General features: G+C 37.4%; 52 protein-coding genes, 6 tRNA genes, 3 pseudogenes and 2 other annotated features. Of the genes and pseudogenes, 12 read left to right on the top strand and 49 right to left on the bottom strand.

The window, feature by feature from the left end; translation table 11 throughout:
• Positions 1-659: 659 nt before the first annotated feature.
• The 8 genes from CWO92_RS08865 to CWO92_RS08830 form a co-directional block, all read right to left on the bottom strand.
• Complete coding sequence (locus tag CWO92_RS08865; RefSeq protein WP_101353851.1) at positions 660-1,862, bottom strand: ATP-binding protein; 1,203 nt, start codon at positions 1,860-1,862, stop codon at positions 660-662.
• A gap of 504 nt (positions 1,863-2,366) precedes the next feature.
• Entirely contained in the window at positions 2,367-2,696 is a 330-nt protein-coding gene (gene csaA, locus CWO92_RS08860) for a chaperone CsaA (RefSeq protein ID WP_101353850.1), read from the bottom strand.
• A 318-nt stretch (positions 2,697-3,014) separates the two neighbouring features.
• Positions 3,015-3,887, bottom strand: coding sequence for a CPBP family intramembrane glutamic endopeptidase (locus tag CWO92_RS08855; RefSeq protein ID WP_101353849.1), 873 nt, complete (start codon positions 3,885-3,887; stop codon positions 3,015-3,017).
• Between the two features lie 220 nt (positions 3,888-4,107).
• A complete protein-coding gene (locus tag CWO92_RS08850; protein ID WP_101354021.1) occupies positions 4,108-4,830 on the bottom strand; it encodes an amino acid ABC transporter ATP-binding protein in 723 nt (240 codons plus the stop codon).
• A 1-nt stretch (position 4,831) separates the two neighbouring features.
• Positions 4,832-5,494 (bottom strand): amino acid ABC transporter permease, encoded by a 663-nt coding sequence (locus tag CWO92_RS08845; RefSeq protein WP_101353848.1) that lies wholly within the window; start codon positions 5,492-5,494, stop codon positions 4,832-4,834.
• An 88-nt stretch (positions 5,495-5,582) separates the two neighbouring features.
• Positions 5,583-6,341, bottom strand: a complete 759-nt coding sequence (locus CWO92_RS08840) for a transporter substrate-binding domain-containing protein (protein ID WP_101354020.1) — start codon at positions 6,339-6,341, stop codon at positions 5,583-5,585.
• Between the two features lie 420 nt (positions 6,342-6,761).
• Positions 6,762-6,968: a gamma-type small acid-soluble spore protein gene (locus tag CWO92_RS08835; protein ID WP_101353847.1), complete on the bottom strand. Its 207-nt coding sequence runs from the start codon at positions 6,966-6,968 to the stop codon at positions 6,762-6,764.
• A gap of 68 nt (positions 6,969-7,036) precedes the next feature.
• A complete protein-coding gene (locus CWO92_RS08830) occupies positions 7,037-7,795 on the bottom strand; it encodes a nucleotidyltransferase domain-containing protein (RefSeq protein WP_101353846.1) in 759 nt (252 codons plus the stop codon).
• 270 nt (positions 7,796-8,065) lie between these two features.
• Here CWO92_RS08830 and CWO92_RS08825 point away from each other — a divergent pair, with 270 nt between their 5' ends.
• The gene (locus CWO92_RS08825; RefSeq protein WP_101353845.1) at positions 8,066-9,163 is read left to right on the top strand and encodes a helix-turn-helix domain-containing protein; all 1,098 of its coding nucleotides are present in this window, start codon (positions 8,066-8,068) and stop codon (positions 9,161-9,163) included.
• A 223-nt stretch (positions 9,164-9,386) separates the two neighbouring features.
• Here CWO92_RS08825 and CWO92_RS08820 read toward each other — a convergent pair whose 3' ends face one another.
• Both CWO92_RS08820 and CWO92_RS08815 read right to left on the bottom strand, forming a co-directional pair.
• The gene (locus tag CWO92_RS08820) at positions 9,387-9,890 is read right to left on the bottom strand and encodes a GNAT family N-acetyltransferase (RefSeq protein WP_101353844.1); all 504 of its coding nucleotides are present in this window, start codon (positions 9,888-9,890) and stop codon (positions 9,387-9,389) included.
• A gap of 368 nt (positions 9,891-10,258) precedes the next feature.
• The gene (locus CWO92_RS08815; RefSeq protein WP_101353843.1) at positions 10,259-11,299 is read right to left on the bottom strand and encodes an NAD(P)-dependent alcohol dehydrogenase; all 1,041 of its coding nucleotides are present in this window, start codon (positions 11,297-11,299) and stop codon (positions 10,259-10,261) included.
• Positions 11,300-11,507: 208 nt separating this feature from the next.
• On the opposite strand from CWO92_RS08815, the gene CWO92_RS08810 reads away from it, so the two are divergent.
• The 3 genes from CWO92_RS08810 to CWO92_RS26285 all read left to right on the top strand — a co-directional run bounded on the left by CWO92_RS08810 (position 11,508) and on the right by CWO92_RS26285 (position 14,475).
• Entirely contained in the window at positions 11,508-11,924 is a 417-nt protein-coding gene (locus tag CWO92_RS08810) for a MerR family transcriptional regulator (protein WP_101353842.1), read from the top strand.
• 1,108 nt (positions 11,925-13,032) lie between these two features.
• Positions 13,033-14,205: an MFS transporter gene (locus tag CWO92_RS08805; protein WP_101353841.1), complete on the top strand. Its 1,173-nt coding sequence runs from the start codon at positions 13,033-13,035 to the stop codon at positions 14,203-14,205.
• Between the two features lie 138 nt (positions 14,206-14,343).
• Positions 14,344-14,475 carry a hypothetical protein gene (locus CWO92_RS26285; protein ID WP_268877585.1) on the top strand — a complete coding sequence of 44 codons (132 nt, stop codon included), beginning with the start codon at positions 14,344-14,346 and terminating at the stop codon, positions 14,473-14,475.
• A gap of 91 nt (positions 14,476-14,566) precedes the next feature.
• On the opposite strand, the gene CWO92_RS08800 is transcribed toward CWO92_RS26285, so the two are convergent.
• Positions 14,567-15,115 carry a TetR/AcrR family transcriptional regulator gene (locus tag CWO92_RS08800; protein ID WP_101353840.1) on the bottom strand — a complete coding sequence of 183 codons (549 nt, stop codon included), beginning with the start codon at positions 15,113-15,115 and terminating at the stop codon, positions 14,567-14,569.
• 300 nt (positions 15,116-15,415) lie between these two features.
• On the opposite strand from CWO92_RS08800, the pseudogene CWO92_RS08795 reads away from it, so the two are divergent.
• A pseudogene (locus tag CWO92_RS08795) lies at positions 15,416-16,459 on the top strand (aldo/keto reductase).
• 206 nt (positions 16,460-16,665) lie between these two features.
• Here CWO92_RS08795 and CWO92_RS08790 read toward each other — a convergent pair.
• The 7 genes from CWO92_RS08790 to CWO92_RS08760 form a co-directional block, all read right to left on the bottom strand.
• The gene (locus tag CWO92_RS08790) at positions 16,666-17,289 is read right to left on the bottom strand and encodes an FMN-binding negative transcriptional regulator (protein WP_101353839.1); all 624 of its coding nucleotides are present in this window, start codon (positions 17,287-17,289) and stop codon (positions 16,666-16,668) included.
• A gap of 23 nt (positions 17,290-17,312) precedes the next feature.
• Positions 17,313-17,831, bottom strand: coding sequence for a spermidine/spermine N(1)-acetyltransferase (paiA, locus tag CWO92_RS08785; RefSeq protein ID WP_101353838.1), 519 nt, complete (start codon positions 17,829-17,831; stop codon positions 17,313-17,315).
• A gap of 26 nt (positions 17,832-17,857) precedes the next feature.
• Positions 17,858-18,310 carry a MarR family winged helix-turn-helix transcriptional regulator gene (locus tag CWO92_RS08780; RefSeq protein ID WP_101353837.1) on the bottom strand — a complete coding sequence of 151 codons (453 nt, stop codon included), beginning with the start codon at positions 18,308-18,310 and terminating at the stop codon, positions 17,858-17,860.
• Between the two features lie 687 nt (positions 18,311-18,997).
• Positions 18,998-19,717: a LutC/YkgG family protein gene (locus tag CWO92_RS08775; RefSeq protein ID WP_101353836.1), complete on the bottom strand. Its 720-nt coding sequence runs from the start codon at positions 19,715-19,717 to the stop codon at positions 18,998-19,000.
• A 1-nt stretch (position 19,718) separates the two neighbouring features.
• Positions 19,719-21,143, bottom strand: a complete 1,425-nt coding sequence (locus tag CWO92_RS08770) for a LutB/LldF family L-lactate oxidation iron-sulfur protein (protein WP_302466779.1) — start codon at positions 21,141-21,143, stop codon at positions 19,719-19,721.
• Positions 21,127-21,873, bottom strand: a complete 747-nt coding sequence (locus CWO92_RS08765) for a (Fe-S)-binding protein (protein WP_101353834.1) — start codon at positions 21,871-21,873, stop codon at positions 21,127-21,129. The genes CWO92_RS08770 and CWO92_RS08765 overlap by 17 nt, the downstream gene beginning before the upstream one ends.
• 215 nt (positions 21,874-22,088) lie before the next feature.
• Entirely contained in the window at positions 22,089-22,799 is a 711-nt protein-coding gene (locus tag CWO92_RS08760) for a FadR/GntR family transcriptional regulator (RefSeq protein ID WP_101353833.1), read from the bottom strand.
• Positions 22,800-23,004: 205 nt separating this feature from the next.
• Here CWO92_RS08760 and CWO92_RS08755 point away from each other — a divergent pair, with 205 nt between their 5' ends.
• From CWO92_RS08755 to CWO92_RS08735, 5 genes are all read left to right on the top strand, one after another.
• Positions 23,005-24,696: an L-lactate permease gene (locus tag CWO92_RS08755; RefSeq protein WP_101353832.1), complete on the top strand. Its 1,692-nt coding sequence runs from the start codon at positions 23,005-23,007 to the stop codon at positions 24,694-24,696.
• 160 nt (positions 24,697-24,856) lie between these two features.
• Positions 24,857-26,359 carry a D-alanyl-D-alanine carboxypeptidase/D-alanyl-D-alanine endopeptidase gene (dacB, locus tag CWO92_RS08750; RefSeq protein ID WP_101353831.1) on the top strand — a complete coding sequence of 501 codons (1,503 nt, stop codon included), beginning with the start codon at positions 24,857-24,859 and terminating at the stop codon, positions 26,357-26,359.
• A gap of 269 nt (positions 26,360-26,628) precedes the next feature.
• A complete protein-coding gene (locus CWO92_RS08745) occupies positions 26,629-27,570 on the top strand; it encodes an L-lactate dehydrogenase (protein ID WP_101353830.1) in 942 nt (313 codons plus the stop codon).
• An 89-nt stretch (positions 27,571-27,659) separates the two neighbouring features.
• Entirely contained in the window at positions 27,660-28,085 is a 426-nt protein-coding gene (locus CWO92_RS08740) for a universal stress protein (protein WP_101353829.1), read from the top strand.
• Between the two features lie 108 nt (positions 28,086-28,193).
• Positions 28,194-28,733, top strand: coding sequence for an NADPH-dependent FMN reductase (locus tag CWO92_RS08735; RefSeq protein ID WP_101353828.1), 540 nt, complete (start codon positions 28,194-28,196; stop codon positions 28,731-28,733).
• Between the two features lie 821 nt (positions 28,734-29,554).
• Here the strand turns inward: CWO92_RS08735 and CWO92_RS08730 are convergent.
• The 6 genes from CWO92_RS08730 to CWO92_RS08710 all read right to left on the bottom strand — a co-directional run bounded on the left by CWO92_RS08730 (position 29,555) and on the right by CWO92_RS08710 (position 34,940).
• The gene (locus CWO92_RS08730) at positions 29,555-30,598 is read right to left on the bottom strand and encodes a VOC family protein (RefSeq protein WP_101353827.1); all 1,044 of its coding nucleotides are present in this window, start codon (positions 30,596-30,598) and stop codon (positions 29,555-29,557) included.
• Positions 30,599-30,688: 90 nt separating this feature from the next.
• Positions 30,689-30,811, bottom strand: coding sequence for a hypothetical protein (locus tag CWO92_RS26280; protein WP_268877584.1), 123 nt, complete (start codon positions 30,809-30,811; stop codon positions 30,689-30,691).
• 429 nt (positions 30,812-31,240) lie between these two features.
• Positions 31,241-31,879 (bottom strand): response regulator, encoded by a 639-nt coding sequence (locus tag CWO92_RS08725; RefSeq protein ID WP_101353826.1) that lies wholly within the window; start codon positions 31,877-31,879, stop codon positions 31,241-31,243.
• Positions 31,880-31,891: 12 nt separating this feature from the next.
• Entirely contained in the window at positions 31,892-33,025 is a 1,134-nt protein-coding gene (locus tag CWO92_RS08720; RefSeq protein WP_101353825.1) for a GAF domain-containing sensor histidine kinase, read from the bottom strand.
• Positions 33,026-33,228: 203 nt separating this feature from the next.
• Positions 33,229-33,987, bottom strand: coding sequence for a class I SAM-dependent methyltransferase (locus CWO92_RS08715; protein ID WP_101353824.1), 759 nt, complete (start codon positions 33,985-33,987; stop codon positions 33,229-33,231).
• 122 nt (positions 33,988-34,109) lie between these two features.
• Complete coding sequence (locus CWO92_RS08710) at positions 34,110-34,940, bottom strand: sporulation protein (protein WP_101353823.1); 831 nt, start codon at positions 34,938-34,940, stop codon at positions 34,110-34,112.
• A gap of 112 nt (positions 34,941-35,052) precedes the next feature.
• Between CWO92_RS08710 and CWO92_RS08705 the strand changes: the two genes are divergently transcribed.
• Positions 35,053-35,574, top strand: a complete 522-nt coding sequence (locus CWO92_RS08705; protein WP_101353822.1) for a P-loop NTPase family protein — start codon at positions 35,053-35,055, stop codon at positions 35,572-35,574.
• 228 nt (positions 35,575-35,802) lie between these two features.
• Here the strand turns inward: CWO92_RS08705 and CWO92_RS08700 are convergent, their stop codons facing one another.
• The 18 genes and pseudogenes from CWO92_RS08700 to CWO92_RS08620 form a co-directional block, all read right to left on the bottom strand.
• A complete protein-coding gene (locus CWO92_RS08700; protein WP_101353821.1) occupies positions 35,803-36,522 on the bottom strand; it encodes a hypothetical protein in 720 nt (239 codons plus the stop codon).
• Positions 36,491-37,207 carry a nucleotidyltransferase domain-containing protein gene (locus CWO92_RS08695; protein WP_101353820.1) on the bottom strand — a complete coding sequence of 239 codons (717 nt, stop codon included), beginning with the start codon at positions 37,205-37,207 and terminating at the stop codon, positions 36,491-36,493. The genes CWO92_RS08700 and CWO92_RS08695 overlap by 32 nt, the downstream gene beginning before the upstream one ends.
• A gap of 95 nt (positions 37,208-37,302) precedes the next feature.
• Positions 37,303-38,205 (bottom strand): UCP032817 domain-containing protein, encoded by a 903-nt coding sequence (locus CWO92_RS08690; protein ID WP_101353819.1) that lies wholly within the window; start codon positions 38,203-38,205, stop codon positions 37,303-37,305.
• 221 nt (positions 38,206-38,426) lie between these two features.
• Complete coding sequence (locus CWO92_RS08685) at positions 38,427-38,795, bottom strand: hypothetical protein (RefSeq protein ID WP_101353818.1); 369 nt, start codon at positions 38,793-38,795, stop codon at positions 38,427-38,429.
• Between the two features lie 118 nt (positions 38,796-38,913).
• The gene (locus tag CWO92_RS26275) at positions 38,914-39,036 is read right to left on the bottom strand and encodes a hypothetical protein (protein WP_158175729.1); all 123 of its coding nucleotides are present in this window, start codon (positions 39,034-39,036) and stop codon (positions 38,914-38,916) included.
• Positions 39,037-39,258: 222 nt separating this feature from the next.
• The gene (locus tag CWO92_RS08680; RefSeq protein WP_101353817.1) at positions 39,259-40,455 is read right to left on the bottom strand and encodes an MFS transporter; all 1,197 of its coding nucleotides are present in this window, start codon (positions 40,453-40,455) and stop codon (positions 39,259-39,261) included.
• 215 nt (positions 40,456-40,670) lie between these two features.
• On the bottom strand, positions 40,671-41,312 hold the full coding sequence (locus CWO92_RS08675; RefSeq protein WP_101353816.1) for a hypothetical protein: 642 nt from the start codon (positions 41,310-41,312) through the stop codon (positions 40,671-40,673).
• A 2-nt stretch (positions 41,313-41,314) separates the two neighbouring features.
• The gene (locus CWO92_RS25330) at positions 41,315-41,482 is read right to left on the bottom strand and encodes a hypothetical protein (RefSeq protein ID WP_158175727.1); all 168 of its coding nucleotides are present in this window, start codon (positions 41,480-41,482) and stop codon (positions 41,315-41,317) included.
• Between the two features lie 273 nt (positions 41,483-41,755).
• On the bottom strand, positions 41,756-42,409 hold the full coding sequence (locus CWO92_RS08670; RefSeq protein ID WP_233269772.1) for an HAD family hydrolase: 654 nt from the start codon (positions 42,407-42,409) through the stop codon (positions 41,756-41,758).
• 16 nt (positions 42,410-42,425) lie between these two features.
• On the bottom strand, positions 42,426-42,890 hold the full coding sequence (locus tag CWO92_RS08665) for an NUDIX domain-containing protein (protein WP_101353814.1): 465 nt from the start codon (positions 42,888-42,890) through the stop codon (positions 42,426-42,428).
• 117 nt (positions 42,891-43,007) lie between these two features.
• Positions 43,008-44,688: pseudogene (locus tag CWO92_RS08660) on the bottom strand (glutamine--tRNA ligase/YqeY domain fusion protein).
• Positions 44,689-44,869: 181 nt separating this feature from the next.
• Positions 44,870-45,124: a binding site (T-box leader), on the bottom strand.
• Between the two features lie 523 nt (positions 45,125-45,647).
• Positions 45,648-46,475 (bottom strand): alpha/beta fold hydrolase, encoded by an 828-nt coding sequence (locus CWO92_RS08655; RefSeq protein ID WP_165786643.1) that lies wholly within the window; start codon positions 46,473-46,475, stop codon positions 45,648-45,650.
• A gap of 176 nt (positions 46,476-46,651) precedes the next feature.
• Positions 46,652-47,218, bottom strand: a complete 567-nt coding sequence (locus CWO92_RS08650) for an AAA family ATPase (protein WP_101353812.1) — start codon at positions 47,216-47,218, stop codon at positions 46,652-46,654.
• Entirely contained in the window at positions 47,218-47,496 is a 279-nt protein-coding gene (locus CWO92_RS08645; protein WP_101354019.1) for a DUF3977 family protein, read from the bottom strand. Before CWO92_RS08645 ends, CWO92_RS08650 begins: the two co-directional genes overlap by 1 nt.
• A 713-nt stretch (positions 47,497-48,209) precedes the next feature.
• Positions 48,210-50,387 carry a transglycosylase domain-containing protein gene (locus CWO92_RS08635; protein WP_101353810.1) on the bottom strand — a complete coding sequence of 726 codons (2,178 nt, stop codon included), beginning with the start codon at positions 50,385-50,387 and terminating at the stop codon, positions 48,210-48,212.
• Between the two features lie 183 nt (positions 50,388-50,570).
• Positions 50,571-52,046, bottom strand: coding sequence for a PH domain-containing protein (locus CWO92_RS08630; RefSeq protein WP_101354018.1), 1,476 nt, complete (start codon positions 52,044-52,046; stop codon positions 50,571-50,573).
• Positions 52,046-52,540, bottom strand: coding sequence for a PH domain-containing protein (locus CWO92_RS08625; RefSeq protein ID WP_101354017.1), 495 nt, complete (start codon positions 52,538-52,540; stop codon positions 52,046-52,048). Before CWO92_RS08625 ends, CWO92_RS08630 begins: the two co-directional genes overlap by 1 nt.
• Before the next feature lie 224 nt (positions 52,541-52,764).
• The gene (locus tag CWO92_RS08620) at positions 52,765-54,702 is read right to left on the bottom strand and encodes a heavy metal translocating P-type ATPase (RefSeq protein ID WP_101353809.1); all 1,938 of its coding nucleotides are present in this window, start codon (positions 54,700-54,702) and stop codon (positions 52,765-52,767) included.
• 309 nt (positions 54,703-55,011) lie between these two features.
• Positions 55,012-55,250: a binding site (T-box leader), on the top strand.
• Between the two features lie 37 nt (positions 55,251-55,287).
• Between CWO92_RS08620 and CWO92_RS08615 the strand changes: the two are divergent.
• Positions 55,288-56,451, top strand: a pseudogene (locus tag CWO92_RS08615) (class I tRNA ligase family protein); the annotation flags it as partial.
• A 94-nt stretch (positions 56,452-56,545) separates the two neighbouring features.
• Here CWO92_RS08615 and CWO92_RS08610 read toward each other — a convergent pair.
• The 7 genes from CWO92_RS08610 to CWO92_RS08580 all read right to left on the bottom strand — a co-directional run bounded on the left by CWO92_RS08610 (position 56,546) and on the right by CWO92_RS08580 (position 57,606).
• On the bottom strand, positions 56,546-56,761 hold the full coding sequence (locus tag CWO92_RS08610; protein ID WP_101353808.1) for a hypothetical protein: 216 nt from the start codon (positions 56,759-56,761) through the stop codon (positions 56,546-56,548).
• Between the two features lie 281 nt (positions 56,762-57,042).
• A tRNA-Arg gene (locus CWO92_RS08605) sits at positions 57,043-57,116 on the bottom strand.
• A 48-nt stretch (positions 57,117-57,164) separates the two neighbouring features.
• Positions 57,165-57,239, bottom strand: a tRNA-Asn gene (locus tag CWO92_RS08600).
• 41 nt (positions 57,240-57,280) lie between these two features.
• A tRNA-Ile gene (locus CWO92_RS08595) sits at positions 57,281-57,357 on the bottom strand.
• Positions 57,358-57,369: 12 nt separating this feature from the next.
• A tRNA-Gly gene (locus tag CWO92_RS08590) sits at positions 57,370-57,443 on the bottom strand.
• 11 nt (positions 57,444-57,454) lie between these two features.
• A tRNA-Cys gene (locus tag CWO92_RS08585) sits at positions 57,455-57,528 on the bottom strand.
• Between the two features lie 3 nt (positions 57,529-57,531).
• Positions 57,532-57,606 (bottom strand) — tRNA-Gln (locus CWO92_RS08580).
• Between the last annotated feature and the right edge of the window lie 65 nt (positions 57,607-57,671).

Below are 57,671 nucleotides of genomic sequence, written 5' to 3'. Positions count from 1 at the left end.
AGGTGGAATTGAATATGCCATTAGTTATTCTACCGGACCTCTTGAAAACTAAATAGATACTACGGCAGCAAAGTCATCGACCACAGTCTATACCAAAGTTTTAAACAACCATAAACAACGACAATCACTGCTAAGATTGAAGTTTTTCGTTTAGATGGAACTAAAACATTAATAGACACAGCCACATTATCAATCCACCAAATTCCTAAGGATTTCATATTACTGATGTTTCGAATGCTTTTGAGTTTGAAGTACAAATCCAAAATCAAACCTAGTCGAGATAAAGATGATGTTTTTGATTGGAGTCTTTGGAAAAGACGCAACAGGAAATCTGCCTTAACCCAAGTCACCATTTAGTTCATAAAGAATTAACGCGAATCCATTAACTCTTACCTTTGAATGACATTACCCTCATTAAAGTAGATAAAAAGGTAGTGAAGGTAAAACGTAGTCTTTTTGTTTACTTTAATGAGGGTGAAAATTCTAGAAATCCTGCTTTAGTTGAACAGCCAGTAACAACTATTTTAGTAAAATGAGGGCATTATTGGTTATACAAAAAGGATAGATGAATACAGAAATTTAATTCCTGCTCATCTATCCTCTCATGTGTGAAACTATGTATTTGCTTAATAATACACCTAGCTCCTCTTTGCACATTTTTATGGGAACCGGATGGTGACAGTGGTACCTTTTCCTTTAGCACTTTGAAACTCAATGGTTCCTTTGTATTTTGCGGCAATATTAAAGCAAATCATCATCCCTAACCCTGTACCTTTACTCTTTAAGGAATAAAACGGTGTTCCAAGGGATTTCAATTCTTCTTCCGTCATTCCATCTCCAAAATCTATCACTTTAATTTCTACAAAATTCTTCTTCGTACCTGCTGTTACCATGATAGGATCACCAATTTTAGAGGCTTCAATGGCATTTTTGAGAATATTCACAAGTAACTGTTTTATTTCCATATTGTTGGCTTCAATATAGATATCCTCTTCCACATTTAATTCAATTTTATTATTACGATAAAGCCCATATGATTTAAGTAAATCGGCAACACTTTGCAGAGCGGATCTGACATTCACTGTTTCTGTCTCTTCATTTTTATTCGGCTTTGCTATCGATAGAAATTGGGAAAGAACCTCTTCTGCGATATTTAATTCATCAATCATCAGTCTGAAATGCCTTTTTGCATCGATATTATATGCCTCATCATTCTCATATAACTGCAGAAACCCTTTTACTACTGTTAATGGATTTCTTATTTCGTGCGCAACTGCAGCGGCTAATTGACCAGTAGTCCTTAAACGCTCTGACTGCTTTACTTGTTCATAATATAATTGCTGTTTTTTCATTCTCCCGTACGTTAAATAGAAAATAAAGCAAATCAGTGCTTGACTTCCGATAAAATTGACCACATTTCCAAGTAAATCTTCTTTAATATAGAAGTAAGCAGATTCGTCATCGAAAAGCTTAATATAGATGAAAGTAAAGGTTATTAAAACACTATTAATTACAATGGAAAAGTAAAATAGCTTTGAGTCAAAAAACAAAATCGCTATAGCAGGGATAAAACATAGAAAAATAAAATTGGACCCAATTCCGGGGTACAGAAAAAAGATCGTATAAAAATAACAAAATGCAAAAATTATTATAATGGTTCTCAACAAATGTGTGACATACTTAGGATATAACAATAAACATACAGTTAAAATCGCTACTAGCAAACTGTGTAAAACAAATCCAGTATCATGCCATCCAATATAATTATTCCCCACAAATAATCCCATCACCATAATAGTAATTACAATGCATACAGTTAAATAGTAAATCTTTTTATTTATTTGAGTATAAAGTTCTTCCATGGATACACCTTTTTATCCAAATTCTTAATTTCCTATAATTTACAGGGTAAAATATTCCTACTCATATATTACCATATCGTGGTGCCTGGCACCATCCGTGGACTTTCTTGTATTTTGTCCGCCACACATGGACAGTAGTGGTTTCTAAGAACGCTATAACGCATTTAACACAAAATAATCTCCTCTTTTTTAATAAAAGGGGGATTTTATTTAGTGGAATGAATCTATTGCTACTCGAAATGCAATCAATCTACTAATACATTCCATTTCCCTCAAGACATAATGGAAAAAGCGCAAGATACTTTCTTCAAAATTAATGAGAAACAGAAAGTGGAATACGTTTCAACAAGAAATGAACTAACCATTAAATAAAATATATATACAAATTTGCTCATGGTATGGATCAATCTTTTCACAATTTCATGTGATTTAAAAGGCTAATAAAAAAAGCGATCCCAGCTAAGGAATCGCATCAGTTGTTTTGCTGACGACTTTTACAGTCGCTTATCCGATTTTTGTACCATTTTCAACTACTTCATCAGGTCTTAAAAGCACTACATCCTCATCTCCGGGAATACCGCCCAGCACTAGCACCTCCGATTTAAAACCTGCAATTCGCCTTGGAGGGAAGTTAACTACTGCAACTACCTGCCTACCAACTAATTGTTCTGGTTCATATCTTTTGGTGATCTGTGCGGAAGATTGTTTAATCCCCATTTCACCAAAATCAATTTCTAATTTTATTGCGGGTTTTCGTGCTTCTGGAAATGGCACTGCCTTCAAAATAGTACCCAAGCGAATATCCAATTTCAAAAAATCCTCAATGGTTGCCATAAAATAGTACCTCCCATTTTTCCAGTTATTATAATTTTATAATATTAAGGAAAATAAGGGAAATTAATCAACTGCCTCGGAGCCCTTGCTACTGCTTGAACAGCGAATAGTAAAACTGCAAAGAAAATAACACCCACGTTAACGAAACATAGGGGTAGTATGCACATACCGACCTGTTCACAGTTTTGACCAAGGATTTATAGCCTCTTAATTTTTTATATTTTGAACTAAAATGTACACTGACCGAAAAAATTGAAACAATGGGAATCTTTGATAATCCAATATAATTTATATGTTCTACTAAAACTTGAAATTAGGTTAGAGACACTTGAACCGTCCCCATGTTCTAACAACAAAAAAACCAACTATTATTACTATTGTTGTTAAGAGTCCAGCTTCGGGACCGAAACCTCCGCCCGTTAAAATCGTGTTTCGAATTTCTGGTTTTAATACGCTTGTTGTTGTGGTTCCGCTGACATGAAATCCCCAAACATTCCCTTGAAAAAAATTCCACGTCAAATGGTACCCAACCGGCATCCATAAACGATTTGTTTTTAAAAACATATAAGCAAACAAAAGGCCAATTAATACAATATTGATAAGTCCTAATAGTTTCACATTATCATTCATAATATGCGCACAACTAAATATCACGGCAGAAACGAGATAAATAACCACTTTGGAATGTGTCTGCCTTAAAATCGATATAATGTACCCGCGAAAAAATAATTCCTCATTCAAAGCTACAAAAATAAACGTAATAAGCCCTAATAGGAGGGACCATGAAAAATGCCAGCGGATATGTTCAAAATAAATTTGACCAGTTGCCCATAAGATTAGAAAGATTATCGTAATCGAGGCAAATCCTAATATCAATCCAAAAGCAAGTTCGCCTTTTCGCTTCCAAAAATCAGTCCAGCCCATATTTTTCATGGCTTGTTTCTTAAATTTTGTCATGATTAGAACGGTTAAAAGCACTCCTAAAAAGGAAGCAGCACCTGACAGTAGTCCTGTGACAGGGTCCTCCAGTGAAAAGTCAGAGATCTCTTCTAATGGAACATCAGAAGTCACAAGAATATATGCTAGAGCAGGAATTGATAGAATTGTAGTTAAAACAAGCATTAAGATGATTGCTAATACTAACCGATAAATAATACTGCCAGTCAATCGTGCCTTACTTTGTATCGCCATTTACTAAACCCCTTATCTCAAAAATATACTTCCCATTAATTTTACAAGATTTCCAGACAGAAACAAAGAAGGATGTGAAAAACTAAAAGGGGCGCACACCGGCTCTGTTATAGCGAAAAAAACTACCTAATTTCATATGTTGGCAGTACGATAATACAATGACTCACCTTAGTTAAGAATAACCTTGAGATAACGCATCCTTAACCCGTTTATCCAAGTCTTACAAAACTTTACTTAAAAATCCTTGCGTGCGCGGATTTTGCGGGTTTTCAAAAATCTCCTTAGGAGTTCCTTCCTCCATGATAATCCCCTCATCCATGAACAAAACCCTATCGCCAACTTCGCGGGCAAAGCCCATTTCATGTGTGACTACTACCATTGTCATGCCTTCTTTGGCGAGATCCTTCATGACTTTTAAAACATCATCGACGAGTTCAGGATCAAGGGCGGAAGTCGGTTCATCAAAGAGCATCACTTTCGGATTCATCGCCAGGGACCGCGCGATGGCAACTCGCTGTTTTTGACCACCCGATAAACTATCCGGGTACACTTTTGCCTTATCAGAAAGACCTACTTTTTCTAATATAGGGATTGCGATCTTTTCCGCTTCGGCTTTTGTCATTCCCTTTACCTTGATAGGCCCCAAGGTGACATTTTCCAACACGGTCATATGGGGAAAAAGATTAAAGTGCTGAAACACCATTCCTACTTGCGAACGGACTGCATTTATATCAATCTTGCAATCTGTTAAATTTTTTCCATCTATGATAACCTCTCCAGATGTTACTTCCTCCAATGCATTCAAACATCGTAAAAAGGTGCTTTTTCCAGAACCGGATGGGCCGATGACACAAACTACCTCTTTTTCCTTGATTGTTACATTGATTCCTTTTAATACTTGGAGTGAACCAAAGGATTTATGCAAATTTTTGGCGGTAATCATGTTATACATCAAGCCTCCTTTCTAATCTGCGTAAATATAAGGAGGTAGGAATGGTAATACAAAGATATATAATACATACCATGATTAGTGTTTGGAAAGGAGCAAAATTGAGATTATAGAATTGTTGCCCCATATAAAGGAGCTCTCCTACTGCAATAACAGAGAACAGCGATGTATCCTTTAAGCTAATAATAAATTGATTTCCAAGCGGAGGAATCATTCGTTTAAATGCTTGCGGCCAAATAATATATCGCATGGTTTGTCTTTGTGATAGACCAATCGAGCGCCCTGCCTCATGCTGTCCTTTTTCAATAGATTTAATAGCACCGCGGACAATTTCCGCAATATAAGCACCAGCGTTAAAGGAAATCGCAATGATGGATGCCGTTATCTTATCAATATTCATCCCAATGACATCTTCTGTAAGCCCGTAATAAATAAAAAGTACTTGAGCTAAGATAGGAGTTCCTCTCACTACCTCAACATACACTGTACATATCGCTCGAATAATGCGATTCTTGGATAGCCGCCCCATTCCGGCTAATGCCCCAAGGATAAAACCAAGAATTAAACCACCTATTGTAATAATGAGCGTCCATACCAATCCTTTAAATAAAAACGGCAAGCATTGAATATAATAACTGTTCAGTATCGCATCTATCATAAAAAAACCTTCATCTCCTAACATTAGGTGAAAGAAGCGTAACTTAGTTGCAATGTTACGCTTTCCTTTTTAGCAAGCTTGTGAAATCTTATTTTCCTCGCCATTTCTCTGACGGTTCAGCACCAAAGTATTTTTTATAGATTTTTGCATAGGTACCATCTTCTACAATCTTTTTCAAAGCAGTATTCACATCATCTACCAAATCAGAGTTTTTCGGGAAGGCAATGCCGTAGGATTGTCCTTCGAGAACATCACCAGTCGTTTTCACTTTCCCCTCCCCCTGTTGCTTTATGAAGAAAAGAACATTAGGCAGGTCATAAAGGGCAGCATCAAGGCGCCCGGTTTTCACATCCATGTAGGCATTAACGATTTCTGGGAAAGCTTCAACCTTTGCTTTTGTCTTGTCTTTTAAATAGGCTTGGCTTGTTGAACCTTGACGAGTACCTATTTTCTTTCCATCAACATCGTCAATAGAGTGAATCTCGCTTTCATTTGAAACCATTAACACAATTCCCGAATCATAGTATGGGTCTGAAAATGTTATCGACTTTTTCCGCTCATCTGTAATGGACATACCCGCAATTCCAATTGGATAACGCCCTGATTTCATTCCAGCAATCACCCCGTCAAACTGCATGGATTCAAATTTTACTTTGAATTTAGCTCGTTTGGCAATTTCCTTCATCAAGTCAATGTCGAACCCTTCCATTTCACCAGTTTTCGTATTTTTATACTCAAACGGCTTAAAGTTCGAGTCCGTTGCGACCGTGTATGTCTTCATTTTCCCGTCACTTGCTCCAGTGCTTTTGTCTCCTGTCCCACAGGCTGATAACAGAGCGATGGACATAGCAACCACCAAAATGCCTATTTTTTTTCTAAATATAATGAACCCCTCCTGTACCTTTTTTTATTCACTATGAAAATAGTGGACTATTACTACTTATATAGAAATAGGTGCAGCAATATACCAACTGTCTTGATTCAAAATGACCGAGACCATTTTTCTAAAATGCATATATTCATGAAAAAGCTTTAACTCTTATTGTCCTTCCCTTATCGGGATGCACGTGAACTTTGAATAGAGTATTCAGAAGAAAGCGCTGGAGGGATTGGAAACGGAAATTTTATTTTCTTTTCTTGACTCCGTAACTACTTACTCACCTAATGAAATAGCTGCCCAGCTCCGCAGCAACTTCCTAATACAAATTGGAAGGAACCCAAATGCCTATGAGAAATCAAAAGTAAGCCACCTAAAACTAGGTGGCCATTAATCATTCTTCTTTATCGTCTGGTTTTTCCTTTTTATCTCTTCAACATCCGTATTACTGTAAATAGCTGTCCCACGTCCCCCAGTTGTTCTGGCAAGCCAATCTTTTACTTCATTATAAGACATTCCGGACTCAGCATTTTTTCGTTTAACCTCTTCAATATTGGTTCCAACCACTGTAAAACCATCATTATTAGTATTCTTCATAAAAAACCTCCTTTGCATTAGCTTTTCGTTCGGAGGGCTCTTTATTCATGTTATTTTACAATAAATGCCTAATTGAGCATCTTCCTTAATAAAGATATAATCTGATTATTCTGCGTAAAGTGGAGTTTAATCCAATCCAGTTCTTTTGAAACAAACTGTTTTATTTGTAGGGCAGCTTTCCTATGTGCACTAGGCGTGATATGTTCAAAAATTTGTTTTAGTTCATCTACTATCGATTCGGGAAGCGACTTTTCTATCGTTTTTAACCCTAACTGCGCACGTTCCGGTGCATATCGGTGCAAAAGCACTCTTGATAAATGATACATCACATTGGTTAGCATTCTTACTGCCCAAATATCATTCCCTCTTGCAGCTGATTTTTTATATTGGAACAAAAACCAAGCTACATCCGTGACATCATCTTGATATTCTGATTCGGAAAGGGTCAATCCCTGGAAATCACGGAATTCCTCTAAAAGATGCTCTGGATCATACAAAACTTTTATAAAATCCTTTCCTACAAAAGATTCTGGCGTAACAGTAAATAAATCAATATGAAGCATATCATCAAACACGGCAATCATCTGTGGGGCAACAATAAAAATATCATCATAAAAGATAATATTTCGATAAGCTTGTAAATGATTTAAACGTCTCGATAAAAATGACTCCTCCTGCTCCTTGTGAACAAGACAATAGAGATCGATATCAGAATGTTCATCCTGTTCATTACGCCCCATGGAGCCCTTTAAGAAAACCGCTTGTACCGCTTGATCATTTTTTAAACTTTCCACTATTTTTTCTAATGCTATATCTTGTCGCAACATGTTTCAGTCCCCTTTTACATATCCTTTCTAAATTAATTCGGTATACCTAGTCATTTTCCTTTTTCCTCGCGTAAACATAGGGACGGTTCTCTTGTTTCTTGAGGCGAAACAAAAGAACCGTCCCACTGGGAAAAGGAACCTGTCCCTCAACCGCCAGTTGAATTAGCGTTATTTGGGGATTCAACCATTAGTTGATAGTTTCTGAAGGATGAAAATGTTACCATCTTATTAAACAGCGCGCACTGTACTATTTTTCAGGAGGAGAGTTATATGCTCGATACACGTAAAATTGGGGTATTTATTTCAAAGCTTCGTAAGGAAAAGGATATGACACAAGTAGAATTAGCTGATCAATTAAATGTAAGCCATCAAGCCGTTTCCAAATGGGAACGAGGCGAATCAATGCCGGATATCGGAACACTTCCGATGCTTGCACAAGTTTTCGGTGTGACCGTTGATGACATTATGAATGCAGGCGAAACATTCGAACATCGTAAATACCGTCAGATTGGGAGCATGTTCAATGAAATTTCCAGCGGCAAAACGGAAGAAGCTGCTGAAATGATTAACTCTGGGGAAGTAAGTATGGAGGAATTTGTTGACGTTGCACCTTTAGTAAAAGCCAGTGTACTAGATAAAGTTACGGAAAAATTAGATAAAAAGGTGTTTAACTTAGATACAATTATGCATCTAGCACCATTTGTAGGGTCAGAAGTACTAGATGAATTAGTTCAGCAAACATCTGATGAAGAAATCGAATGGGATATCGTCACTGAAGTAGCTCCTTTCCTAAGTAGAGACACGCTGAGAAAATTAGTAGATAAAACCCTGCAGACAAGCTTAACCATCCAAGAAATTGCTAGAATTGCTCCATTTCTTGGCAGAGATTATGTAGATAAGTTGCTCGATCGAGCTGAGGATGGAGAGATCAGCTGGAGCTTCGTTCAAACACTTGCCCCTTTTATTAGCAGAGAGCGCTTAGCAGAATTAGTAGATAAGGTTGCCGATGGAAAGCTTGAAATTCATCAAATTACGGGTCTTGCTCCTTTCTTGGGCAGAGAAAATATCGATAAATTACTTGAAACTGCTGGAATGGACCATATAGAAGCAGAAATACTTGTACAACTTGCCCCTTTTATGAGCAAGGAACATTTAAATGAATTGGTATGCAAGGTTGAAGTTGGCGAACTGGATATACACCGGATTATAGCCCTTGCACCTTTTTTAGGTCGTGACAATATCGATTCATTAATTAAAAAGGTTGGAATCGAAAACATGAATCCGGATATTCTTACGGGACTTGCTCCCTTTATGAGTAGGGAAATGGTAAGTGGATTAGTAAAAGACCTTATGAGTAGGAATGTTTGATATCCACCTTCTACGCTGTTGGTGATGGCTGGTTTTCGATACAGAATTCGAATATCATCTAGTATCATGAACAACATTAGTAGCAAAAAAATTGCTCAGGGATACAAAACCCTGAGTATTTTCAGTTATTTACCCTTGCCAAAGTGATTACTAGCTAGCTTCCATTAGAAAAAAGCATCCCTTATGAAAAGTTACGGTTCAGTAGAAAATTAACCGTTTTAAGTTAATAAATCTTTTTTCCAAGTATAACTAAATCCCTTTTGATTCCATCTAAATTAGCTACTTCTGGTAAATGAGCCCACTTTTCAAATCCAAAACTTGAAAATAGTCTAATACTTGGCTCATTGTGTGCAAAGATAAATCCAAGTAATGTATCAATTTGGAACTTAGGACATTCTTCTAGAACTTTGTTTAAAATCTTTTTCCCAAGTCCTTTACCCCTAAAGTTTTGATGAAGATAAATACTTACTTCGGCGGTTCCATTATAGGCAGGTCTTCCGTAGAAAGATTGTAGACTTACCCAACCACCTATCTCACCTTCATACTCTACAACCCATAAAGGTCTTTTTTCAGGATTATGTTCTTTAAACCAAGCAATTCTATCATTTATGGATACAGGTTCAGTATCAGCAGTTACGTTTCTGCTTGAAACAGTCGAATTATAAATATCCACTATCATTGGCAAATCATCAATACTCGCATTTTTAAATGTGATGTTTTCTAACACAAAAAGGACTCCCTCATATTTTCTTCGCTTAAATCGCTAATCATATGTTACATTACTTAACATACTTGTTGCAATATAAATTTAATCTATTTACTAAAATCCTCCTTTGGTTAAATAAAAAATGTGCTCACCATAGCGTCCCCTTCTTTCAGTTGGAAAAAATTAAATAGGAATCCTTTTTTTAGTAGTTTTTCATATATCCCGAATAGGAACCTTTAGATTGATTAAAGGGAATCTTTGTCATCCATCTTACACCATTCGTTCAAGCTCTTGAATTAGTAGATTTGCACTTCATTATAAAAGGATGTCCGAAAGCTAGGCTTTTAGGACATCCTCAAAATCACTTTTATAGTTATCATGTAAGCAACTCACATTGTACTGATATCAATCACGAATCGATACTTCACATCTGAAGCTAATACACGTTCATAAGCTTCGTCAATTTGATCGGCCGAAATAACCTCTATTTTAGGTAAAATATTATGTTTGGCACAGAAGTCTAACATTTCCTGAGTCTCACGAATGCCACCAATCATGGAACCTGCAAATGAACGGCGATGACCGATTAAATTCATCACACTTAGTGACAGCGGTTCTGCAGGAGCACCCACGTTTACCAAAGTACCATCAAGAGTAAGCAGTCCTAAATATTCATCGAGGTTAATTTTTGCACTTACCGTGTTAATAATTAAGTCAAAGTATCCAGCAAGTTTCCTGAATGTTTCTGGGTCACTAGTAGCATAGTAATGATCTGCTCCGAGTTGCAAACCATCTTCCTTTTTCTTCAATGTTTGTGATAGAACAGTTACCTCGGCACCCATAGCATGTGCAATTTGAACAGCCATATGACCAAGACCGCCCATCCCAATTACCGCTACCTTCTTACCTGGACCAGCCTCCCAATGATTTAATGGAGAATAGGTCGTAATACCTGCGCAAAGTAATGGCGCTGCAACATCAAGTTCAATGTTATCAGGTATTCCGAGTACGAAATCTTCCTGTACGACAATATGCGTTGAATAGCCTCCTTGAGTAGGTTCGCCATATTTATCAACACCAGCATAGGTTTGGATATTTCCCTTTAGACAGTATTGTTCTTCTCCTTTAAGGCAGTTCTCACATTCACCGCAAGAGTCAACCATACATCCAACTCCTACACGATCACCAACCTTGTATTTTGTAACATTAGGACCAACAGCCGTAACAATCCCCGCAATCTCGTGCCCAGGTACTAGAGGATAATGTACAGGACCCCATTCACCGTGAGCAGTATGGATGTCCGAATGGCAAATACCTGCATATTTAATTTCAATCAGAACATCATGCAAATCAAGATCACGTCTTTTAATTTCGGCAGCTCTAAACGGTTTGTCTGGGCCGTCTACAGCACGTGCTTTAGCAGTTATCATCTGTATTCTCCTCCAATATATTGATTTTTTAAGAGTATTTTCTCTCGCAAAACTAGAATAATCCCTATAGTAAACTCGAGGTCAAGTGATAAGTTTACAAAAAATTATAAAATGGTAGTTTTGACATTCTGAATATCAGCATGATAGAATGCTATAATTTATATAGAGTTAACTCGAGGTCTACATTATTTAGAAAGGAAGATTAATGATGAAGACATATTCTATCAGCGAAGTTGCAAAAAAATTGAATCTTACAGTATATACCTTGCGTTACTACGACAAGGAGGGACTTATCCCCTTTGTAGAACGAACTTCCAGCGGAACACGCTTGTTTAAAGACTCCGATATCGAAGCTTTAAAAGTCATTGAATGCCTGAAATCTACCGGAATGCCACTTAAAGAAATCAAAAATTTTATTGATTGGTGTTCTGAAGGGGATTCCACCTTACAGCAAAGATATGACATGTTTTTGGAAAGAAAAGCTAGTGTAGAAGCGCAGATGGAACAACTAAAAAAAACCATGGAGCTCATCGAGCATAAATGTTTCTATTATAAAACTGCACTGGAAGCTGGTACAGAGGATATTCATAAAAATAATAATATAGGAGCTTCTATCACTAATTAACTCGACACGGCCTGTATTTCATAATTATGTGTAATACAGGTCGATTTGTTTCTAATATTTATTGGAGTTTTCATAAGATACTCACGAGCAATGCTATGATTGTGGCTAAAAAAGGATAGTAAGGTTAACAAGAGACAGGCTTTTGTTCTTTACATTGCTTCTAAAGGACAGTTCAACTAATATAGCAACGGCTCTTGTCCTTTATACGCCCTCTATTAGACAGTTCAACTAATATAGCAACCGCTCTTGTCCTTTACATTGCCTCTAAAAGACAATTCTCCTAATAAAGCAATGACTCTTGTCCTTTACATAATCTTCTCCTTTCCTGTGCAAGTTTTTCTGTAACATTGCTTCTTCCATTTACACGAACTCTTCCAAAAAAATAACAACTTCTTAATTAAACTTTTACCTTAGAAATTCCTTTTTAACTAAAAACACATTTTCACAATAAATTTTTTAAAATTTATACTTGCGCTAGAGTTAACTATAACTTTTATACTTAGTGCAGCAGTTGATTATAGAGGCGCGTCCATTTTTAAATAAGAATCCAATTGGTGCAAGGTATATGCCACTGCGGTGGTTTTACGATCGGTGCAGCATAAGGTGATAGACGCATTAAAGCGGTGGCTACGATCAGTATGTACGATATATACTGGGCAGAGGCCAATGCTAGATGGACTCTTTAACTAAGGAAGCACGAAACAATATGCTGGTGAAATTGCTGAGCAACGTTATGTGGATGTTGAAGTGGGTCAGCAACACTCGGACATCGAGGACACCTATGGAATTTGATGAAATACAGATCCCGAAGTTTGGTGAGTTCTGTTCTACGCCTCGTGGATACCATTCAAACTCCATTACTCAACTTAGTGTTATGATTCCACGCTTCTTATACACATTAAATCCATTTTACCAAGACCAATTCTATTCACACACGATACTTTAGTAAACATGCTACAAATCGGCGGCAGAACCAAAAGGGCTGGAGATCGTACCAAATGCGGGTCACGTTGATTTATATTCCATTTGATAATTTGGAGGCATTCTTTACTGAGAATTTATTCCCATTGTTCTCTGGGGGCATTTACGGAAGATAGGAGTTGTTTTTTTGACTAAACGAAATTATTTGTTGCTTTTTATATTGACCATAGGAGTTTTCGGCATCTTAAATACCGAAATGGGAGTGATTGGGTTATTGCCTTCCATTGCTGATCATTTTCATGTCAGCATATCAAAAGCAGGATGGCTAGTAAGCTTTTTTGCTTTAACGATAGCTGTATCTGGACCAACGATGCCTTTACTGTTTTCAGGGATAAATCGTAAGAAGGTCATGTTACTTGTATTAGGAGTTTTCGTTGTGGGAAACATTGTATCCATATTTACTTCTAACTTTACCATTCTATTAATTGCTCGTATCATTCCCGCACTATTTCATCCAATTTATTGCTCTTTGGCATTTACAGTAGCTTCTTGCTCAGTAAGTAAAGAAGAAGCCCCGAAAGCTGTTTCAAAAGTATTCATTGGAGTATCTGCTGGTATGGTAGCCGGCGTGCCAATCGCAAGTTTTATTGATAGTGCCTTTTCCTATGATATGGCGATGGCATTTTTTGCAATTGTTAATATTATTGTATTCATCGCTACATTGATATTTATACCATCTATGCCTGTTCAAGAAAGAATTTCATATGGTGCCCAACTTGCCATATTAAAAAAACCTATAATATGGCTTTCTATCTTGACTGTAATTTTATTAAACTCAGCTGTATTTGGGATTTATAGTTATCTTACTGAATACCTGAAAACAGTAACAAATATGACTCCTACTACCACGAGTCTAACACTGTTCATCTTCGGTGGAGCCAATATTATTGGAAACTTTGTCGCCGGAAAGTTACTTACTCATAGTCCTAATAAATCTATATTATTCTTTCCCTTACTATTGGTTGCAGTTTATATCACTCTCTTTTTCACAGGCAAGTATACCGTATCAATGGTCATCATTACTTTCATTTGGGGAATACTTGCTGGGGGAATAATGGCAAATATTAATCAATATTTGATTGTGTCGTCCGCTCCCGAAGCACCTGATTTTTCCAACGGATTATTTATATCATCTTGTAACATAGGGACAACTTTGGGCGCAGCTTGTGGTGGGATATTTATATCAGAAGTGGGAATACAATCCGTTGTATTAGTCGGAATCCTATCATTGTTACTAAGTTTGGTAACTATCTTACTTAGAAACTATTTGCTTAATCCTGTGCAGCAACTTTCTAGATAATAACATCCTTTTATCCAGCAACTGAAAGTAGCCCAAAAAGAGAAGAACGACAACAGCAAAACCGTTCGTCACGGAAAATCAATCCCCAAAAGTCTGCAAAATGGAAAAACCGAATTTCCTCATTGGAAAATCGGTTTTTTGATGTTAAACATTAAATGTATGGAGGAAAAAGCAAATCACTACCTTGATATTATCAATGATATTGTCCCAGATGATATGAATCCGAAAGACTGGGAATGGATACAAGGTAAAACCAACACAAAAGAATAAGCTGATTGGTTATGAACTTGCTAACAGCCAAATAATTAGCTCCTTTTTTCCTACTGTAATTTACCGTCCACTTGCTGGGTACATCATCCATTTACTCCAGATTCCTATCCAATAATACCCCTGTTTGTTCAGCCATGACACGGGCTGGCAAGGGCATCCCATTCTTGAACCACCATTCCACTGCCCCGACAGTTGCTGCACCAAAAAATTGAAGAATAACCTCTTTATTTAAACCGGAATTTTTCCCTTCCATTCCGGTCAATTCTTCTTTAAATTCTTCCACAACCAAATCAAGAAAGCGGCTGCGAAAATATGGGGCACCTTTACTCGCCAACATGGTTGAAAAGAATAAATAATTTTTTTCAAAATACTCGTACCAGACATAATTCCCTTCTTGAAACGACATATCGTTTGCTGCTTGGCAAAGTTCACGGAGTTTATTTATATGTTCTTCAATCAATTTATCTAGTAAATCATATTTATCAGTGTAATGAAGATAGATGGTTCCTCTATTAACATCTGCTCGGTCTGCAATATCCTGAATGGTAATATCGTCAAAATTTTTTTCACTCATTAGTTCTGTTAAAGCTTTTTTAATAGCTTCTTGGCTCTTAGTAATTCTTCTATCTACTTTAGACAATTTCTTTCACCAATCTTTCTAAAGATAATCAACAATTTTAAATGATCTGTTGATAAATCAACGGATTGCGGCAATTTAACCATTGAAAGCATTGTGCCACCATCTATAATTATTAACAAATGTTGATTAATCAATCAATATTGATTGCTCTAAGAAAACCAGAAATCAAGTAGGAATGATAAGAATAAAGTAGCCGAGATGATAGCTACCTAAAATCCCTTTTTCACTTATGAGAAAGATGAATAATAAAGTAATGAACAAGGGCTGGAAAATTTACCTTTATGGTCAGTACATCAGAGTATGTCATTGCTAGGATTTGGGATAAAATGGATTAAACCAGGATACAGGAGGTATTTTGATATGGAATATCGTACGGTAGGAAAAACAGGAATTCAAGTTTCAAATTTATGCTTTGGAACGATGTCCTTTGGTAGCAACGCCGATGAACAAACCTCAAAAGCAATGTATAAACGTTGTCGCGAAGCTGGTATTAACTTTTTTGATACCGCTGATGTATACAGTGGAGGACGTTCTGAAGAAATCTTAGGAGAATGCATTGCACATGAACGGGAAAATATCGTCCTAACAACAAAGGTGTTTTGGAACACAAGTGCAGATGTAAATGGAAAAGGTTTATCCCGAAAACATATAATGCAAGGTGTAGAGGCAAGTCTTCGCCGTTTAAAAACAGATTATATTGATTTTTAATTTGTACATGACTTTGATGCAAAAACACCAATAGAAGAAACACTTCGCACACTAGACGACTTACAACGGCAAGGAAAGATTCTTTACCCTGCTGTTAGTAATTGGGCTGCTTGGCAAATTACTAAGGCATTAGGTGTTTCCGCAAGAGAACATCTTGCTCGTTTTGAATTAATTCAGCCTATGTATAACCTGGTTAAACGTCAAGCTGAGGTAGAAATTTTACCAATGGCTAAATCCGAACAAATCGGAGTCATTACTTACAGTCCTCTTGGCGCTGGATTATTAACCGGTAAATACGGAGTGGACAAGCGTCCAGCACAAGGAAGACTTGTAGAGGAAGCACGCTACACGGATAGATACGGTGCAAACGAAGATTTTATGGTAGCTGAGCAGTTTACTAAATATGCGCATGACCATGATGTGAAACCTGCAACTCTAGCAGTGGCATGGGTAAAGTCTAATCCTGCCGTTACCGCTCCAATTATCGGTGCGCGCAATTTAGATCAATTGGAGGATTCATTAGCCTCTGCAGATTTTACAATGACACCAGAAATGTATGCAGAAATTTCACGATTATCCAGAACACCTGCTCCAGCAACCGATCGTACGGAGGTTTTAACCGGGAAATGGTCATAAGTATAAAAAACAAAAGCGTTACATTAATTTGAAGGAATATAGAGGCTGGGACATAAGTAAGAAAATCATTGAAATTGGTTAAATCTACGAAAGCAAAAACGCATGAAATCAAGGTTTTTAAATTTGATTTCATGCGCTTTTTTGATTTTCACTGCGTTATGTCCCAGCCTCCTTCTTTTTAGTAATTATCGTCGAGGAAAAAGTGCTCATATATGATTTTGTAATCTTCCTTCCATCACTTCTGCCATTTGTTTCGAATTTGGATCTTCTTCCTTTTTTAATTGATCAATGATGTTAACATAATCGGTTTCATTTCGGTTTTGGCTTAATTTATATGCAGCTTGAAATTCTTGTACTTTCATCTTAAACCCTACTATCGCTTTCAGTTGTTTTTCTAACATTTCAGGAGAAAGCTTATCCCATAAAGCTGGATTCTCCCGGTGTTTTTCGTATTTTTGCAGCAACATTGTCAGATCCTGTTTTAAATCTTCTTTATCTAAAATGCTCACTGTGCCATATACATGTACAGCTTGATAGTTCCATGTAGGGACATTTTCCTTTTCATACCAGGAAGAAGAGATATAAGCATGTGGTCCCTGAAATATAATCAATACATCTTCACTTGTTTCGAATGCTTTCCATTGCGGGTTTCCATATGCTATATGCCCCGTTATATAATAATCTTCTTCTTCTTTCCTTAACTGTAATGGCAAATGAGTGGCAATTGGTTTTCCATGATTGGTGGTGACAATCGTACCAAAAGAGTTTTTTTGAACAAAATCCCAAACTTCATCAGCATTAGCGACCCTGAAATATTTTGGAATATACATAAATAGTCCACCCTTCAAAAAGGTTAAATAATTGTTTTGGTCATGATAAGATCCGTTTGTTCTTCATCCCCCATATAGAAAGAGTGGGTTCCAGTTTGAACAAACCCCATTTTCTTATAGAAGGCAATAGCATTATCATTTTTTTCCCATACACCCAGCCAGATTTTCTTTTTATTACATTCAATCGCCATTTCCATAGCTTTATTGAACAAAAATTTACCAAGTCCATGCTTTTGAAATTTGCCCTTTATATAAATCCTCTCAATTTCAAGGGATTCATCACCCATTTCTTCAGTTTGAGCATCATTGATGTTGACTTTTAAATATCCAGCTACTTCACTATTAAAATAAACAAAAAAGAATTGCGAAGAAGTATTGGATAATTCCTTCTCCAATTGGTTGAAATTAAATGCACTTTCTAGATAAGTATTCATATTTTCGGGTGAATTCTGATCCTTAAATGTCTCATTAAATGTTTCGTAACCAACTTCTTGAAGTAATGGTAAATCTTCAAAAGTGCACTTTTTTATATTTATAGTCATTTTGATATATCGCTCCTTTCATATATTCAATAATTTCTTTTATTTCCCTTTTTTACATACTCCCAATCTTTTTCTATGTTTTTTCTTACTCTTTGAAGAAGATGGAAAATGGTTTCTGCTTCTGTTTCAGAAAGACCGGCTAATGCAACGGTATTGGAATAATCATTTTCTCTTTTAATAAAGGGATAAACATTTTTTCCTTTCTCTGTTGGAAAGAGCTTTTTTATTTTTTTGTTATGCTGATCCTCTTTCTTTTCAATAAAGCCATTCATTTCAAGCTTTTTTATCGCACGTGATGCTGTTGTTCGATCTACTTTTATCATCTCTGCTACCTTTTCCTGAATGATTCCTGGGTTTTCGCATATTCGAACAAGGTACAAATACTGCCCTTTTGTAAGATCATATTCTTTAAATTCTATATTACTGACAGAATCTAATGCCCTTGCGATCATGCCAATTTCACGCAGAATTTCCTTCATAATAAACTCCTTACGCTCATATTTTATTGCAAACGCAACAAAAAAGTATAAGTATAATTTACCTTATTTTTGTTGCATTTGCAATAAAAAATAAAAAAATAAGAAAAGCCGTCTATCTTTAGCAGCTGAATCTATCCGCTTTTATTCATTAGAATGGTACATTGGCTATTGCAAAACTATTGCACTACTAGGGGTAAAAATTTAGCTTGCTGTTTCGGCGGTCTCCATTTTAAATAGTAATGAATAATTCTACTCCCATGACCAAAGAAGAACGGCTATATTCATTCCCAATTCTCAACGTCATATGGTCCCTCTTTTACAATCTACTGCTGCATTCCCCCTTTGGTCACGTTCCTTTTCTAATAAAATTTCTTACAAAACGAAAAAGTCCAATTCTAGGCGAATTGAACTTTTGAAATTAGCATAAAAAAGAACCGAGGAATTTCTAGGGATTGGTTTACTTACTTGCGGACTATCATTCCGCTATTTCAATAAATTGGCGTTTTTAAACTTTACTGACTCTAGGTACGCTATTCACTGAATTTACCCTAAAACTAGAGCATTTTTTGTTAAAGAGCGGATTGTTTGTCCGCAAACCTTTAGAATTTAGCGGTAATTTCACAAATAAGGGCACCTCCGTCCTCTTTTGAAGTATAGTGGGATGAGGGCCCGGACCCTCAATCCCACTTACAAGTCCTCTACAAGAATATAGGCAGCTTTGACCGGACCATGAACTCCGACGACCAGATTCATCTCAATATCGGCAGAGTTACTTGGTCCTGTAATAAAGTTAATGCAGGATGGAATTACTTCACCAGCTTCCACCTGTTCTCGAATATACAGTGCTGCTTGTGTCATCCTCGGCACAAGGGAGCTTTTCGGAATGATGGCAATATAGGTTCGTGGAAGCAAACTAACAGATCGTCCTTTATTCTTGTCGTTGAATAAAACAACCGTTCCAGACTCAGCCAACGTAATGTCACTAAAAGTAATACCGACATTGGCTCTTTCACAAAGTTCTATATTTTTTTCACCCATGCCAGGATCCCAAACATGGACATCTATTTGTTTACTTGGCCATTCCTCATGAATAAGCGTCTTCAATCCCACTTGTTCAAAACGCTCATCGTTCCAGAGGGAAATCGGACCGCCTCCATATTGCGTTACTATCGTATCCAATATCGACGGCAGTTCACTGACTCTTGATGTGAAATAATCTACATGAATATTGACACATTGACCTTGTAAAACTGCAACTAACTCCTCTTGACTTGCCCCTTTTAAAACCTCGTATTGGGGTTTTTTCGAATAAGAAGGCAAATGTACTCCGTTTATTTTCGGATCCCTGCCAAGATTTTTAGCAATTTTACTTAAAAAGGCTTCACGATTTTGAATCGTTCCGATCATGTTAGTCATCTCCTTCCTTCCGATTATGGAACCAGTCACGGAATCTCTCTTTATTCGGTGCAGGAAAGTCACGAATTTCAGTCCAAGCTTTTAATGGCCCGGGACCTTTTGTAATTTTATTATCTTTTACAAATGGCTTCACTGCAGTGGATGCTATTTTCGAACCCACTCCATATAAACCGCTGGATGCAGCCCCCATTCCAAAGGCTTTCATCATGAGTTTCTCCGAAACCGGCGCCTTTCCTTCTCGTTCCACAATCACCTGTCGATGTTTATGAAGCAATTCATGAAGTGGAATCTTAACTGGACAAGCATCCGTACATGCCCCGCATAATGAAGAAGCATATGGAAGTTCTTTATACTCGTCATACCCTCCCAACAACGGAGAAAGAACCGCACCAATTGGACCAGGATAGATAGAACCATAGGAATGTCCGCCAATATGGCGATAAACCGGGCAAACATTTATACAAGCAGCACAACGGATACATTGTAAAACTGGTTGGAATTCTGTTCCGAGAATTTCCGCCCTTCCATTATCAACTATCACAAGATGAAATTCTTCCGGACCATCGACTTCCCCTTCTATTCTCGGTCCTGTCAAGGATGTGACATAGCTGGTCAACCTCTGACCAACGGCACTTCTCGTTAATAGGCTAACCAAAACTTCCATTTCCTCATAGGTAGGGACAATTCGTTCCATCCCCATGACGGTTATTTGAGTTTTAGGAAGAGTAGTCACCATTCTCGCATTTCCTTCATTCGTTACAAGACTAATAGATCCACTTTCCGCAATGGCAAAATTACAGCCTGTAATTCCTACATCAGCAGATAGAAATTCCTTTCGAAGCATCTCCCTGGCATGTGCGGCCAGTTCTTCTGGTTTTTCAGATTTTGTATAACCGATTTTTTCTGTAAAAACGTCCCGAATTTGCTGTTTATTTTTATGCAAAGCGGGCGCGACAATATGGGAAGGCGGATCATGATCATCAATTTGCAGTATGTATTCTCCCAAATCAGTCTCCACCACTTCACAGCCTGCATCTTCCAAACATTCGTTCAAGCTGATTTCTTCCGTCACCATTGATTTTGATTTAACTATCTTTTTAGCATTCTTTTTCACTACGACATTCTTAATGTATTCGCGTGCCTCTTCGGCTGTTTCGGCAAAAAAGACATGTCCCCCGCGCTTAGCAACATTCTCGCTCAATTGATATAAATAATAATCGAGGTTTGCCAGTACATTTTGACGAATTTCTTCGCCAAGTGTTCTCCAGTCTTCCCAACTACCGAGCTGTTCCACCGCATTGCCACGGTTATGTTGCAGTCGTTCCTGTGCATCACGAACTGCACCTCTCATAAAATTATCATGAAGTCCTTCGTCCAATCGGCTTTTAAATTGTTTTTCACTAATTTTTATGCCCAATGTGCACACCTCCATGGCCGCTATTTAAGACTTCAGCAATATGCATTACCTTAATTGGTTTTCCTTTGCGATCAATGCGTCCGCCAATATTCATTAAGCAGCCGCAGTCAGCACCAATTAGATAGTCCGCTTCGGTTTGTTCGATATGTTGAACCTTCTCATCCACCATCTGTTCCGAAATCGGTCCCATTTTCACCGAAAAGGTTCCGCCAAATCCGCAGCAGTTATACGCGTTTGGAAGCGGCTCAATCTCTAAACCTTTTACATTTTTTAAAAGTTTCATAGGAGCTTCTTTTACACCTAACAACCTTGTCATATGGCAAGATGGGTGATACGTTGCTTTTCCCTCCAGCCTCGCGCCAACATCTTCTACTTTTAAAACATCCACAATAAATTGCGTAAATTCATATGTTTTCTCTGCTAGATCTCTCGCTTTTAGCTCCCATTCCGGGTCTCCTGAGAAAATCTTCGGATATTCTTTAAACATAAAGGCACAAGAACCAGATGGCGCCACGACATAATCGGAATCTTGGAAAGCATCTATCATTTTCTTCATGGCCGGTTTAGTATCTTCTACATAACCGCTATTGTAGGACGGTTGTCCACAGCAAACCTGCCCATCCGGAAAATCGACCTCACATCCGAGTCTCTCCAGTAATTCCACCATCGATTTTCCTACATCCGTTTTAAACATATCAACAAGACATGTAATAAATAAACTTACTTTCAACTTTGTCACCTTCTTAAAAGTATAGGGAACACAAAATGATAAGGTCATCAGATGACCTGTTATTATTGTACCTCCATTTTAAAATATTTCAAAGGGGGTTTACTATTAATTTATTCTATTTCTTTATAAAGATTCCTTTCAATTGCCTCCTTAAAAGAACTCTTTTCCTACAAATAAGACCAAAATAAAACCCCACTCCTACCTGAGCGAGGCTCCTATTTACTATAATCCTTCAGCATATCTTCCACACTATTTAAGTGATCTAGCATGGCGGTCCTTGCCTGTTCAGGCTCTCTTTTTTCAATATGGTTCAATACACGTGCATGTTGTTCGTAAAGAATCTCAAGGGTTGATACTTTTGAATATAGCCATATTCTTCTGGTTTCTTTCATGGCTTTTACCATTAAATCTGATACATGACTCATCAAACTAATTAACAACGGATTGTGGGTGGCCTTTACAAGTGCCATATGAAAATCAAGGTCGGCCTGCTCCCCTAATTCCTCATTTCCAGTCGCCTTTTTCATATCCAATAATGCACTTTTCATTTTGAGCAAATCTTCCTCTGTATGCTGCATAGCGGCTGTGAGGGCGACTCCAGTTTCTAATATTTTTCGAACCTCAAGAAGATGGGCAATATCATCTCTATCCATTAGTAGTGCCTGGTCAATAGGATAGGTGATATCTCCTGGCTCAAACTTTCGGACATATGTGCCCTCTCCCTGCCTCAGTTCAATTAACCCCATGGCACGTAATGACGTAAGTGCTTCACGGATCGCAGATCTTCCCACTGAAAAATTTTCTGCCAGCTGTTGAACAGAATCCAATTTTTGCCCAGGTTGAAGCTTACCATCACGAATCATATCTATTAATTCACTTGCAACTTGCTCATATATTTTTTTAGGTTGTATTTTTTTATATTCCATTTTTTCACTCCTGAAATGAACAAACCCTATACCTTATATTTTCACACCTTTATTTTACTATATTCATAAAAGAATTTATAAAAATAGCAAAAAATATTATTGTAATTAAAGAAATAAATATTTATAATTTTTTTATATATATGACGTGTGGTCATCAGATGACCATTTAACCATATGAACTAATGATATGAAGGAAGGTAGATTTATGAAATATGTCCAAAACTTTATTCCCCTTGAAAATCACTTATTTCTATCCGCTTTAATCGGACTTATACCTATTGCTTTTTTCTTTTGGGCACTAGCAATTAAACGAATGGCTGCCTATAAAGCCAGTCTTTTCACCCTGCTTATTTCTTTGGTCATATCTGTAACCGTTTACAGAATGCCTGTCACACTGCCAATCATGTCGGCCACACAAGGAGCGATATATGGCATCATTCCAATTGGCTGGATTATAGTAACATCTGTATTTTTGTACAAGCTTACGGTTAAAACCGGGCAATTTGATATCATTCGAAACTCGGTTGTCTCGATCACCGAGGATAGAAGATTACAGGCTTTATTGGTAGCCTTTTCATTCGGGGCCTTCCTTGAAGGTGCTGCAGGGTTTGGAGCACCAGTTGCCATATCTGCTGCATTATTAGTAGGACTAGGATTTAGTCCTTTGTATGCTGCGGGTATCTGTTTGTTAGCGAATACTGCTCCTGTTGCTTTCGGGGCAATTGGTTCACCAATTATCGCGATGGCCGGACCAACTGGGGTACCTGCTTTAGAAATATCCAAAATGGTTGGTCGGCAGTTACCGTTTATTTCCTTATTTATTCCGCTTTATTTAATTATCGTAATGGCAGGATTTAAAAAGGCGAAGGAAGTTTTACCTGCTATTGCAGTTTCTGGGTTATCTTTTGCTATTACACAATATTTCACCTCAAATTTTATGGGTCCCGAACTTCCTGATGTATTATCAGCATTAGTTTCACTAGTAGTTCTTGCAATTTTCTTGAAGTTTTGGAAGCCGAAAAGCATTTTCCGCTTTTCACACGATGAGGCTGCAGCTACCTTGTCTTCTTCCAAGTCCATTCTTCCAGCAAAAACCTATACAAAATGGGAGATTTGTAAGGCGTGGTCCCCTTTTATTATTTTGACCATTCTTATTACCATTTGGGGGATTCCGCAAATAAAAAATGCTTTAACAGGCCATTATATTGGAACAAATGGTGTATTAAAGGTTCTCAATCACATTGGATCATGGTTATCTTTCAATCCGAACGTTCCGTGGCTGAATAACCATGTAATCAATGGAAACGGTGCACCAATTGCTGCAACTTATAAATTAGAATTATTAGGTGCTGCGGGAACAGCCATTTTGATAGCCGCAATCGTGACGAAATTTATTTTAAAAATATCGTGGAAACAGTGGTTTTCCGTTTTCAATGAAACAATCCAAGAGCTAAAGCTTCCGGTTTTGACCATTGTTTTGGTTGTTGCCTTTGCTTACGTTATGAATTCGTCGGGAATGATTACTACACTTGCCTTAGCACTAGCCAAAACTGGCGCTCTATTCCCATTCTTTTCACCTGTATTGGGATGGCTGGGGGTTTTTATCACTGGTTCAGATACATCATCGAACGTCTTATTTGGTGCACTTCAACAAGTATCTGCTCAATCTATCGGGATGAATCCAATTTTGGCCTTAGCTGCTAACTCTTCCGGTGGTGTTACTGGTAAAATGATTTCTCCGCAATCAATTGCCGTTGCATGTGCAGCCACAGGTCTAATAGGCAAGGAATCCGAGCTTTTTCGATTTACGATTAAGCACAGCTTATTCCTACTTCTGATTGTTTGTGTCATCACTTTTATTCAGTCAACCTTTTTGACAGGAATGATCCCAAAATAGACTATCATATAAAGAATTGGACAGCTGTTATGGCTGTCCTTTTTGTGTATACTTGCTGTGCAAACCCACATATTTTTCCTCTTCTTGTGATTCTGTTTCACTTTTTTTCAGAATATAAAGTAGTAAAGTTTTCCATACTATTCGAATGGAAGGTGATAGTTTGAAAAAAACCATTTATCATATTTTCAATTTTCTGCTGGTTTCAATAATAGCTTTCATTCCAAATGTACATGTGAAAGCGCCTCTCGCCCATGTACAAGCCCATGCAATTGCGAAAAATGGTGATTTGGATTTGACTAATCTGCTTAATCAGCTATTGAATCATGATCCGAACTTACGCGGCGCTATTGCTGGTGTCAGTATACGCTCTGCTGCTACCGGTAAGATTCTCTATGATCATTTTGGAGATATTCGCTTGCGTCCTGCATCCAATATGAAACTTTTAACAGCAGCTGCTGCATTGTCCACTCTGGGAGAAAATTATCGATTCACTACGGAAGTTTTAACGAACGGAACGAAGCATGGAAACACATTGCAAGGAAATATTTTTTTAAAGGGAAAAGGCGATCCTACACTTTTAAAAAAGGATTTTGATGCAATGGCTGCAGAACTTTGGAATAAAGGAATAAGGAAGATTCAGGGAAATCTTATAGGGGATGATACCTGGTATGACAATGTGCGGTTATCGACAGACCTTATGTGGAGCGATGAAACCAGTTATTATGGGGCACAGGTTTCAGCATTAACGGCATCACCGGATAATGATTATGATGCTGGGACAGTGATAGTGGAAGTGAAACCAGGCAGTGAAATTGGAGCGAAAGCCGGTACTGTAGTTACACCGAAAACTAGCTATGTAAAAATTGTCAACCAAGCTGTAACCGTTTCTCCCGATAGCCGAAAAGAAATCACAGTGGAACGGAATCATGGCTCCAATACCATTACTATAAGAGGTACAATCCCAATGAGGGCTAGTACCGTTAAGGAATGGATTGCTGTCTGGGAACCTACTCGTTATGCATTGAACTTGTTTCAACAATCACTTTCAGAACATGGGATTCACATAACAGGAAAAGTAAAAACTGGAGCTGCCCCTGATAACTCAACCAAATTAGTATCGCATATGTCCATTTCATTAAAGCAATTACTCATTCCATTTATGAAATTAAGCAACAACGGACATGCCGAAACATTGGTAAAGGAAATGGGCAGAGTAGTTAAAGGCGAAGGCAGCTGGGATAAAGGGATAGAGGTAATGAAAGAGCAATTATCCAAGCTCGGGGTAGCTACAGATACCTTAGTAATAAGAGATGGTTCAGGGATTTCCCATATTGACTTAATTCCTGCTAATGAAATCTCCGCCTTATTATATGCGGCACAAAAACAGAAGTGGTATCCATCCTATTTAAAGTCACTTCCTGTCGCAGGCGAAAAGGATAAAATCGTGGGAGGATCACTGCGGTATCGTATGAAAACTGCACCTCTGCAAGGAAATGTAAAAGCCAAAACCGGGACCCTCTCTACGATTACTTCGTTGTCTGGATACGTTAAATCCGAAAGCGGAGAACACCTTATATTCTCTATTTTGCTGAACAACTTAACCGATGAATCGAAAGGAAAGAAAATCGAAGACAAGCTCTGCTCCATACTCGTCAATCAATAGTATTCATGTGTGAAAGGAGCGAATAACTTATTATTTAGACTATTCGCTCTTATTTGTGTTGCATCCGTCTCCACTGTCCTCCTGTGGCGCACAAATTACCAAATTGTCCACAAGTGGTGCCTGGCACCTTGTGATTTTTTTCACAAAGTGTTCTTATTTTATGTGAAGAATTTCACAAATAAAGTATTATACTTAAACTGTAAAGGCAATGGGAATGATAATTCCATAGTAATCCAAAGCCGGTCTTTATTGGAAAGGAGTAAATAATTATGAAATGGAAAACTTCTGTAAATAGAGTAGTGATTATTGGGACAGGTGCAGTTGGCTGCAGTTATGCTTATTCTATGATTAATCAAGGAGTTGCAGAAGAATTAGTCCTGATTGATGTAAATGAATCGAAAGCAGAGGGAGAAGCAATGGATCTTGGTCATGGAATGCCATTTGCCCCTTCTCCAGTGAAGGTATGGAATGGAGATTACTCAGATTGCAAACTAGCGGATTTAATCGTTATTACAGCTGGATTACCGCAAAAGCCGGGAGAAACTAGATTAGATTTAATTGAGAAAAATAAAGCTATCTTTAAAGAAATGATCAAAAATATTATGGATAGCGGATTTGATGGAATTATCCTTGTTGCGACAAATCCTGTTGATATCCTTACGTATATTACTTGGAAGGAATCAGGTCTTCCGAAAGAACGTGTTATTGGCTCTGGTACCGTACTCGATTCTGCACGTCTTCGCTACCAGCTTGGTCAATATTTAAATATAGATACAAGAAATGTTCACGCAGCCATCATTGGTGAACATGGCGACACAGAACTTCCTGTCTGGAGCCATGCGTCTATTGGGATTGTGCCCCTTCAATCTTGGTTAGAAAAGCATCAGGAATACGAGATTGCCGACCTTGATAACATTTTTGAAAATGTAAGAGATGCTGCTTATAAAATTATTGAGAGAAAAGGTGCTACTTATTATGGTATAGGAATGTCACTTGTTCGCATTACCAAAGCGATTTTAAATAATGAAAATAGTATTTTAACCGTTTCTTGTTTACTCGAAGGACAATACGGACAGAACAATGTTTACATGGGTGTACCCGCCCTTGTTAATCGCAATGGCGTACGTGAAATTGTAGAAATCGACTTGCAAAAGGAAGAATGGGATAAATTCAACCATTCAGCAGAGGTTCTCCGAAGTCTATTAAAATAATATGATTAATACGTATTTTTTCGGGAATAGAAAAATTAGGTTTATAATAATAGACGGAAGAAGCATTTTTTTCGAGGAGGAACAAGGATATGTTTAACAAAATCTTAGTAGCAATCGATGGATCTGAAATGAGTGAAAAAGCATTAGAGGCAGGATTACATCTTGCGAAAGAACAAAGAGCAGAAGTTACTTTAGTACATGTAGAAAGAAATATTACAATCCCAGTCGGATTAGAAGGTACTACGGTAGATAGTATTTATGATTCCATCAAAAAAGAAGGGGAAAAACTATTAAAAGATGGAAAGGAAAAAGCGGAGGCAGAAGGAATTCAGGCTAAAACCGTCTACCTTGAAGGGGAACCATCTGTCCAAATCGTTCATCTTGCGGAAAAAGAAAAATACCAATTAATCGTAATCGGTAGTCGTGGTTTAGGAAATATTAAAGAAATGATGCTCGGAAGCGTAAGCCATAAAGTTTCCCAAATGTCTCATTGCCCAGTATTAATTGTAAAATAACGCTAAAAATACAGGGAGGATAATGTTTCCCCCTGTATTTTTTATTCAAAACATATCCTTCTATTGTAAAATAAGAGGGAAAGCAAACCTAGTGGAGGAGGGAAAATAATGAAAATCGTCGGCGTATCAGGCGCTTTAGCAGGAAGTAAAACATTACAGACCGTTCACGAAGTGTTAGCTGCCGCAAAAAATATCAACCCTGCTATTGAAACGGAACTAATCGACATACGAGAATATGACATTGAATTTATGTGTGGCACCCCTTTATCTTATTACAACGATGATACCCAAACGGTCGTGAACAAGATTCTTCAAGCAGATTGTTTGGTTATTGGAACCCCTATTTACCAAGCTTCCATTTCAGGTTCCTTAAAAAATTTATTGGATTTGATGCCAATCCGTGCTTTTAAATCAAAAGTAGTCGGCTGCATTACAAATGGTGGATCCTCCAAGCATCTTCTTGTCACACAATATCAGTTAAAACCAATTCTCCAATATTTAGAGGCAATTGTAGTTGCAAAAGATGTGTTTGTACATAATGATTTATTCGATGTGGAAACGGCGGAAATCCTGGATAATAGTGTGTTAAGAAGAATTCACAAATTAGCAGAAGATATGCTTTATTTAGAAGGCAAATTTAGAGATTAGCGAGCAGTAAATGAACTGTCCGCTAATTTTTTTATGGTTATGGCAATGCGCGCTTCTCTCTTCATCAATTTGTCCTTTTGACCCTTCTAATGGACACGGCGCTCCTACTTTTTCTCCCTTTTGTCCTTTACAACCTGTATAAAGGACACGGCGTTCCTACTTTTGCTTCCTCTTGGCCTTTACAACCCGCTTAATGGACAACTTACTCCTACTTTTCCTTCCTCTTGGCCTTTACAACCCGTTTAATGGACACGGTGCTCCTACTTTTGCTTCCTCTTGGCCTTTACAACCCCCGCTTAAAGGACACGGCGCTCCTACTTTTCCTTCCTTTTGGTCTTTACAACCCGCTTAATGGACAACTTACTCCTACTTTTTCTCCCTTTTGGCCTTTACAACCTGTTTAAAGGACAACTTACTCCTACTTTTGCTTCCTCTTGGCCTTTACAACCGGCTTAAAGGACAACTTACTCCTACTTTTGCTTCCTCTTGGCCTTTACAACCCGTTTAAAGGACACGGCGCTCCTACTTTTCCTTCCTTTTGACCTTAACAACCCGTATAAAGGACAACTTACTCCTACTTTTTCTCCCTTTTGGCCTTTACAACCCGCTTAAAGGACAACTTACTCCTACTTTTTCTCCCTTTTGGCCTTTACAACCTGTTTAATGGACAACTTACTCCTACTTTTCCTTCCTCTTGGCCTTTACAACCCACATAAAGGACACGGCGTTCCTACTTTTGCTTCCTCTTGGCCTTTACAACCGGCTTAAAGGACAACTTACTCCTACTTTCTCTCCCTTTTGCCCTTATAATGCACAAGCTATTAAATCCCAACCGTGTTCATCAAAACCACTCGATATCCATCTGGATCTTCAATGGTAATTCCACCCCGATCCCAATATGGATTTTCGGAAGGAACCTGACGATACCCCATGTCTATCAATCTGTTCGCCGTTTCACTCCATTTGAAAGTATCTGCTATATAAAAGACCAGCAACTGATCTTCTGGAGGACGCGGAATAGGATTTCTGTTTTCATGCTGTGTAAATTCTAAATGGTAATTACTGTCTGGAAGGCCAAACATGACACCCTCATATCCTTCATGCTTTTGAAAGTCTCCAACCTTTTTCAGTCCTAATCCTTTTCCGTAAAACTCGATAATTTTATCCATATGATTCGTAGGTCTTGCTATTCGGAATTGAACAGTCGGAAGAGATGCAGACCATTCTTTTCTTACCGTGAATTCATACGGCAGTATGGGGTGCTTTAGATGCGCCTCTGTATTCCCACTAACCACTAATTTAATAGGATGTATGCTCGCAGGACGATTGGTCGGATACCAATTCCGCCCTTCTTTTACTATAACCCCTACCCCATTTTCCTCTCCAAAAAAGGAAAAGGAGTCATTCTCTGCCTTATATTTATTTTCCAAAAAGGAGGAAAGATACTCGCGCAAGTCATACGTATTGGAACTTGGCATTCCAATTTCTCCTACTCTCAGCCACCCCTCTTGCTCCTTATGTGGAAGCGGCCGCTCAAGAATCTCAAGAATATTCCCATCGGGATCAAAAAAATACGCTTGTTTCCCTTTCCAGTACATGCTTATTTCTCCTTCTTCATTGGACAAAAGCAGATTCTTCTTTTTCAATTTGTTAAATATATGATCAAAAAAAGCAGACCCTAAATGAAAACAAACATGGTAATATGGCTGCTCCTCATCCTTTTCAAAATGAACTCTTGTGGTTCCGGCTAACACTGCAAAGCTATTCTTATCCTCGTAAACTAGTGACATTTGTAAGAGATTCGTATAAAATTCCTTCATTTTTTCTAAGTGGTAGGCCTTTAACTGTACTCCGTAAATTTTCATGATATTTACCCCTCCAATACTTACGTCAGTGATTTGCCTTCTCCGAAAATATAAGCATTCCAACAATGGATTGGAATGCTGCAGATCAATTTATTTCCCTTCGGATGCCCTCTCTTTTTTGCTTTGGAAATATCCCCATATGTGACGATTCTTTCTTACAATCTCCTTTTGCATTAATTTCATAATTTCAATTTGTTCATATGAATAAAACATTTTTATCCCTCCATGATTGTTATAAGTAACCTATTGTGTGCCGAACGCTAATTTATTAGTTAGGTAAGATTAGGCTTCGTTGTTTTTGTTTTCTATAGCTATATATTAATCTTTCCCCAAAAGTTTTTAATCCACACATTGGTTGAACTTATTTCAAACTTTAGTCGTAGAAAAATCCTACTGAAGGAGGATATAAAAGGTCTATAAGATGGAGGCAACACCACACCCTTACATTCTCTATAGCTATATACGGATAATATAAGGAAGTGCCTTCAATGTAGTTTTAGTGATAAACGGAGATCTAGGAAAGATAAAAAAAAACCATGTTTTTGCGGTGCATATATAAAAATGGAATCAACGATTTTTCAGATTCTGCAAATTGGTCAAAGTCTGAACATCAAGATCCCGCTTGTTTTTATGAAATTAACCTTACTTAAACATTCCGGAACGCACAGCATATAAGGCTGCTTGTGTACGGTCGGAAAGCTCCAGTTTGGATAAAATATTGGTTATATGTGTTTTTACGGTTTTTTCCGTAATGTATAGGGAGGCGGCAATTTCTTTATTGCTTTTGCCGTTTACAATTTCTTTTAAAACATCTAACTCGCGCTTGGTCAATTCATCCATTGGCATGCGGTCGGTTTTTGACTTCGTTAAATTGCTCAGTAGTTGGGAAGTGGCTTTAGGATGAAGTTGGTTCTCTCCCTTCATGATTGCTTCTATTGATCGCACTAATTCATCTGGTTCAATATCCTTTAATTGATATCCGGATGCTCCCGCTTCCATAGCCGGAATCACATGGTCCTGGTCAGAAAAGCTTGTCAAAATTAGGATTTTTATATTCTCATATTCTTTTTTAATCTTTTTGGTTGCCTCTATTCCATTCATAACCGGCATATCAAGATCCATCAGAATAAGATCTGGTAATAGCTCTGCTGCTTTTTCAACAGCCTCTTTTCCATCTTTCGCCTCTCCGATAATGTCCAAACCTTTTTGCGTCTTTAAAAAGAATACAAGCCCGCGCCTGACAACATGATGGTCATCAGCAATTAAAATACGAATCGCCATCACAACGGCCTCCTAAATTGGTATTATTATCTTTATCCTGGTACCCCTACCCGGTGCGCTTGCTAAATGAAATTCACCATTTAAACTTTCCGTACGAGACTTCATATTTTTCAAGCCGAGGGACAGTATGTCGTTTTGTTCTGAATAGACAAATCCACAGCCACTATCCGATATTTCCATTTCCACTCTGTGGTTGCCAACTAATAAACTAAGATCTACATCGGAGCTCTGTGAATGTTTCTTACAATTTGCCAGCGCTTCTTGACCAATTCTCCACAGAGCTTCCTCCACTTTTCCAGGTAAACCGGACACTCCGCTTATCATCGTTTCCATATTTAGGTTCAGCATCTGTCCATATGCCTTTAAAGAGCTTACAATCCCATGCTCCAGACCTATTGGCCGAAGCTGCCAAATTAAAGCACGCATTTCTCCCAACGCTTCCTGTGCTAAATCCTGTAAATAAGAAAAGGTTTCTTTTACCGCTTCATCCTCAGTCATTTCCATTCCCCCACGCGCTGTGAGACTGAGAGAAAAGAGTAGTTGATTTACCGAATCATGGAGGTCGCGGGCTAATCGATTGCGCTCGGCAATTAATGCGGTTTCCTGTTCCTTTTGACTAAGCCGAATACGTTTAATAGCTGTCCCTATTTGAAAAGCAACTGATTCTAATAGTGCCAGCTCACTTGGTTCAAAGGTTGTTTTATAAGGAGAACCAACATTCATTATCCCGAATTTTTCATTCCCTGCTCGAAGTGGAACAGTGGCATGATGTGTCAATCCATTGGTTGCACCGCTTCTTATCGCCATCGCTTCTTCAATTCGCTTGCACTCTATAATATTAGTTGCTTTATGGAGGCGCCCAATGTTGTAGCGATTAATACACCAGCATTCTCCGCTGCACATTGGACTGCAGTCGTTGAGAGATAGAGCTGGCGGCAGCGACTCTTTCGCCACGAGCCGATACCCCCCATCGCCATCTACTAGGAACATCCAGCCAATTTCAAGCCCTGTAACATTCAGCAATTTTTTTAAGACTTCCGGCAACATTTTCTCTACTTCCGTGCTTTCGTTTAAAAGCTCGGCGATTTCCTTAAGAATCAGCAGCTCCGAATTCTGAATGATTTTCGTCAATGCTTCCCCCTCCATAATGTTTGAAGCTTATCATATCAAGTATTCAAGATGATTTCCTCAGCAAATTGTCTAAAGTAATGGTACGACTATAGTCGTAGATTTTGCAGATTCGCGGAAATGGTTGCTTAGTTCGGCATGGCTATGCAGTCCATAGCAATATCCCACAATTATTGCGATGATCAAAACGATAATCCTCCGAAATCACAATATAATGTCACCTATCCCTTTTTAACCGCCTTAATAATCATCGTTGTTGGAAATTTTCTTGCTTTATAGAGCGAATAATAGCGATCGGAGACTTCCCCTTCAGCGAAATCAAAGTTTGAAGATACCTCACTTTCTATTACAGCCTCAATCGTAAATCCTGCTTTGATCAATTCATTTATATATGTACTCATTTTGCGCTTGTGGATTACCATCGGGGCGTCTTCGCCTTTAAATGCTCCGTATACCTCTGTTTCTTCTTGTTGATAGGATCCATGGAGATAAATCTTTCCGTTCTGGCTTCTCACATGTGGATACAATGGGTGATCCCAGCTAAAAATAAACCTCCCGCCCTGCTTCAAATACGAATAGATTAACTGAAATGTTTGAGCTAAATCGGTTGTCCATCCTATTGCATATATGGAATAGACACAATCAAAATACTCTTTTGGCAAACCTATATCTTCCTCCATCGGTGCACAGTATAACTTAGGGGTTAAATTCGATAGTGTTTCTTCCGCTGCCTTCCTTTGTTCTTCCGAAATATCTACTCCCCATAATTCACTTGCGCCTTTGCCTGCCATGTACAATAAAGAATGTCCGCTCCCATAGCCAATATCTAAAACTCTCTTATTCTCCATATCAGCAAATAGTCGCAATTCATCCTCTGTCTTAGCAAACGGTCCATAACTCGGCAAAGCGTCTACACCATTAAAATGATGAGCCACCTTATCCCAGCTTTGTCTGTTCTGTTCTAAAATTTGTTTTGTCATGTTCATCCCCTCCATCGTTTCCTAATTCGATATCGGGTTGTAAATACCTTTTTCTATTTTTTGTATAATAATAGTTATGATTCTAATTAAGCTATCCATCTTTCCTTTTGGTCGAAGCTTTCTTACCGATCATTCACCATATAATAAGGCTTATCTTCCTGTTCAAGAAGGGTTCTGATTCGTTCTTCAATCCAATCATGATTCTCTATTTTATTGAAATCCAGACCAAGATGGACTACTTTTTGATCTACTTCCGATAATTCATCAAAAACGCGCTTGTAAAGGGTTTTATCACTTTTAAAATGTAGTTTAAAATATAAATCCAATTGTTCTCGACAATTCCCAATCATGATGCTTACATTACGATATTTTTCTGAAAACGCATCTTCTACATCATAGTAATAAGACTTTATTACGGGGTAGTCTCTTCCCTCATATAAAGGTGTCAATACATGTCCCGAATAGAGGTAGGGTTTTTGTGCACGTCCATAATGATTGATATAAACGTGACGAAACCCTAATCTATCTTTCATTATGGATAAAAGAGTTTCTTCATAAGATGACATATTTAGTATTACATAGTCTTTATCTGTAGGATCAAGAGAATGGGGAATTTCTACATCTGTTTTCACCCATACTTCTCTTTTTGAAAAAGTAACAGGCAAATAAATAGGCAGGATAAAGCAAAAAGGAATATGATGTTTTTCGCCAGGTTTGATTATCCTGTTAACAGGAATAGTAAAGGAGTAGCACGGATTGGCCTCCGTTTTATTCCTTGAAACACGAAATCTTCTCATAAAATAAATATATATATTGCGGACTTCTTGTTCCCGGACCCCTCCTTTTAAAAATACCTCGCCTTCAAATGTATCACCTAGTATAAATTCATCCTTGGATAAAATAGTGTCCACTTTTACATTTCCAATCATATTTGAAATAATTTTTTTCAGCATTAATATCACTCTCCTTTAAGATTTTATTTCCAATCCCCATTTTTTTCTATTATTATATTTAATTAGGAATAATATTTACACTTTTCAAACATCAATAAAGGTGGGTGGATACATGGAAAGGATTATGGTCATTGGCGTATCTGCAGGTGTTGGAAAATCTACATTTGCAAGAAAGCTAGGAGAGATTCTTAATAAAAAAGTATATCATTTGGATTCCTACTATTGGAAACCTGGCTGGGTTGAATCCCCTTTAGAAGAATTTCGAAATGCTCAAAGGGAAATGGTCCAACATAACGAGTGGATCATCGAAGGGAATTACAGCAATTCCTTTGATATTCGTACCGAAGCTTGCGATACGATCATTTACTTAGAGCTCCCACTAGTAGTTTGCTTGTATCGCGTGCTTAAAAGATGGCTTGCGAATTTAGGGAGAACACGCCCAGATTTAGGAGAGGGTTGCCCTGAAAAAATGGAGTGGAAATTTCTGAAATTCATTTATACAACCTATTATCCTCGTAAAAAGAAGATGGCGGAGCGCTTTCAACAACTCGGTTCTGAAAAGACGATTATTGTGTTGAAAAGTAAAAAAGCGATAAGGAAGTATCTTGAGAATATATCATTAACCTCATCTTAAACGGAGAATAGGTGTCTGTGCTTTTTTCATTAAGATTATTTTTCCCGTTTTTGACTTTCACCTTTGGGAATCCGGCACAATGCTCCTTGTATTGTTCCCATATTTGGCTTTCTTCTTCTTATTCGGGTACGATTCTACTCGTATCGTTCCCGTTTTTGACTTTCGCCTTCTTATTCGGGAATAATGCCTTTACATAATTGTTTTACCTCCAGCTATCAGTTAAACTCTTCATTCAGACCTTCCCCATACCCTAAGGGATCCCAATGATTCCCAACTATTTTTTAATGCAAAATGCAGATCCTCCCCATGCTCATAACCGACTATAAACATGCCCGGATATTCAGTCGATACGACTCGGGGAATCTCACTCCAAAGATTCTCATCGTACTTCCGTATTGAAAATACATTAGATACCCCTACGATACCTTCATCCAAGTTAATAATGAATCCCGAAATCCCTTCATCGCCCACAATCGAATAGATTTTTATACTTTCATTCTCTAATAAGTCCGGCTTTATCACATCTGCCAGGCCGCTTTGCGAAGTCCATTCTACTAAATCTTGTTGAGATGTAATCGCACGCCAGTTTGTTTGAGGAGCATCCATTCCAGTAACAGGTGGATGAAAAATCCATTCTGCATCAAAAAATTTTTTAAAACCTAAAGGGGATAAATTTAGATTGGCATAGCTATCTTTCACACTACGGACATTCCCATTTTTAATAAAATACTCTAACTCTGCCATCGTTGTATCCATATTCGCGGTTATCACCTCTGGATAAAATGACGGCGCTTCCTTATGCATCCCCCACAAATTCCCCCTCCAAACACAATCGATTCCGTGTGTATGACAAACCAATCTACACCACGCAATATTATTAAGAACTGCTTTATTCAACAGAAATCCTTTGTCCATGTTATTTTCCCTTTCCCAACGAAAATCCTTCAAACAACCGACCTCCGTATGGTTCTAAAACCTTATCTGCCAAATGAATGACCTTCGCCTTTTCATCCGTCTTATAAAACGTATCAAAAGCATCTGCAAATTCTTTTGCGAATTTCTCATCATATTGCCTTAAAGCCCGAATTATCCATTTTGACGTACCTATCCAATGACCATTGGTTCTTAGGACAAATTCATGAATAAGATTTGCCAAAGTGTTAACTATGAATAACGCTTCTGTACGATTTTGACAACCAATGAAGTCATCTAAAACATCCGTGATAAAATAACGCTTCGTCCTGATTGTTTCACCTGTCCATGGTTCAGGCCCCTTCTTAAGAAGCGTTTTTGCTTCTTCTTTTATAGCTTCTATTATTCCTTCATCCTTTAAAACCAGTCCTTCCGCTATCATTCTAGGCATAGAAGGCTTCGCATTCTTGCAATCTATTTCGAAAAAATGCTTATAGGAATTTAGATTATGAACAAAAACCTCTATTGGCCAGTCAAACGCTATAAAGGATTCTCTATAGGATACATTTATATGATTATCAAATACAACAATGTCTAAATCTGAGGTTTCCGTTTCTTCCCCTCTAACTACACTTCCTGCCAAAACGGCACCTTGGCAATCTGGGAAAAACTGATTAATGAAGCGTTTTGCTGCACAGATAGTTTTTTCCTTTTTATCCATTAACTCCACCCCAATTTACTATTTTCTCCATATTCCCCCACCTATTATTACTTTTCCCTTTACATATAAAAAGGAGGAATGATGGAGGCAATTGATTATGAACTTCCACAACTGCTGCAGCTACTGCAACTACTTCCACAACTGCTGTGATGACTACTACAACTACTGCACCCGCTGCTTACACAATTAGATGCTGCAGAAACATGGGCAGGTATCATATATTTAGCGTATTCTTCCGGATGTTTCATGGAATAAAAAATCATTGCTCCCATTAAAAGCGAAGAATGTTTGGTGATGTTTTTATAATGATGGGTCTCAATCTTAAAACTTTTCTTATTAAGTGATTCCTTAATAGTTGATTGTAATTGATGAATGAGAGCTTGCACCATTTTATTATCAGCATCTTCCCGAAAATATTTTTGCTTTAGCTCACCTGGAGAAGAGGAAAGAATCTCCTCCATCTGTTCTGGATCCAAAGGATTTCTGAAAAATGCTCCCCATGTCATTGGTGTATAAGGTGTAAATACAAAAAGTTGACTGTACATCAGATCAAAGAATGCCCGATTATGAGGTTCTGGAACTTTTACCTCTGCAGGTGTATGATGCAAGAATTGCCCGTAAAATCGCTTAGAAAATTGTTCATACTCCTTGGTGAACATCAACATTTCATGCCATATGTCATCCACTCGTTCACTAAACATCGGGACGTTTTTCAAGAGAGAACACATAATAAAAAATCTCTTTAACTCAAAAAATAATAGGTTATATTCTTCTGGACTTACCTTCTTATGTTCTTCCATATATCTTTGCTGTATTCTTTCTTCAAAATATGTATCCAGAGCATTATCTAAACGAGAGACCTGCTTTTCTAAAGGAAGTTCTCTATTAAATCCTAATTTTGCAGGCAATACAATATTCTTAATAAAAGATTTCTTTTGTTTTTTCTTAAACAGCCAAATACCAAACCCAACTAAGATCAATAGAATAATGTACTTCATCCTATAAATACCTCCTGTTCGGGATTTTTAGAAACAGTGGTTCTATATATCCTTACTGGATTGTATTATATTTACGAACTATAATTGGAAAAGTTTCCTTTTCCTGATTATCGCCCGAAAAGCAGGATTTGTTGTTACGATAAAATCAATTCCTAAAAATATAAAAATAGCCTAAATCTACGATATATTACTTCGTAAATTTAGACCCAATTCTTCCTCCATCATTTCTTATGCCACTCCACCACTTGCAATTTCCTGTCCAAGTCTATTTCATACTTTTCACCATTGGTACCCGTAGCTTCATAGATTTTGTTATTACCTAGTTCCGTATTATAATGCAGCATATGATAAAAGGCTTTATACAGTGAACTATGATTACTATTCCATGTTTCCTCTGACTTGGAGTAATCGACTCTTTTATAACTAAAAGAATAGGAATCTAGTGTCGTCTTATCCTGTTTTAATGCCACACTCATATTTTGCTTCATGATTACCTTATTTTGATATTGGGAGAAAAGCACAAAACCTATAATAAAAATAACCGCAATAACCAAAGCGACATAACCTAATAAACTTTCTCTTTTGCTCATATCCAACCCCCTACCTTCAGTCACTTGAAATATTTCCCTTTTAGAAATCTTATTCATTAAAACAGGAAATATGCTGTTTTGGGGTCATATTCTGTGTTCCATCTCTTCCTAGTATTATCTACTTACCGTAAACAAACCTTCTAATAGTTCCCATGGATGTACTTAACTTTTCATCTAACACTGCCGGGTCATTCATTGCAGCTTCTTCTGCTTCCTCCAAGTTGTCCATTTCTACAATCAATAATCCTCCTGTATGATCTTTTAAAAGTCCGGCGCAAACTCCCAAAAGGGGATCACTCTAACCATGCTTTATCCGCAAATTAAGATTACTGCTTCCATAAAAAACCCCTCAATTGTAAAACTTCACAAAAGTTATACCGCATATTTCCAAAAATCTAATTAATCTAAATATAGAAGGATTCCAGTCACTGCTGGAACCCTTCTATTAATCTTTGTAAAATATTCACCTATGCTGCACCAATCTTATTCTTTCCCTTAACAAGAAAAAAACATAAAGCAGCATCGATATAAATACTGATATTGCAGCAGTTTTATAAATACTGCTGTAACCAAATAAATGCCCGATTTGTCCAAACACCATCGCACCCAAACCTACACCTAAATCAAAAAACGAAAAGAACGTTGCATTCGCCATACCTCTGCGATTCATTGGCGATTTTTCAATTGCCCAGGCTTGCAAAGCAGGCTGAACAGAGCCAAAGCCTAAACCATATAAAGCTGCCGCAATAAACAGTACGGTACTATTCGGAAGCCATGCAAGCAAAATCATTGCCGCTAAAATGAGTATTGTTCCAGGTATAAAAACAGCTTGATGCCCTTTGCGGTCGTATAATTGTCCAGCAAAGGTTCGGGTGGCCATGAGCGCCAGCGCATATACAAGAAAATACAATTGAATTCCCTCTATATGCCGCTCCGCCGTATATAGCGGAAGAAAAGAGGCAATTCCCCCAAATGTAATAGTTATGAAGAATAATAAAATAGATGGCCGTAGTGCATTTTTTTCAAATACATCCAGCTTCCGTTTTGTCACTTCCGCTTTTTTCTCCACTTTTTTAAATTTAACTCTTGAAGAAAGCAATAAAGCAACTAGTCCCAGTCCTGCACAAATTAAGAAAAAGTATTTGAAGGATAGGGTATCGGGATGGGCCAGCGCCAGTCCAAGAGATGGTCCGAAAGCAAGAGCTAAATTCCCGGATAATCCAAAATATCCCATCCCCTCGCCTCTTCTTGATGCTGGGATTAAATCAGTGGCAATCGTTCCTGAAGCTGTAGTCGAAAATCCCCAACCAACGCCCTGTATAACACGCATGAGAAATAACAATGCGATGCTCATTAAAAATCCAAATGATCCTACAGAAAGGACAAAAATAGCTAAACCAAACATATAAACTAAGCCCCTGCCCCTTGTTTCCAGTAAATTTCCCGCAAACGGGCGAAGCAGTAAGGCTGAAAAAGTAAAAATTCCCACTACATACCCAATCAATTGATCATTGCCGCCTAATTTTTCTACAAAAAGCGGAATGGTTGGAAGTGTCATTTGAAATCCGAGGAAAATAAAAAAGTTTGCAAATAGAATAAGTATAAAATCCTTTGTCCAAATCTTCTCCTTCTGTCTTCCCTTTTGCTGTTGTTGATCCATATAAAACAAAAACTTCCTTTCTTGTGATAAAAATTAAAATAATTGATATATTTAGTATTTCGTTCCTTAATTACTGTAATATAATCGGGAAGAAATTACGAATATTTCATTTTTAGCGAGGAGTATACAAAATAAGAAGATGCTAGCAAATTCTTACCCACTAGCAACCTTCGATTAGGGGTTTGCAATGGAAATGTTAAGGCTACCTATTTTCCTCATTCCTTTCCACAAGTGATACATCGTATATCCAGATCATTTTTTCCATACATACGAATTTCCTTTTTTATACCGCATGTGCCGCATATATGTACCTCAATTTGTGGAATATCACCCTTTTCCGCTGCAGGCACCCATTCTTTTTCGTATAATGTCTTGCTCATCCCGTAATCAATCAATACCAGTACTCGTCGTTCATTCATCCCATAATTGCTGCTATCCCTTATATCAAATACATCCCATTCTTTATCTAAAATTTCTATGCATTCCTCATAGTAAGAGGGAAACTCCCAAAGGCCTTTTTTCTCCTGAATATCAAAGGTTTGGTTATCATACATCGGCACTTCCTGATAATATTGTTGAATGCAAATTTCCTTATTTACATAAAAAACTGGCGAAAAGATATGTGCATATTTAGTTTGTTTCATAGATGTATATATTTCTAGTTCTCTTAAAGATTGTAAATATCCTATACGGTTTAAATGTTTTTTTACTACATATTTCCCTAAACAATATACTTTTCTTGTTGAACCTAAGCCAATGAAATTTTCTTTCGTGCAAAGGGTATCCCAATTTTCCATAATATCTAATAAAGTTAGTTTGTTCATGCTAATCCAAGCATTCCCTTCCAATACCTCCATTATTAGTCATTATCCAAATCCTTATCCAAAAAGGAGGGCTTCTTTATTTCTTCTATTCCCAACTTCTTCTTTATTTCTGCTATATCTCGTATTATCAATTGAGTATTCATCCATGTCACTATAGATCCAAAAGCAGCCAAAGCGAACAAGATTAGTAATAAAATTGTCAATTTATCCACCTCTTAAGCTAGTATTTATCCGTGTTAAAGAATAATGAATTGTGAAATCTAAAAGCCGGAACAGGATCCCTTACTTTACAAAAATAGCCCTATTTTTAGTGCCTAGAGGAGGATATCGAATACGTTATCTGCATATAAATAAGCACTAGTGAATGCATGCTATTTGGCAAAATTACGGACTCTGTGTTTGCAAACATTAGCTGTCACGGTTAGCGGATTTGGTATCCGCCAGGTGCCAGTAATCCAGTCACGGTATTTTCAATGTTACTCCTTCAAAACAGCACTGCTTGATAAAATTTGCTGTTCCGTTAATAATTCACGTAAATCCTGCCTATTTCTATCCAGGTAAAGTCCTCGAATCCCAAATAATTCGGCTCCCTCAATATTTTCTATTTTATCATCAATGAATAGACATTCCTCTTTTGTCACACCCACTTGCTCGAGAGCAAAGCGATAAATAGCGGCTTCCGGTTTTGATGCATTTGCAAAAGCCGATAGAATAATAGAATCAAAATATTTCCGAATACCTAACCAGTCAAAGACCCAGTCCATGCTTGGCAATGCATTAGAAATAACCGATAAGCGATATGTTTTACTCAATTCCTCCAATACAGCTTTTACCTCTGGAAATAGCTCACAATGGCCCGCATAATGAGCAAAATATATCAATTCATTCGTTAATCCGATATCTCCCAATTCTCTCGCAATCAGTCCATAATATTGTTTGAAGTACTGTTCTTCCTCATTCCAATTTGTAACAAACGGGATTTCTATTTCCTTCGCCTTCAAAATGGCTGCATCAATTTGCTGTAACGGATACCCTCTTTCCACCAAAAGACGCCGGATTCTGTCGTCCCCCTTTATAAAAGCTTCAAATAAAACCCCTCCAGCATCCAAGAAAATTACCTTCAATGTCACGCCAATAAACCTCCTCTTAATTAATATCCCCTACATATACACGCGTCTTTATTCCATTAGAATAATTTATCAAAGTTTCTCTCAATTCCATTGGGTAAAAGCTATAATTTAACAAATCCTCTACCTTTATCCACTCTAGCCCTACTTGTCCTTTATCAGGGTTGTATCCAACTTCTGAAATACTTTTTGGTTCTTTGAGTTTACAAGAAAATAAAAACTCTGTTTGCTGAAACCCAGTATGTCTCATAGATAATTCGTGATTAGCACCAATATATTCCCGAACAAAAATTAACTCCCCAATCTCAACTTCTGCACCTATTTCCTCCTTGCATTCTCTGATTAGTGCCTGATGAAGTGTTTCCCCATTCTCCTGACCGCCACCAAGTAAGTTATAATATGTATTTCCATATCTACTAAATTTAATAGTCAGCAATTTACCATCCTGAATAATAATCGCTTTTGAAGAATTTCTAATAGTCATCGCATTTCTCCTTTTCTTTCCTCGAGGTAAATGGTGATATTATTCTACTTCTCTAAATAACCACAATTTTCCTTTAACAATATAGAAAAAGCTGTCAATAGGACAGCTTAAAAAGGATCAACCATTCTTCGCTTTCCACGAATCTTTCAGTGGAACAATTCTATTAAAAATCAATGGGACACCTGTTGAATATTTATCTACACAAAAATATCCATGTCGGAAAAATTGAAATTTCTCTTCCGCCTTTACATCTTTAATCGAAGGTTCTATTATACAATCCTTCAACACTACTTTAGAACTCGGATTAATTTTTTCCCCCATGTTTTTTCATTGTCCCTTACAATCTCCTCCTTTTCGAATAATTTATCAAACAAATGAATCTCCGCTGGTACTCCGTGGACAGCAGAAACCCAGTGAATGATTCCCTTTACTTTTCTGCCGGTAAAACCTGTACCGCTTTTTGTCTGTGGATCATGTGTGCAGCGCAGCTCTATTACTTCACCAGCTTCATTTTTTATCACTTCATTACATTTGATAATATAAGCACCTTTTAAACGAACTTCTGATTGCAAAGATAATCTTTTAAATCCTTTAACCGGAACTTCCATGAAATCATCTTTTTCGATATAAATCACTCTTGAAAAAGAAACTTCTCTGCTTCCTAAAGAAGCATTTTCCGTATTGTTATCCATCGATAATAGTTCCGATTTTCCCTCCTCATAATTCGTAATCGTAACCTTTAAAGGATTTAAAACCGCCATCACCGTCTTAACCTTTCGTTTTTAAATCGTTGCGCAAGAAACGATCAAGCATGGCAAACTCTACCGTACTTTGATGTTTAATAAATCCCATTTCATGGACAAAACTTCGTATGCTTGCCGGCGTATATCCTCTTCTCCTCAGTCCCCGCAATGTCGGCAATCTGGGATCATCCCATCCATCTACTAAATGATTTGCAACTAATTCACGCAAATAGCGTTTACTTGTGACAACACCCGTTAAATTCACTCTTCCAAATTCTCTTTGTTTCGGTGGTTCCTTGATATCCAATTGGTTTAATACCCACTCGTACAGTGGCCTGTGATCCTTAAATTCTATCGAGCATAGGGAATGAGTTACTCCTTCCAAAGCATCTTGTATCGGGTGTGCAAAATCATACATCGGATATATGCACCAATCGCTTTCCAGTTCGATAATGAGGTGCGAGAATTATTCTGTACAGCACGGGATCACGTAAATTCATATTTGGTGATTCCATATCCAGTTTTGCCCGCAAAACCATCGAACCCGTTGGAAATTCTCCGTTTTTCATTTTATAAAATAAATGTAGATTTTCCTCTATTGATTGATTCCTGTACGGGCTATTTTTACCTGGTTCTGTTATTGTTCCCCGGTATTCTGTCATTTCTTCAGTCGAGAGTTTACAAACATATGCCTGACCTTTCTCTATTAATGCGACAGCAGCATTGAATATTTCGTTTGCATAATCCGAACCATAGAATATCCTTTTACCAGGTGAATAACCCAACCACTCTATATCATCTAAAATGGCATCCACATATTCACGATCTTCCTTTAACGGGTTCGTGTCGTCAAAACGGAGATTAAATTTCCCATTATATTTTCGTGCCATCATATAGTTCATATTAATTGCGTATGCACTGCCAATATGAAGATAACCATTTGGCTCAGGAGGAAACCGGGTACAAATCTCTCTTTTAAACGCTTGATTCTTTATATCCTCCTCCATCAACTTATCGATATAATTATTGAAAAATAGCCCATTTTCTTCACCCATTTATACATCCTCCCTTTTTAGTATGTAGAAAATTTTTAAACGGACCGAATTTCTCTCCAATCGGCCCTAGTTTCGCTCTGAACGGACCGAATTTAGCTTCGAACAGCATTTTTTAGTACAAAAGGCCTGACACATTCAGTTCCAAAAATAAAAAAATCCCGCCCCCAAGACTTAAGAAAGTCTTGGGGGCGAGATTCTATATCGCGGTGCCACCCCAGTTTATTAATATGTCGCCATATTAACCTCTTCAAGTACGGTATTATAAGAATACTTATACTCTAGCTCTATAACAGGAGCTCCCGTCACATTATCCCGATCATTCGTTCCAACGTGATGCTCAGAGGCTTGGTTCAATAAATCATTCTTACTCCTTTTCAGCAACCGGAGCTCTCTTTAAAGAATCGATTTTATCTACTCTTCTCTTCATCACAATTAATTACATAAATTTTTTCTATAATAACAACTCCGATGAGCTTTGTAAAGTGTTCTACTTCATCTTTTATTTAAACATGATTTCCAATGTATGAAACCGTATCATCTTTTAAAACGTAACAAAAATGGGAAGAGGGGTAACACTTTGATTAAATTCGTGAAAGTTATTTTAGCAATCACCGTCATTTCCTTATCCATTTATTGTAAAACGACAAACAACTTCGAAATGACACCGTTCATTATGTTGTCATCAGGTCTATTATTCACTCTAGAAGTCTAAATCTACCTATAATGAAATAACATGGACTATTGAATCCATACTTAGAAACCTTTATTTCACTCCTTATGGTTCTAAACAACTTCTTGGTGAAAACGCTGTTTCATTTGAAAGAGAATTGAAAGGGATGTTACTAGATCTTAATGAGGCTGGTGAATTTATAAAAAGATTAAATGGGAATTAAATAACCATCTAACTCTCCACTTTGATTTTTTTCACTCATTGTATCCATCATTTTGTGCAAAGCTTTCTATTCCAAGAAAGAAGTGAGGTAATCTAGCGCACGAACATCTGATACATGAGCATAGTGGCCACCACTAAGTTCTTTTATTGTAATATTCGAATGCTTAATCCGACCTACTTGTCGCTTTATTTTGTTTTGCAGTTTAGGTGTATTCCCATCACGATTTCCATATAAAATAAGGCAAGGAACTTCAAGTTTATTAAGTATTTTTGGCATATTGCAGCGATACAGTGCTAATAGAAGACTGATACCTTTTAATGTTGTTTCTTGCTGGTTTACTATAGCATGTCTCATAAATTCACTATCTTCTAATCCTAAACTCTTACATTGTGCTTTTATCTCTTCTTCTGTTTTTTCCTTCGAATGATTATTGGAACTTTCTTGCGTTTCATTCCCTAAAAATTTCTGGCCGAACATTCTATGTAAAACGCTTATAAGGGGGAGGAAATAGCCAACTGATCCAAACATCTGAACAGGAAATCGTTCTATTTTGGCAAATCCAATATCTAGTAATACTAGTTTCTTTACCTTTTTAGGATAGTTATATGCAAAGGATAAGGCGATTCCTCCTCCTAATGAATGCCCAATTATTGTGACTTTTTTGATTCGATGTTCCTCTAGGTAATCATTTAACCAATTTGCTGCATCAGTCATATCCACTACCCCTTCCAGCCCTTCACTTCTTCCTATTCCGGGCAAATCTATCATATGAGTAGTAAACTTTTCATTCAATGCATTTGCAATAGGCACTCCAAAATTCCCAGCCCATCCTGTACCAGGTAAAAAAATTAATATTTCCTTTCCCATTCCACTTATTTCAACATAATGCTTCACTACGATTTCCTCCACTATCATTCAGGGTGAATATTTGAAATTCCGTATCCCATCGAGGTAAGTTTGTCCCCTAATCTTTAGGGGATTATCAAAAAGAAGTTTCCGCAATATATTATAAATTAGTTGAAATTATACTATTAAGGTCATAACCCACTACGACGCAAAGAGGGTACATTTCACTTATAATCTGCAATTTGAACAATTTTTTTAATAATGGCACCAACTTCCTTATTATCTCTAATAACAAATAAATAGTCTGCTTCTCCTTCTTCTGGGTCTGTTATATCTTCTTTGTGCGACTCTACTTGTTGCCGGAGCAGAACTTCCTCAAAAGTAGTGTAAGCACCCCTAAATATTTTCGTACTTCGCTGACTTTGGGTGACTCTCTTCTGAAGAACATCATCAGGAATTTCAAAGTGAACCAAGATACGGATAAACGCTTCTTTTGGAAAAAGCTCTTCTAGTAAATACAAGCGTCCTTTTCGATTTCGATTGGAGTTGCATATAATTAAATTGAAATTAGTATTTTCTTTTGCATAATCGACAATTAGCCTTGAAAGCGCGTATTTAAGAGTGTTAGGTCCAATTTTTGGCTGTAAGCTCTTATAATAAGTGTTTATAAATTCAGCGTGGTTATCTTGATCCATCACAAAAGAGTTATCCAGTTCTTTTTCTAAAGCTCTTGCGAATGTGGTTTTCCCACTATGGGTTTTACCCACCGTAATAACTACTAACCTTTTCATCATTTAATCTCCAAGTTATATATTTCATTTATCGCACAATCTTTTAATGACTTACAATGCCCTATAATTTTAAAATCTTTTCTATTTTTCTTTTTTATTTTAAGACCTTCTTTTAAATCAAGGATGAAGACATGTTTTCCTATCCAGACTCTTAGATAGATAGAATGAAATTCAATTGGTTTAGCAACCCCTATTACCTCATATTCAGTTCCATCCTCTAACTCTGTTTCCGTCCTGATAAACCAAGTATTCCCTATCCCACATTCTATAAATTTCATAAATTTTGGCCTTTCTGCATTAAACATAGTAAGAGATTTCTATACAAAATAGAAAATCCCTTCTCCAATATTGTTAATTCACAATTTATCTAGTAAGGCAGTTCCTCAACCACTAACATAAGTTTGATTCCTTATATAAAGCAAAAACTCCTGGAAGAATTGCAAGTATTGCACTAATGGCGGAACAAATATTAAGAACCTATTTAATTGCTGTTTTTCCATCACCAACGCTTCCAACTTTTAGAACAAAGAAAGTATAATAAATTATGCCTAGTATAAAAAAAATAAAAGCAAACTGCCAAATATAAATAATACTTTTGCTCCCAAATATGTGTCCTAACCCTATCTGGAACTCCTATTCTAATTACAACTGGGATAAGGTGCCTGACCCCGCATCCCACTCTTATGATAAAAAAGAGCCAACTATATGTTGGCTTGTTGCTTAATGTCATCCGTACCTTATATGTCTGTTTCTCCCCATCATATGGAAAGGGTGGCCTCCCTGCATACCATTTGATTTTATGGAAAAAGGGAAGTATCTTTTGTTCCTCCTTCTTCTCCAAACAATTAGCATCGCGAGAATGAGAAAGATTAAAAGAATAATAAGGAGAACTATTAAAAACCACATGCCATTTCTAATCCCCCTTTCGATTTCTGTCTGTAAAGATCTCATTAAACCTTTCGAAAGGCAAATCGCACAGTACCATAAAATGCTAATGTTTTTTTCCCTTATTATGTTTATGCATTGGTCCATGTTTCGGCTTGGGTCCATGCTTAGGCGGTTGTTTGGGACCACTCGGTTTTTGCTTATTTTGCTGTTTATTGGCAGCTTTATTATGATCATTATTATTTTTTGGAAGGGCTGGAGGCGGAACATTCTCTCCACCTTTAATGTATAGTTCATTATTTTGTCGATATACATCACTAGGCTGCTGAAAGCGGCTTTTGTCCGTTCCAAATGTTTGCATCATATTCTTGAACATTAGCTGAGAAATTTTTGTGGTATTTCCCAGCATATAGTTTCCCGAACCATTTTTCACATATCCAGTCCAAACCGCCATAGTGTATTGTGGTGTATATCCCACCATCCAACTATCATTAGTTGCATCCTGTGGATATCCAAATTCTCCGATAGTTTTATCGGTAAAATTAGTAGTACCCGTTTTTCCTGCAAGATCTAATCCAGGAACATTGGCTGTTGTTCCGGTCCCTGATTTTACAACGGTACGAAGCATATCTGTTACCAAATAGGCAGTATAATCATGCATGACAATTTCCGGTTCTGGTTTGAAACTAACAACCTTTCCATTAGGAAAGACAACCTTTTGTACAAAATGCGGGGCATTATAGACTCCATTATTGCCAAATGCACTATATGCCCCAGCCATTTCTAGCGGGTTAACCGCGTTGCTACCAATTGAATAAGATTCATAAACAGTATTATCTTTAAAAGTAATACCAAGTTTTTCTGCAAAGTTCTGTGCTTTTGGTATCCCTACCTCACGCAGCGTTAAGAGAGCAGGAATATTGTACGAATACTGAAGTGCTTTCCTTATAGATAATTCCCCATGATATTGATGATCCCAGTTTGAAATCGACTGACCAGTTGAATACGTCGTTGGCTGATCATTCAATGGATGGGCTGTTGACCATTTTAAATTTTCTATAGTGGGTCCGTAATCAAGTATTGGCTTAAAGGAAGATCCAGGTTGACGACTAATGTCTATTGCAAAGTTATTGCCCTTAAAGGAAGCTTTATAGTCTTTTCGGCCGCTTCCAATCGCCCGTACTTCTCCTGTTTTCGTATCTAAAAAAGTAAAAGCTCCCTGAAAGCGATCATTCGGATAAGCAATTATCGAATCCGTGTTCATCATTTTATCTGCATATTCCTGTGCCTTGGGATCTAAAGTGGTGTAGATAGATAACCCATCTGAGGTGATGTCTACATTTTTTAACTTCCCTTCCACTTCTTTTACGACAGCATCTAAAAATGCTGCGTACGGCATCCCCTGATTTTTACTTCTCGGAATAAGTCCTTTTGTAATAGGCGCATCTTTTGCTGCTGCCATTTCCTTTTCGCTAATATATCCCTGCTTATACATGGCGTTTAAAACCACATTCCGACGATTTGTAGCCGCAGTCCTGTTTTCCGCTATAGTAGGATCATAATTATTCGGACTTTGCGGTAAACCAGCGAGCATGGCAACCTCAGGAAGTGTTAATTGATTTAACTTGTTGGAATCAATCCCATAATATGTTTTCGCAGCAGCCGCCACTCCGTAAGATCCATTTCCTAGGTAGATTTTATTTAGATACATCATCAAAATTTGATGTTTCGAATACTTTTTCTCCAACTGATACGCCAGTTCCCATTCTTGTACTTTACGTTTAATTGTTTTTTCAGGAGTCAAAAAGGAATTTTTAATTACCTGCTGTGTAATGGTACTCCCACCTTGTGCTCCAAAATGCCCCGTTAAATTTTCCAATATTGCTCTAGAGGTTCCTTTTATATCCACGCCATGATGCTCATAAAAGCGGGCATCCTCCGTGGCAATAAATGCATGTTCCAACATTTTTGGGAGCTGCGAATATGTAATTTCCGTCCGTCTTTCCTTCCCATATTCGTATAGGAATTTTCCGTCCTTATCATAAAATTTGGTAGATAGCGGGACTACTAGTTTGGAAGAATCTAATTTTGGTGTATCCTTCATCATATTAGCCACTTCCGCTGCACCTATCCCAACAGAAATCACACAGAGAAGGATGCAAGCAATACCTATTTTTTTCATCCAGGATCTTTTTTTCGTCAATCTTTTACTTTTCTTCTGTTTTTGCTTTGCTTTTTCCGCTTGTATACGCTCTTGACGATAACGATATCTTTCTTCTGACATAAATTACTCTCCTATATTTAAGTTATACCCTTGTATACTTCACACTATTTATAATCATTCGTTAAAATGATATTTTTTAATGGGGGCAGTCCTGCTTTTAACTGTTGGAAAAGGAAGGAAGCGTTAACGAAAATTAAAAAGACGAGCATTCGCCCGTCTATGTATCCGTTTTCCTATTTGCTATTATTTTTCAACTTCAATTTCCCTCATGCGGCCCATATACCATTTATAAAAGACTTCTGCAAATTCGACCGGAACGTCCTTAATTCCATTATGTTGAACTGGTTTAGCCCGATTAATGGTTTCGATGGAGGCGAGCCCCAACCATTTTTGAAAAATATTCCGTGAAACTTTTACCTCAATAACCTTATCGCGTTTCGATAGAAATAAGGATGTTGCAAGAATGCCTGATTGTAGTTGGATAAAACGGTTATTCAAAATATATTTGGTATGCAAGAAATCCAACCATCTTGCTGCAATTACAAGGAGCAAAAGTGCAGCAGATAACATCCACCAGGCTTTCTCTATCCCTAAAAGAGCAGGCTTCCAATAGATCAAAGCGGCCGTTGCGATTATCCAAATCCAACTTGGGGTAAAATACCGAATCCATAGAGATTTTTTAGGAAGCCGTTTCATCTTATGTGTGATTTCATATGCGGGCAGGATTTCCGATATTATCTCATATGCCCGCTGGACTGGCAAAAAAGGATATAAGGAGTTAATTTCCAGTGTTTCTTCTCCTAAACTAAGGCTACCCGCACTAGTCAACTTTACTTCCGCTAATCCAAAAAGCCGCTTTATGATAGACTGTTCGATTTGAATTGCTTGCACCTTTTCCTTCGCAATAGAAAATGCGGTTTTATCAAGGACTCCCTTGTTAATATATATACGATCTTCATCAGAGGAAATCTCATATTTTCCGTATTTCAAAAATGTTCTTGTCATTCCGAAAACAACCGAAACGAGGATAAGGAAAACAAACACACTTATCACAATCCACCATGAACTAATGATATATGAAAAGACCCCCTCCGTCTTGCCCTTTAAGTTAAAAACTTCGTCGACATTAGAATAAAAGGTAAGTATTAGAGGAATCAGGGCAAGGGGGCTTAAGGACGTAAAACTGGCTTTTATTATATCTCTTTTCGTTGGCTGAAAATGAATAACCCGATTATGGTCATTCTTTCCTTCTACTCCTTCCGATAAAGGCATATCCTTCTCATTTTGATGTACTATTCCTTCCATTCTCTCCGCTTCTGATTGAGATACCACTTCAAATGTAACAGCAGCATCATCGCTTGTTATCCCTGTTTCAAAACTGATGGAGGTTACATGAAAGATCCGATGAAATAAAGATGTATGACGATTAACATTTTGAATTTTTGAATAAGGAATGGTTCTCTCTGTTTTGTTAAATATTCCTTTATAAAGATGAAAAGACCGTTCATCCAGTACATATTTATGTGTGCACCATTTTATTATAATGTGAATGAACGCCATTCCAACACCGACCAGAAGCAGGTACCTTCCATATCGGATAAAAATAGAGTGGGAACCTGCCTTTATTACAAACAAAAAGAGGAACAGGAAAAAAGTGTTCTTTGCAAGCTTCCATGCATCAAATAGCATTAAAAATGGATGGTAACGCTTTGCTTTCATCATGATTCCACTTCCTTGATTTTTGCATATCGGGCAATTTGGTTTCTTAATTCAATAGCATCCTCTTTATGAAGTGCCGGAATAGAATGGGAAGAACCCATCGTATCCACGGTGACGGAGCAAAGTCCATATTTTCTCAATAAAGGTCCTTGTTCTGTTGCAACTGATTGGATTTTCGTCATCGGAACAAGATAATTTTTTTCTAATATGACACCCATTTTTAATTGTAAAAACTCTTCACTAACATCATAACGCCAATTTTTATAAAGAAGAAACGACATTATCCATGACCATACCATCATAACTATAGACACTGGCACAAGACCTATTAAAATCCAACCAATCCATGCCTTCCAAGAAAAATGATAATCAAGATATAGTAATATTCCGAGGATGGTTAGTCCAATTACATTCTCTATGGTCTCCCGAATAATCCATACTCTCACGACGTGCTTAGACAATTTTTCCCTAGGTTCGTTTATATCAGAATACATATCTATCACCTTGTGTTCTTTTCTTATGCGCTCATAAATAGCAAAATGGGAAAAGCGATTCTCAGAAAAATCCCCCACTCACGATTCTACTATTTCTGCTTACATTTTTTTCATAATAACATAAAATCTATTCCTCTAGAAATATATCTTCAACGAACTGGAGTCCTTTACGCTTAAAAACAGACCAAATCAGTATGTGATTTGGTCTGTTCCAATATCTTACCTTAGCTTTTTCCCCCACCTAAACATCTCAAACTATTCAATATTACTAATATCGTGCTTCCTTCATGGCCAACAACTCCTAACGGAAGATTAAGAAACTCTAAAAAGTTGGAGGCAATCAAGATTACAATAACGCTAATAGAGAATATAATATTTTGCTTGATGATTCGGTTCATTTTTTTAGATAAGCGAATAGCCTCTGCAATCCGGGATAGATCGTTTTTCATCAGGACAACATCGGCAGTTTCCATTGCGACGTCACTTCCTTCTCCCATTGCAATACCAACATTTGCTGTTGCAAGAGCAGGAGCATCGTTAACCCCATCTCCAACCATGGCCACTATTCCGAACTGTTCTTTAACCTTTTTTAAAGAAGATACTTTTGTTTCAGGCAGACATTCTGCAATGTATTCATCAATTTGGGACACAGCTGCAATATTTTTAGCCGTATTTTCGCTATCCCCTGTCATCATGATGGTTCGAATTCCTTCTTGTTTCAATTCTAATAGAGCATTTTTCGTTTCGTCGCGTACAATATCCTGAAGAGCGATTACCGCTGCAATGCCGTAAGAGTTTTTCACATAAACAACGGTTTTCCCTTCACTTTCAAGTTTTTTCGCAACTCCGTCTTCAAAGGCAAGAGCTTCCTCCATGCCGACGAAATCCTTTTTACCAATGAACCATTCTTGATTGTTTAACTTAGCTTTTATACCCCAACCTGGTACATCGTCCACTTGAACTGGCTGTAAGAGTTCTTCATCACTCTTTGCTTTCCAATATTGAACAATCGCTTGTGCCAATGGATGGTTCGATTGATTTTCAATAGATGCCGCAAAATGTAATACACTCTGTTCATTTACATCTGGACGAACAATCAAGTCGGTTACTTCTGGTTTTCCTTTTGTTAAAGTACCTGTTTTGTCAAATGCGATAGCTTTCACATGACTTAATCCTTCAATATGGACGCCACCCTTAAACAAGATTCCTTTTCTCGCTCCATTCGAAATGGCGGATAATGTTGCAGGCATAATGGAGGCAACGAGTGCACAAGGTGAAGCAACTACTAATAAAATCATTGCCCGATAAAACGTTGTATTCCAGCTCCATCCGAACACGAAATGTGGGATAAGCATCATTAAAATAACCACAAGTAGCACTACTTTGACATATGTCCCTTCAAACCGCTCAATAAACAGTTGTGAAGGAGATTTTTCACTCTGTGCGGATTGTACTAATTGAATAATTTTATTAAAAACTGTTTCATTTGCCGGCTTAGTTACTTTCACCATCACAGACCCATTCAAGTTAATCGTCCCAGCAAAAACTTCGGCACCATTACCCTTTGTAACAGGTATAGACTCACCTGAAATCGTAGACTCATCAATGGTAGTGGTACCTTGAGCAATATTTCCATCAGCAGGAATTCGCTCACCAGGTTTGACTATAATCATGTCTCCTACCTGCAGTAAGGAAACATGCACCTTTTCCTCGTGTCCCTGTACCACACGAATAGCTGTTTCAGGTTGAATTTCCAATAAGGAGGAAATTTCCTTTTTGCTTTTATTGGTTGTATAAGTTTCAAGCGCTCCGCTTAAAGAAAAGATAAAAATCAACATAGCTCCCTCAGCCCAATATCCAATGATGGCTGAACCAATGGCTGCAAAAAACATGAGCAATTCTACATTTAAATCTTTATTTTTAATCGTTTCTTCGATTCCTTCTTTTGCTTTTGCAAAGCCTCCGATTATAAAAGCACCTAAATAAAATGCAATCGAAATAGATTCATGATTCGACTTAGAAAACAACCATGCAATCACTATTAATAAACCACTGAAAATAGCTGCAATTAATTCCCAATGCATCAATATCTTTTCCAATCTTGGCTTGGAAGAAACAGTAATTTTTTCATTATTGATTGTTGCAAGTTGACCTTGTAACATAACGGCACCTCCTTAAAATATTACGATATATAAACACAATACCTTATTTATAATTATTATTATATAATACATACTACATCCAGGTTACTAATAAGTCAATATAATTGAGAATTTTATTTTCTAATTGAGAATAATTATTACTATCATCTCAATATAATAATGATAATCATAATCATCTATTTAATTTATTATTGATAATTATTATTACTTAGTTATAACTATTTCATTTTAAAAATAGGCTTGATGAAACTGTAAAAATAGTTTGACACCTCATTTTATCCTTGCTATGATACCTTTCAATAAAAGCACACAAATTCGTTGACGAGAAAAAGTAACGTTTCTTCTTGATCCACAGAGAGCTGACATTTTGGTGCAAGTCAGTGTTCAAGTGTAACGTGAAAATCCTCTCTGAGAAGTTAGGCTGTAATTAAAAGTAAGTCTAACCGGAAGTCTACCGTTAAAAGGAACACGTATGATGGTAGATTGCTAAGTGCTACTGAGCGGATCAATAGAATTAGGGTGGTATCGCAGTTAACCTCGTCCCTTACATTTGGGACGGGGTTATTTGTGTGCTTTAAAAAAATGAATCATGAGGTTGCTCAAGGCTATAAATATGTGAAAGATTTATCAGCAACAGTGAAATTTAAGCGACAGGATACGGAAAATGAATATTTGTTAGGATGGACGACAACTTCTTGGACATTACCAGCAAATGTTGCTCTCGCTATGAATCCAGCCATTATATATGTTCGTGCCCAAAAAGAAAACGATATTTATATCGTAGCAAAATCATTAGTAAAAAAAGTACTTGGAGACCAGGTGAAAATATTAAGTGAGCATGATGGCAAGGATTTTGCCGGAGTTCATTATTCTCCACCATTTCATTATGTAAATGTTGAAATCGGTCATCTCGATGTTTTAGCCGACTTTGTTACGGAAGATAGTGGAACAGGAATTGTCCATGTAGCCCCTGCATATGGAGAAGACGATTATAGAACAATTCAACAAAACGGCCTATCCTTTGTCAATGTTGTCGATCAACGAGGTTGCTATACTTCAGATGTGATGGAGTTGGCTGGAAAATTTATGAAAGATTGTGATGTGGACATTATAAAAATGCTTGCTGATCAAGGAACCCTTTTTCAGAAAGAAAAATATGAACACAGCTATCCACATTGTTGGAGATGTGACACCCCATTGCTTTATTACGCGACAGACAGTTGGTTTATCAAAATGTCATTGTTAAAGGAGAAGATGCTTGCCCACAACAAAAAGGTTACATGGTATCCCGACCATATTAAAGATGGGCGCTTCGGTCACTTCCTTGAAAATTTAGTGGACTGGAATATTAGTAGGAATCGATACTGGGGAACACCACTAAATGTTTGGGTATGCTCTCATTGTCATCATGAAGAAGCTCCTGGCAGCATCAAGGATCTTCAACAATTAACAACAACATCGTTGCCAAAGAATATCGAATAGCATAACCCCTATATTGATGAGGTTTCATGCATCTGCCCAAAATGTTAACATATCTTGTATCGAACTCCTGAAGTGATAGATGTCTGGCTTGATAGCGGCTCGATGTCTTTTGCACAACATCATTATCCATTTGAAAATAAAGATGAATTCCTTTCCCGATTTCCTGCTGATATTGTAATAGAAGGAATTGATCAAACAAGAGGATTTTTTTATAGCCTACTTGCAGTTTCCCCTCTCTATACTGGTCAATCACCATATAAAGAGGTGAAATTTAATAAAGAGCCGATGAAATTTTCCTTGATCTACTAAGCAAAAAAACTCACTGTAAACAGTCTGACTGTTCACAGTGAGTTTTCTTTGCTCACATAGGTAATCCCTCGTCCTTCTCAATGGATTTGACACAATGGTCCTTTTGGAATAAATTCAAGAATTTACAAACTAAATTGCAAAATGGACAATCATGCTTGGCAAGATGTTTTCCCATTCTTGATGAGATTGTTTCGTCAGGATCGCCTCCAAATACGGTATTAAAGAATTGATCAATAGAAACAAGGATATTCCAAAAATACCTCTTCACTGTTAAACCTCCTTAATTAAAAGATCCACATCTTGGTTATAAGCTGTTGATTCTACTTGAGGTTAAACGTGTTCTTAACTTATTAATATTCGAGTTAATAGCTTAAAACCCTTTAGTTTCAAAGACCTAATTCATTATAGTATTTCTCGAACCTTCTCCCCACTCTGAAAAGCGGACTCGTGTTTAAAAAGGCATATCTTACAGCTTTAATCCTTTTTAGTAAAAAATATTGCATAAGAAACAAAAAACCTAATCCACTTCCTGGATTAGGTTTGTGATGACGCGCCTTAGAGGATTCGAACCTCTGACCCACAGCTTAGAAGGCTGTTGCTCTATCCAGCTGAGCTAAAGGCGCATAAATTATAATAGATGGAAATTTATGCATACATTCATTTTTAAAAAGTGGCTCCGCAGGTAGGATTCGAACCTACGACCGATCGGTTAACAGCCGATAGCTCTACCACTGAGCTACTGCGGAATAATAATTGAAAGTTATTGTTTTGCTATTGCAAAAAACTCTGGTGGGCCTAAATGGACTCGAACCATCGACCTCACGCTTATCAGGCGTGCGCTCTAACCAGCTGAGCTATAGGCCCATTTTTCAATTATGGAGCGGGTGATGGGAATCGAACCCACGACAACAGCTTGGAAGGCTGTAGTTTTACCACTAAACTACACCCGCACATATTTTAATGGAGGCAGCAACCGGATTCGAACCGGTGATAAAGGTTTTGCAGACCTCTGCCTTACCACTTGGCTATGCTGCCTTATGGCTGGGCTAGCTGGATTCGAACCAGCGAGTGACGGAGTCAAAGTCCGTTGCCTTACCGCTTGGCTATAGCCCAAAAATAAGTGTATTTAATAAATTTATGGGGCGATTAGTGGGAATCGAACCCACGAATGTCGGAGC

It is taken from the genome of Heyndrickxia camelliae (genome assembly GCF_002844575.1).
Taxonomy (GTDB): Bacteria; Bacillota; Bacilli; order Bacillales; family Bacillaceae_C; genus Margalitia; species Margalitia camelliae.
Note: the sequence above shows the minus strand (reverse complement) of the source record. Positions and strands in the feature narration are given on the sequence as shown.

What these genes read in the sequence shown, in the direction of transcription:
- CWO92_RS08865 (WP_101353851.1), bottom strand. Translation starts at nt 1,862, where the DNA reads ATGGAAGAACTTTATACTCAAATAAATAAAAAGATTTACTATTTAACT.
- csaA (WP_101353850.1), bottom strand. Translation starts at nt 2,696, where the DNA reads ATGGCAACCATTGAGGATTTTTTGAAATTGGATATTCGCTTGGGTACT.
- CWO92_RS08855 (WP_101353849.1), bottom strand. Translation starts at nt 3,887, where the DNA reads ATGGCGATACAAAGTAAGGCACGATTGACTGGCAGTATTATTTATCGG.
- CWO92_RS08850 (WP_101354021.1), bottom strand. Translation starts at nt 4,830, where the DNA reads ATGATTACCGCCAAAAATTTGCATAAATCCTTTGGTTCACTCCAAGTA.
- CWO92_RS08845 (WP_101353848.1), bottom strand. Translation starts at nt 5,494, where the DNA reads ATGATAGATGCGATACTGAACAGTTATTATATTCAATGCTTGCCGTTT.
- CWO92_RS08840 (WP_101354020.1), bottom strand. Translation starts at nt 6,341, where the DNA reads ATGTCCATCGCTCTGTTATCAGCCTGTGGGACAGGAGACAAAAGCACT.
- CWO92_RS08835 (WP_101353847.1), bottom strand. Translation starts at nt 6,968, where the DNA reads ATGAAGAATACTAATAATGATGGTTTTACAGTGGTTGGAACCAATATT.
- CWO92_RS08830 (WP_101353846.1), bottom strand. Translation starts at nt 7,795, where the DNA reads ATGTTGCGACAAGATATAGCATTAGAAAAAATAGTGGAAAGTTTAAAA.
- CWO92_RS08825 (WP_101353845.1), top strand. Translation starts at nt 8,066, where the DNA reads ATGCTCGATACACGTAAAATTGGGGTATTTATTTCAAAGCTTCGTAAG.
- CWO92_RS08815 (WP_101353843.1), bottom strand. Translation starts at nt 11,299, where the DNA reads ATGATAACTGCTAAAGCACGTGCTGTAGACGGCCCAGACAAACCGTTT.
- CWO92_RS08810 (WP_101353842.1), top strand. Translation starts at nt 11,508, where the DNA reads ATGAAGACATATTCTATCAGCGAAGTTGCAAAAAAATTGAATCTTACA.
- CWO92_RS08790 (WP_101353839.1), bottom strand. Translation starts at nt 17,289, where the DNA reads ATGTATATTCCAAAATATTTCAGGGTCGCTAATGCTGATGAAGTTTGG.
- paiA (WP_101353838.1), bottom strand. Translation starts at nt 17,831, where the DNA reads ATGACTATAAATATAAAAAAGTGCACTTTTGAAGATTTACCATTACTT.
- CWO92_RS08780 (WP_101353837.1), bottom strand. Translation starts at nt 18,310, where the DNA reads ATGAAGGAAATTCTGCGTGAAATTGGCATGATCGCAAGGGCATTAGAT.
- CWO92_RS08775 (WP_101353836.1), bottom strand. Translation starts at nt 19,717, where the DNA reads ATGATCGGAACGATTCAAAATCGTGAAGCCTTTTTAAGTAAAATTGCT.
- CWO92_RS08760 (WP_101353833.1), bottom strand. Translation starts at nt 22,799, where the DNA reads ATGGAATATAAAAAAATACAACCTAAAAAAATATATGAGCAAGTTGCA.
- CWO92_RS08755 (WP_101353832.1), top strand. Translation starts at nt 23,005, where the DNA reads ATGAAATATGTCCAAAACTTTATTCCCCTTGAAAATCACTTATTTCTA.
- CWO92_RS08745 (WP_101353830.1), top strand. Translation starts at nt 26,629, where the DNA reads ATGAAATGGAAAACTTCTGTAAATAGAGTAGTGATTATTGGGACAGGT.
- CWO92_RS08740 (WP_101353829.1), top strand. Translation starts at nt 27,660, where the DNA reads ATGTTTAACAAAATCTTAGTAGCAATCGATGGATCTGAAATGAGTGAA.
- CWO92_RS08735 (WP_101353828.1), top strand. Translation starts at nt 28,194, where the DNA reads ATGAAAATCGTCGGCGTATCAGGCGCTTTAGCAGGAAGTAAAACATTA.
- CWO92_RS08730 (WP_101353827.1), bottom strand. Translation starts at nt 30,598, where the DNA reads ATGAAAATTTACGGAGTACAGTTAAAGGCCTACCACTTAGAAAAAATG.
- CWO92_RS26280 (WP_268877584.1), bottom strand. Translation starts at nt 30,811, where the DNA reads ATGTTTTATTCATATGAACAAATTGAAATTATGAAATTAATGCAAAAG.
- CWO92_RS08725 (WP_101353826.1), bottom strand. Translation starts at nt 31,879, where the DNA reads ATGGCGATTCGTATTTTAATTGCTGATGACCATCATGTTGTCAGGCGC.
- CWO92_RS08720 (WP_101353825.1), bottom strand. Translation starts at nt 33,025, where the DNA reads ATGGAGGGGGAAGCATTGACGAAAATCATTCAGAATTCGGAGCTGCTG.
- CWO92_RS08715 (WP_101353824.1), bottom strand. Translation starts at nt 33,987, where the DNA reads ATGACAAAACAAATTTTAGAACAGAACAGACAAAGCTGGGATAAGGTG.
- CWO92_RS08710 (WP_101353823.1), bottom strand. Translation starts at nt 34,940, where the DNA reads ATGCTGAAAAAAATTATTTCAAATATGATTGGAAATGTAAAAGTGGAC.
- CWO92_RS08705 (WP_101353822.1), top strand. Translation starts at nt 35,053, where the DNA reads ATGGAAAGGATTATGGTCATTGGCGTATCTGCAGGTGTTGGAAAATCT.
- CWO92_RS08695 (WP_101353820.1), bottom strand. Translation starts at nt 37,207, where the DNA reads ATGGATAAAAAGGAAAAAACTATCTGTGCAGCAAAACGCTTCATTAAT.
- CWO92_RS08690 (WP_101353819.1), bottom strand. Translation starts at nt 38,205, where the DNA reads ATGAAGTACATTATTCTATTGATCTTAGTTGGGTTTGGTATTTGGCTG.
- CWO92_RS08685 (WP_101353818.1), bottom strand. Translation starts at nt 38,795, where the DNA reads ATGAGCAAAAGAGAAAGTTTATTAGGTTATGTCGCTTTGGTTATTGCG.
- CWO92_RS08680 (WP_101353817.1), bottom strand. Translation starts at nt 40,455, where the DNA reads ATGGATCAACAACAGCAAAAGGGAAGACAGAAGGAGAAGATTTGGACA.
- CWO92_RS08675 (WP_101353816.1), bottom strand. Translation starts at nt 41,312, where the DNA reads ATGGAGGTATTGGAAGGGAATGCTTGGATTAGCATGAACAAACTAACT.
- CWO92_RS08665 (WP_101353814.1), bottom strand. Translation starts at nt 42,890, where the DNA reads ATGACTATTAGAAATTCTTCAAAAGCGATTATTATTCAGGATGGTAAA.
- CWO92_RS08650 (WP_101353812.1), bottom strand. Translation starts at nt 47,218, where the DNA reads ATGAAAAGGTTAGTAGTTATTACGGTGGGTAAAACCCATAGTGGGAAA.
- CWO92_RS08645 (WP_101354019.1), bottom strand. Translation starts at nt 47,496, where the DNA reads ATGAAATTTATAGAATGTGGGATAGGGAATACTTGGTTTATCAGGACG.
- CWO92_RS08635 (WP_101353810.1), bottom strand. Translation starts at nt 50,387, where the DNA reads ATGTCAGAAGAAAGATATCGTTATCGTCAAGAGCGTATACAAGCGGAA.
- CWO92_RS08630 (WP_101354018.1), bottom strand. Translation starts at nt 52,046, where the DNA reads ATGAAAGCAAAGCGTTACCATCCATTTTTAATGCTATTTGATGCATGG.
- CWO92_RS08625 (WP_101354017.1), bottom strand. Translation starts at nt 52,540, where the DNA reads ATGTATTCTGATATAAACGAACCTAGGGAAAAATTGTCTAAGCACGTC.
- CWO92_RS08620 (WP_101353809.1), bottom strand. Translation starts at nt 54,702, where the DNA reads ATGTTACAAGGTCAACTTGCAACAATCAATAATGAAAAAATTACTGTT.